This is a genomic window from Enterobacter sp. 4974935, from assembly GCF_058661735.1.
Genome location: NZ_JBZWGT010000003.1, coordinates 281,541 through 338,147 on the forward strand (window position 1 = coordinate 281,541; position 56,607 = coordinate 338,147).

The window sequence follows — 56,607 nt, forward strand, 5'->3', positions numbered from 1 at the left end:
CGATTGGCGAAAAACCCGCTTCGGCGGGTTTTTTTATGGATAATGCGCAGGTTATCCACAGTAACATTTCATATATCTTCTCTTTTTCCACATTTCCGGCATCCCCTCACCACAAAGCCATCAAAATCTGGTAAACTATCATCCAATTTTATGCCCAAATATCGGTGAATACTCGATTTTTGTTCGATTCTTGAACAATGTGTTTTCTCTGGGATGGGCGATACATCATCTGGCTAGCCCCGTTGGGCTGGTAGCAGTAAAAATTCTGAATATACCTGGAGGTTTTCATGGCTGTCGCTGCCAACAAACGTTCGGTAATGACGCTGTTTTCTGGTCCTACTGACATTTATAGCCATCAGGTTCGTATCGTGCTGGCCGAGAAGGGTGTCAGTTTTGAGATCGAGCATGTGGAAAAGGATAACCCGCCTCAGGATCTGATCGATCTCAACCCGAGCCAAAGCGTACCGACGCTGGTGGATCGCGAGCTGACCCTGTGGGAATCCCGTATCATTATGGAATACCTGGATGAGCGTTTCCCGCATCCGCCGCTGATGCCTGTTTACCCTGTTGCGCGTGGTGAAAGCCGCCTGTACATGCAGCGTATCGAGAAAGACTGGTACTCGCTGATGAACGTTATCGTTAACGGTTCCTCTTCAGAAGCGGATGCTGCGCGTAAACAGCTGCGTGAAGAGCTGCTGGCGATTGCGCCGGTATTTGGTCAAAAACCTTTCTTCCTGAGCGATGAGTTCAGCCTGGTAGATTGCTACCTGGCACCGCTGCTGTGGCGCCTGCCAACCCTGGGCGTAGAATTCAGCGGTCCTGGCGCGAAAGAGCTGAAAGGCTACATGACTCGCGTATTCGAACGCGACTCTTTCCTGGCATCCTTAACTGAACCGGAGCGCGAAATGCGTCTCGGCCGAGGCTAATGACTGTGGAAATGTCACAACTTTCACCACGCCGTCCGTATCTGCTGCGCGCCTTCTATGAATGGCTGCTGGATAACCAGCTCACGCCGCACCTGGTTGTGGATGTGACGTTGCCGGGCGTGCAGGTTCCAATGGAATACGCACGCGACGGACAGATTGTACTGAATATTGCGCCACGTGCAGTGGGTAACCTGGAACTGGCGAACGACGAAGTGCGCTTTAATGCGCGTTTCGGCGGCGTGCCGCGTCAGGTTTCCGTTCCGCTGGCTGCGGTTCTGGCTATCTACGCCCGTGAAAACGGTGCAGGTACCATGTTCGAACCGGAAGCGGCTTATGATGAAGAGGTCGCCAGCCTGAACGATGATGGGACATCCGATGAACGTGAAAGCGACACGGTAATGTCTGTGATTGATGGCGATAAACCCGACCATCACGACGACAATGACCCTGATGACGATCCGCCTCCGCGCGGTGGTCGTCCGGCACTCCGTGTCGTCAAATAAACTTCATAAAGCACAATATTTTTTCCGAACCTGCACAACTGTGCAGGTTTTTTTATTTTCTGCATAAAATTACTCTCTAAAAAACTTGTGTCTTTGCAAAAGATATAGGTCTATTAATTGGCATGGGATTAATCTTGTTGGGTTATTTTCTGTAGGACAGTTAAATTTATCTTCAATAATGTTTTATTTTAATTTGATTGTATCCGATATCACCCTGTGAAAATATATATGTGCGTTAACAAAAACGGATTTTCTTTTAAGGACAAATTATGAATATCACTTTTAAAAAATTATTTTCATCTGCTGCTATTTGTGCAGCCCTCGCCATGTCAAATGCACACGCTGCTAATGATGTGACGTTGAAAGTTATTGGTAATATCGTTCCTGGTTCCTGCGTACCCTCACTGCCAAACGGTGGAGTGGTAGATTATGGCACAATGCCAGCTTCTACCATCAATCCAACTGGCACGGCGAATACACTGGTTCAGTTGGGGGCTAAAAGTATTACTCTCACTATTACCTGTGACAGCGATACCAGCGTTGGGGTGACTTCTACGGATAACCGCCATGATACTCGTGTGGGCCTGGGGAGCGCCGCTTATATTGAAAATGGGTTTTTCGATAATGTAAATGCTAACGCTTCAGGAAACGCCTATGGCTTGGGTAAAACGAGTGCGGGTGTGAATATTGGCTCCTATGTAATTGCAGCAGATCCCGTTAATACAACAACAGATGGTGTTGTCGCTGATCTCATTGCAGCCACAGGTACCGATACATCAAATTATACCTGGGTAAAATCCAGTACGGGTGCTTTTGCACCAGTTAACAGTGGCACAGGCCAGACACGTGTCTTTACGGCTGCTGCATCGGGAACCACCACACCAAAAGCTTTTAAAGTTATGAATATGCCGTTACGCATTACAACTGCGCTTCAGGACAACACTGTATTGGGTACAGGCGATACTATCACGCTTGACGGTAATGCCACGCTGAGCCTTGTTTATCTTTGATATTCGTTATTGCTAAATGCTGTAGAAAATAAATCGGGAAATGAAAATAATGGAATTTAAAAAAGTACTCTCGGCAGCAACCGCCGCCGTAGCCTTCGGTTTATCCGCTTTTGCTGCCCAGGCCGCGAACGATGTTACGCTGAAAGTTGTCGGTACGATTAACCCGGCTGCATGTACGCCGACCCTGCCTGATGGCGGCGTTGTAGATTATGGAACGGTACTGAACCAAAATATTGCACCGACCGGTGCGACAAACAAGCTGGTACAATTGGGGCAGAAAAGCATCACGCTAAATATCAGTTGCGAAAGCAACATGAGCGTTGCTTTTACCTCCACCGATAACCGCCTGGACAGTCGCGTTAACCTGTCTTCAACCGCGTTTATCGCAGGTAGCGGTACGGATAAATCAGACTTCAGCAACACCGCTGGTGCCTTTGGTCTGGGTAAAACCACCGCTGGCGTGAGCATTGGTGCTTACACCGTTGCCATCAATACTGAAGCGGTCACAGCGGATGGCGCGAATGTTGACACCCTGGTAACAGGGAGCATCACTGAAGGCCAGCGTTCCTGGGAGAAAGTTGCGCCAGGCCTGGGTTACCTCTGCTCGCTTAATGGCTGCACGGGCTACCAAAAAGCGAATACCGTAGCAACAGCCGGTACCACGCAGCCAAAAGCCTTCAAACAGCTTAGCGTGCCGTTGCTGGTTACCTCTGCAGTGCAGGATAACTCGGTATTAGGTACGACTGACGTAATTACGCTGGACGGTAACGCAACCATTAGTCTGGTATATCTCTAATAATTTAACGCTTAATTAACGTGGCAATGGTTAGAGTATTTAAAAGCCATTGTCACGCTTTTTTTGCATTAAAATAGCTTTCTCTGCCGCAAGAATAATAAAAATAATGCCGGTATGATTTTTATTTATTTATGTGAGTGGAAAGTCATGAAGAAAATTCTATATCTTGCGTTGTTGGCTGTAGCGACAAAGTGTTGTGCCACCGGTATGGTTCCAGAAACATCGGTTTTATTAGTCGATGCACAAAAAGGCGAAGCCAGTATGAATGTTAAAAATACGGATTCGCAACCTGCATTGCTTTATACAAACATTGTAGATTTACCTGATAGCGATAAATCTATTCGTTTAATCGTTTCTCAACCTGTAGTCCGTGTCGACGCCGGGGAAACACAGCGAATGCGTTTTCTGCTGCAAACCAGCAAACCCATGAAGTATGAAGAACTTAAACGCGTCACGTTCGAAGGCATTCCTCCAAAGGAGAAAGGAGAAGATAAAGTTGCGTTGACTATCCGCCAGGATCTTCCTGTTGTAATTCATCCTGCGGGTCTACCTGAGGAGACGCAGCCATGGAAATTTTTGACATGGAACAAAAAGGGTGATGGCCTGGTTATCAACAATCCCAGCGATTACGTTGTTCGTATAACGGCATCCTTTAAAACATTACCCTCAGGAAAAGCGGGTGTCCTGGATAAGACCTACATCCTTCCTCACACCTCGATAAAAACAACATTACCAAATTTCTCTGATAATAAAGTTGAATTCTATCCGGCGAGTCGTTACGGCTATAAAGGGGATCGCTTTACTACAGATTTGAAGTAAGCCTCTATAAGGACAGCAAAGGATATGCAGCAAAAAACGTTACTCGCCTGTCTCATTGGCCTGGTCTGTTCTGGCCAGGCGATGGCTCAGCAGATGGAAACTGCTGCCATTAATTTTGATCAGGAAACGCTTCGTTCACTGGGGATAAACCCGGACGTATCAAATTATTTCTCTCGCAAGACGAAGTATTTACCGGGTAGCGTTTCCGTCGCCCTGAAGGTGAATGGTGATAATAAAGGCAACGTTATTGCTCGTTTCGACAACAACGGCGATCTCTGTTTCGACAAACCTTTTATGGAGCAGGCAGGATTAAAAGTTCCCTCTGACTATGAGTCCGGCTGCTACGATTATACCGGTCATATCCCGAGCGCTATTGTGGAGGCTTCGCCTGCGCAAGAATCTCTAAGTCTGGTTGTACCGGCGGATCGGATAGCAAACAGCGAATCGGATATCGGAGCTTATACTTCCGGTGGCACTGCTGCGCTGTTGAATTATTCTCTTCTCTCCTCGCGCAATGAGTTTGGTGACGGGCACTCTGACTATTCACAGGCCATGCTGGACGGTGGGGTCAATTTCGACGACTGGATCTTACGTACTCAGCAACTGCTGAGCCGGAGCGACGGAGAATTCGAGAGTAATAACTCGTCGACCTATTTGCAGCATACTTTTGTCCCCCTGAAAAGTACCCTGAGGGCGGGCGAGGTCAATATCAATAACTCCCTTCTTCAGGGAACGGGAATCTATGGTATCGAGCTTTCACCGGAGAGCGCCTTACAACAGGGGGGTAGCGGAGTGAGCGTGTCCGGTATCGCCAATACGCCTCAGGCCCGTATTGAAGTGCGTCAGCAAAATGTTCTGGTGTACAGCACACTGGTGCCGGTCGGGCCGTTTAATCTCACCGATGTGCCGGTACGTAACGGCGTTAGCGATCTGAACGTGACGGTAGTGGAAACCGATGGCAGCCAGCACAGCTATGTGGTGCCCGCAGCGCTGTATAACCAGAGCGCAGGGGCGCCTTCAGGATATCACTTCGCGCTGGGACGAGTGAGCGATAGCTATAGTGAAACGCCATGGGTAGCCAGCCTTTCTGGAGGCTGGAAACTAAGCGAACGGGTGAATGTCAACGCAGGCTCAATCGTAGGCGAAGATTACCAGGCTGTCGCCACCAGCCTTGATACAGTGCCGCTACCAGCCTGGCTTGTTTCACTCCAGGCGAACCAGTCCAACGATTCGAAAGATTCACTGAAAGGGCAGAGGTACACGCTATCGGCAACATGGAGTTCTGACCCCGCATTTGGCATGGGGGCTAACGCCTCTGTTACGCATAAATCGCAAGACTTTCGCGAACTTTTTGAAGCACTGGATGATGATTTCGACAGCGGTAATAAAAATGAGTATTCCGCCGGGCTGACCTGGAGTGTGCCCTACTTAGGCACGCTTAGCACCAGCTACTACCAAACGCAGGGTTATGATAAGTCAGATGATTCCCGCTTCATCTCTGCGGGTTGGAACAAGTCATTCAAGTACGCCACGATTTCCATGAACTGGCAACATCAGTTGAGTGCAGATGAGGAGAATGAGGATGATGGCGATCTGTTCTACGTCAACCTCAGTATTCCTTTTGGTGCCAGCAATAGCGTTAGCCTGTACAGCCGTCATGATGACCATAAAACGCGGTATGGCGCCTCTGCGCTTGGCGTTGTAAGTGATACCACATCCTGGTCGCTGGGAGCTGAACACGATCAGGCCACGAATCGCGATAATGTAAACGGTGGGATAAGCAGCAACCTTCACTATACGCAGCTTGGCCTGAGCGCCAGTTCGGATAACGAGAATAGCCGCAGCTATTCAGGATCGCTACAGGGGGGCATCGCGGTTCATGGACAAGGCGTTACGTTCTCTCCATGGGCGATCCGCGACACGTTCGCGATCGCTGCTCTGGATAAACCCGTCTCCGGTGTGAGGATTGACACGCCCCAGGGGCCGGTATGGACCGACTTCCGTGGTCAGGCAGTGGTACCGTCAGTGGGAGCCTGGCGCCCAGCGCGGGTAGAAGTGGATACGGAAACATTGCCGAAAAATATGGATATCGGGAATGGAACCCGTGTCGTCACGCTTGGCAAAGGAGCGGTAGGGCATCTTGATTTTACTGCGTTAACCCAGCGACGTGCACTGGTGAACGTTACCCTGGCAAACGGTAAAAAGCTGCCGAAAGGGATCGCCCTTGAGGATTCGCACGGAAATTATCTTACGACCTCAGTGGATGACGGCGTGGTCTTTTTTAACGATGTTGAACCTGCTCAACAGGTGGTGGCAAAACTGGATAACGGCACCTGTGCATTTGGTCTGAAGCTTCCGAAAGAGGCAAATACCGATACATTCTATGAAACTGTCAATGAGGTGTGTAAATGAAGGCGCTTTTTTTAGCCGTGTGCGCAATGGCGTTTTCTCTGCATGCTATGGCTGACTGCCAGTTAGTATCAAGCCAGCAAAAACTCAGCTATGGCCGTATGAGTGCCGCAGAGCGCCAGGCGGAAGGGAACAGGTTGATTGAGATGCCGGAGAAACAGATTGTCCTGAACGTGATATGTGATGAACCGTCGCGTATTCGTCTCTTTCTGGGAAGTAACGTACCGAAAGGGCATGAATTTGGTTTTGGTGATAACGGCGTCATGCGCGTTACTGCCGCGCAGGCAACGGTGGACGATCGTACAGTCAATCTGGCGGCTATCCATGCCGGCGACCCGTGGGTTACCAATGGCGGCGTGAGAGAGATCGTGCCAGCGCTTAACGAAGGGATTGCGTTTATCAACGGTCAGGAGCTGCGGGGAAAAACGGCGTCTGTCACGCTTACCATCAAACCGCGCTTCAAAAGTAACCATATTACGGACAGAGAAGTGTGGCGCGGAAATTTACGCGTAAGGATGGATGTACAATGAAAAAGCGTATAGCGCTATTACTCTGCGGAATGTCTGCCGCTTCAGCGGTATGGGCAACTGATACGGTCAATATTGATGTGGATGTCACCGTTGACGCTGCCGCCTGTACACCGGCGTTGAGCAATGGCGGTGTGGCAGATTTCGGCACGCGCTATGCGGGGTCGCTCTCCTCCAGCGCATTCACACAGCTTGGTACTCGCGATCTTACACTATCGGTGACGTGTGAATCTTCTACGGGAGTTGCGATTACCGCGCGTGATACCCGCGCCAGTTCCGTGGTCGTTGGCAAAGATAAATCCGGGCAAGAAGGGGTAAAATTCCAGATAAATAACGGTGCCTATGTGCGTGATACGACCCGCCTGTTTGGTTTAGGATTGACCAGCGAGCAGAAGCCGATTGGCAGTTATGGGGTGCAAATTAACGCGGCAGGCGTGACGGCAGCCGACGAAAGTGCCGCTGTTCAGGTGGAGATCGCCGGGGCCGCGACCAAAAATGGTCCATGGACGCGCACGACGCTATTGCCCTTGCCGACCCAGCAGGACTTTTTCTATACGTTTGTGCAAAAAGGCACGGATATTCCGCAGCCGATCTCATCGGCGGTTGTTCCGCTACAGGTGAGCGCCGCTGTCGCCAACGGGCTTGGCAGCGGGCAAGAGATCAAGCTGGACGGCGAGGCGGTGATTACGCTGGTCTATTTATAATCTCTTTTCTGTAAAAGAATATCGAAAATAGACGCGCCAGTTCACCACTGGCGCCGCGCTTACCAGGTCTGCAAAGAGGCTGCGATTTGTAGACCTGATAAAGCGTAAACAGGCTGATACGTCTCCGGATGAGATTTCCTGAAGCGATAATTACCGTTTAAAGGTTACCGCTTCCGGCTGCGTCAGATGCAGCGTTGTCTGGCTGGGTACCGTCTCGGCGATAACCCGCCCGTGACGAACAGAATAACGCGCAGGCGTCTGGCGACGAACCGCATCAAAGCCATTTTCGGCCGGTAAAACAACCAGGTTCGCAGAATTACCCACCTTCACGCCGTAGTCCTGCAGGTTGAGCGTTTTCGCGCTGTGGGTGGTGATCAGATTCAGCCCGTCGTTAATCTGCCCGTACCCCATCAGCTGGCAGACGTGTAAACCCATATGCAGCACCTGCAACATATTGGCGGTGCCCAGGGGATACCACGGATCGAAAACGTCATCATGCCCAAAGCAGACGTTGATCCCCGCCTCCAGCATCTCTTTCACGCGCGTTACGCCGCGGCGCTTAGGATAGGTGTCGAAACGGCCCTGAAGGTGTATGTTCACCAGCGGATTGGCGACGAAGTTGATGCCCGACATTTTCAGCAAACGAAACAGGCGGGACGCGTAGGCGCCATTATAGGAGTGCATCGCTGTGGTATGGCTGGCGGTAACGCGCGCGCCCATCCCGTCACGGTGCGCCAGCGCAGCGACGGTTTCCACGAAGCGCGACTGTTCATCATCGATTTCGTCGCAGTGTACGTCGATCAGCCTGTCGTACTTCTGCGCCAGTGCGAAGGTTTTGTGCAAAGACTCCACACCATACTCGCGGGTAAATTCAAAGTGCGGAATTGCGCCAATAACGTCCGCCCCCATACGCACCGCCTCTTCCAGCAACGCTTCACCGTTGGGATAAGAAAGAATGCCCTCCTGGGGGAACGCCACGATTTGCAGATCGACCCACGGGGCGACCTCCTGCTTCACTTCCAGCATCGCTTTCAGCGCCGTCAGCGTGGGATCGGAGACGTCAACGTGAGTACGCACATGCTGAATGCCGTTGGCCATCTGCCACTTCAGCGTCTGCATTGCGCGGGTCTTAACATCTTCGTGGGTGAGCAGCGCCTTACGTTCAGCCCAGCGCTCAATCCCCTCGAATAAGGTACCAGACTGGTTCCAGCTCGGTTCACCAGCCGTTTGAGTGGTATCCAGATGGATATGCGGCTCAACGAAAGGGGGAATGACCAGCCCGCCTTCAGCATCAAGCACCTGGCCCGCAGGTGACGATGCCGCGTCCTGCGGTTCAATACGGCTAAAGCGCCCGTTTTCAATTGCGATCTGCCATAACCCCTCTTGCCCCTGTAAACGGGCCTGACGAATGGTGAGGGTATTATTCTGCATGGGGAGCCTCCGGGGCGGTAGCAAAGGTACGTCTGACTAAGGGGGTTAACAGAAGGTAGCTGAATACGCCGCCGAGGACCGCATTCACCGGCACTATACCGGGAATAATATTCCCGGCAGCCACGCCGAGCGCGACCGAAAGAATGGCTACCCAGTTGACCGGCACAAAGGTAGCGCTATGGAAGCTGGCGTAGCGGCGGCGGTTGATCAGATAGTCGGCGATAATCACCCCACCGACGGGAGGGATCGCCGCCGACAGAAAGGTGAGCCAGCCGACAAAGTTATTGTACAGCCACAGCGCGCAGAGCGTGCCGATAATACCGTTAACCACCGACAGCGTGCGGCTGGAAAGGCCGGTCACGTTGGCAAAGCCCAGACCCGACGCATAGAGCGCGTTGTCGTTGGTTGTCCAGATGTTCAGGCCGAGAACGATAATGGCGGGCAGCAGTAGCCCCTGAGCGATCATCACGTCCGAGATATCCGCCTGTCCAACTGCCGCGGCGCCTGCCGCACCGAAGATAAACATCAGCGAGTTGCCAAGGAAAAACGCCACCATTGCCACCACCACGGCGCCTTTCGCGTTACGCCCAAAGCGGACGAAGTCGGCGGTCAGCGTTCCGGCGCTGATGAAGGAGCCGACGACCAGCGCCAGCGCGCCTGAAAAACTGAGCGGGGTCTGCGGCACGATCGCTTTTAAATGATCCAGCCCGCCCACGCCGTCCACCGCCAGCCAGACGGAGTAGCTGCCGAGGATAACTATCGCGGGAACGGCGATGATCGACAGAATCGTCAGCGCTGAGATACCAAAGAAGATGGTCATGGTCATCAACAGACCGGATACCGCGATCAGGATATTGACGTCGATGCCCGTGGCTTTACTCACCGGGATGGCAAACATCGCTACGCCGACGCCAAACCATCCTACCTGCGTACCGCCTAAAAGCATGGAGGGAAGCCAGGAACCTTTTATACCGAACGAGTAACGCGCAAGAAGATGGGTTGAGAGGCCGGTTTTTGCGCCAATGTAGCCAAGAAAAGCAGTGTAGATACCGAGGAGGAGATTGCCGAAGAGAACTGCGAGGAAGAAATCATTATAGGAAAGACCGGTACCGAGCGTACCTCCGGTCCACATACTGGCGGAAAAAAAGGTTAACCCTAACATCACAAAAGTGAGTGGAATCACGCCTTTCCGCGCCGCCAGAGGGACGGGGCCCTGGCTATAATTGTTATCTTGCGACACAACGCCTCCTTGAATTTTGGCCAAAAAATCCGCCGCATAATATACATTTTTTTCATGAAAGCAAACGTTTACGTCAGGATTTACGCTGCTTTTTTGCTTAAAAAGGTATCATTAACTTAAGGGCAGGCTACTGAAAACAGGCTCCCCAGCGTTCCGCTTTATGCTTCTGCCGGGGAGTCAGAGGGGCTTACACTTCCAGGAAGTTCATGATCCCGTCAGCCGCTTTACGGCCTTCGGCAATCGCCGTGACCACCAGGTCAGAGCCGCGAACGATGTCGCCACCGGCGAAGATTTTCGGGTTGCTGGTCTGGAACGCGTTGTCGCTGCCTTCCGGCGCAATTATGCGGCCCTGAGAGTCCAGCTCTACGCTGTGCTTCGCCAGCCACTCCATGCTGTGAGGACGGAAACCAAACGCCATCACCACGGCGTCAGCCGGGATCACGTGTTCAGAACCGGCCACGATCTCCGCGCGACGACGGCCTTTCGCATCCGGCGCGCCCATCTCCGTGCGCGCCATCTTCACGCCGCTCACTCTACCGTTGGCATTCACCTCAATACCCAGAGGCTGGATGTTGAACTGGAACTCCACGCCCTCTTCACGCGCGTTTTTCACTTCGCGCTTAGAGCCCGGCATGTTCTCTTCGTCACGACGGTAAGCACAGATGACGTGCGCCGCGTTCTGACGAATGGAGGTACGCACGCAGTCCATCGCGGTATCACCGCCGCCCAGCACCACCACGCGTTTGCCTTCCATGCTGACGAACGGCTCATCGGCGGTCTCACCGTAGCCCATGATCTGCCTGGTGTTGGCAATCAGGAACGGCAGCGCGTCGTACACGCCCGGCGCATCTTCGTTCTCCAGGCCACCGCGCATGGACTGATAAGTACCCACGCCCAGGAACACGGCGTCGTAATCCTTCAGCAGGTCGTCGAGCTGCACGTCACGGCCCACTTCCACGTTCAGTTTGAACTCAATGCCCATGCCGGTGAAGATTTCGCGGCGGCGGGTCATCACCTCTTTCTCCAGCTTGAAGGCCGGGATACCGAAGGTCAGCAGGCCGCCAATCTCCGGGTGGCGATCAAAGACCACCGCTTTCACGCCGTTACGGGTCAGCACGTCCGCACAGGCAAGGCCTGCCGGGCCCGCGCCAATAATCGCCACGCGCTTGTCGGTTTGACGCACACCGGTCATATCCGGCCGCCAGCCCATTTCGAACGCTTTATCGTTGATATAACGTTCGATGTTGCCGATGGTCACCGCGCCAAACTCGTCGTTCAGCGTACAGGAGCCTTCACACAGACGATCCTGAGGGCACACGCGGCCGCACACTTCCGGCAGGGTGTTGGTCTGATGAGACAGCTCGGCGGCTTCAAAAATACGCCCTTCGTTGGCAAGCTTCAGCCAGTTCGGGATGTAGTTATGGACCGGACACTTCCATTCGCAGTAAGGGTTACCGCAGGACAGGCAGCGGTCTGCCTGTGCTTTGGCCTGGCCTTCTGAAAACGGCTCGTAGATTTCAACAAATTCAATTTTACGGATCTTCAGCGGTTTCTTTGGCGGATCAACACGCTGAAGGTCGATAAACTGGTAAACGTTCTGGCTCATCTGAATTCCTTACTGCGCCTGCACGCGCAGCTCTGCTGCGCTACGACTACGGTGACCCAACAGGGCTTTAACATCGCTGGACTTCGGCTTAACCAGCGCAAATTTCGCAGAGAACGCCGGCCAGTTGGCCAGGATCTCTTCGCCGCGCGAAGAACCGGTATGCTGCACGTGTTCGGTAATTAAACCGCGCAGGTGTTCTTCATGGATGGCCAGCGTATCAACGTCCAGCACTTCCACCAGTTCCGGGTTCACGCGTTTGCGGAACTCACCGTCTTCATCCAGGACGTAGGCAAAACCGCCCGTCATGCCCGCGCCAAAGTTCACGCCGGTTTTACCCAGGACGCACACAATTCCGCCCGTCATGTATTCACAGCCGTTATCGCCGATGCCTTCCACCACGGTGATGGCACCGGAGTTACGCACCGCAAAACGCTCGCCCGCACGGCCCGCGGCAAACAGACGACCGCCGGTTGCACCGTACAGACAGGTATTGCCGATGATGCTTGCTTCATGGCTGCGGAAGGCTGAACCAACCGGAGGACGCACCGCCAGCAGACCGCCCGCCATGCCTTTTCCGACGTAGTCGTTGGCATCACCGGTCAGGTATAACTCAACGCCGCCCGCGTTCCACACACCGAAGCTCTGACCCGCGGTACCGCTGAAGTGCGCGGTAATCGGATCCGACGCCAGGCCCTGGTCACCGTGCGTTTGCGCGATGTAACCGGAGAGGGATGCACCCACGGAACGATCGGTGTTGCGGATATCAAACCAGAACGTTTTGCTCTGCTTCTCATCCACGTACGGCTTCGCCTGTTGCAGCAGCTGCGCGTTCAGCACGCCGTTGTCGAACGGCGGGTTGTTCTCGGTGCAGTAAACCGCTTTGCCAGGATGCGGCTGAGCGGTTTCCAGCAGCTTAGACAGCTCCAGCTTCTGCTGCTTGGCCGTGAAGCCCTCAAGCTCTTTCAGCAGGTCGGTACGGCCAATCAGATCCACCAGACGCTTCACGCCCAGCTGCGCCATCAGCTCGCGGGTTTCACGGGCGATGAAGTCAAAGTAGTTAGTCACTTTGAACGGGAGGCCGTGATAGTGATTCTTACGCAGCTTTTCGTCCTGGGTAGCAACGCCCGTTGCGCAGTTGTTCAGGTGGCAAATACGCAGGTATTTACAGCCGAGCGCAACCATCGGGCCGGTACCGAAGCCGAAGCTTTCCGCACCCAGAATCGCCGCTTTGATGATGTCGAGGCCGGTTTTCAGCCCGCCGTCTACCTGCAAACGGATCTTGTGACGCAGGCCGTTGGCGACCAGCGCCTGCTGGGTTTCCACCAGACCAAGCTCCCACGGACAACCCGCGTATTTTACGGAGGAGAGCGGGCTTGCGCCGGTGCCGCCGTCGTAGCCGGCGATGGTGATCAAATCCGCATAGGCTTTCGCCACGCCGGTGGCGATGGTGCCAACGCCCGGCTCGGAAACCAGCTTCACGGAGATCATCGCTTTCGGGTTGACCTGTTTCAGGTCGAAAATCAGCTGCGCCAGATCCTCGATAGAGTAAATATCGTGGTGCGGCGGCGGGGAGATCAGCGTCACGCCCGGCACCGAGTAGCGAAGCTTAGCGATGTACGGGGTGACTTTATCACCCGGCAGCTGACCGCCTTCACCCGGTTTCGCACCCTGCGCGACCTTAATCTGGATCACGTCGGCGTTAACCAGGTACGCAGGCGTTACGCCGAAACGGCCGGACGCTACCTGCTTGATACGGGACACTTTATTGGTGCCGTAACGGGCAGGATCTTCACCGCCTTCGCCGGAGTTGGAGTTGCCGCCGATGCTGTTCATGGCTTCCGCCAGCGCTTCGTGGGCTTCCGGGCTCAGCGCGCCGATGGACATCGCCGCGGTATCGAAACGTTTGAACAGCTCAGATGCGGGTTCAACCTCGTCAATGCTGACCGCTTCCTCACCCGGATTGAGGGCAATGAGATCGCGCAGCGTCGCCGCCGGACGGTTGTTCACCAGCTCAGCATACTGCTGATAATCGCTGTACTCGCCGCTTTGCACCGCCTGTTGCAGTGTGCGCACCACGTCCGGGTTATAAGCGTGATACTCACCCCCGTGAACGTATTTCAGCAGACCGCCCTGTTCCAGCGGCTTACGTGCCAGCCAGGCGCGTTTCGACAGGTTCACCAGATCCTGCTGGAAGTCAGCAAAGCCTGCGCCACCGATACGGCTGATCACGCCCTGGAAGCAGAGGTTGGCAACGTCGTCATGCAGACCGACCGCTTCAAACAGCTTCGAGCAGCGGTAAGAGGCGATGGTCGAGATGCCCATTTTGGACATGATCTTGTACAGACCTTTGTTGATGCCGTTACGGTAGTTCAGCATCACAGCACGGTAGTCTTTATCGATCGCGCGGGTATCCACCAGGCGGGCCAGTGTTTCGTAGGCCAGATACGGGTAGATCGCCGTGGCGCCAAAGCCTAACAGCACCGCAAAGTGGTGCGGGTCGCGCGCGCTCGCAGTTTCAACGATGATATTGGCATCGCAGCGCAGGCTCTTGTCCACCAGACGCGTCTGGATAGCCCCCACCGCCATGGGTGCAGGCACCGGCAGACGGTTTTTCGCGATGTTGCGGTCAGACAGCACCAGCAGAACGGTGCCGTTACGCACCATCTGCTCGGCTTTGTCGCACAGCGCGTTCACCGTCTCTTCGAGGCTCGTTTCGGTCACGTCGAAGGTGATATCGAGCGTGTCGGCGCGATAGTGCTCCTCGGTCATGGTGGTGAGCTGTTTGAAATCGGAGTACAGCAGGATCGGTGATTTAAAGGTCAGACGGTGCGCCTGGCCTTCGGCTTCACAGAATACGTTCATCTCACGGCCGATGCTGGTGGCCAGCGACATGACGTGGGCTTCGCGCAGCGGATCGATTGGCGGGTTGGTGACCTGCGCAAACTGCTGACGGAAATAGTCGTAAATAATGCGTGGCTGGCTGGAGAGCACAGCAAACGGGGTATCATCACCCATTGAGCCGACCGCTTCCTGGCCGTTTTCGCCGAGCACGCGAATAACCGAGTCCAGCTCTTCCGCGCTGTAGTTAAACTGCTTCTGGAAGCTCGCGAGGGTGTCATCGTCCAGCTCGCGGCTACCCACTTCTTCGTCTGACAGATCTTCAAACGGCACCAGACGACGCACGTTTTTCTCCATCCACTCTTTGTACGGATGGCGGCTCTTCAGATCGTTGTCGGTTTCAGCAGAGTGCAGAATACGCCCACCGCGGGTGTCAATCACCATCAGCTCGCCCGGTCCGACGCGGCCTTTCTCGACCACTTCGTCTGGCTGGTAATCCCAGATACCCACTTCAGAGGCACAGGTGATGAGCTTGTCTTTGGTAATGACGTAGCGCGCCGGACGCAGACCGTTACGGTCCAGGTTACAGGCGGCAAAACGTCCGTCGGACATAACGATGCCTGCCGGGCCATCCCACGGCTCCATGTGCATGGAGTTAAAGTCAAAGAACGCGCGCAGCTCAGGGTCCATATCCGGGTTGTTCTGCCAGGCCGGCGGTACAAGCAGACGCATGGCGCGTACGATATCCATACCGCCCGCCAGCAGCAGTTCCAGCATGTTATCCATTGAGCTGGAGTCCGAGCCGGTTTCGTTCACGAACGGCGCGGCATCGTGCAGGTCCGGGATCAGTGGGGTCTGGAACTTATAGGTACGGGCGCGGGCCCACTGGCGGTTACCGGTGATGGTGTTGATCTCACCGTTGTGCGCCAGGTAGCGGAACGGCTGAGCCAGCGGCCAGCGTGGAACGGTATTGGTGGAGAAGCGCTGGTGGAACAGGCAAATGGCCGATTCCAGACGCAGATCCGCCAGGTCCAGGTAGAAGCGCGGCAGGTCAGCCGGCATACACAGACCTTTATAGATGTTCACCAGGTTAGAGAGGCTACAGACGTAGAACTCTTTATCGTCCTGAAGACGTTTTTCAATGCGGCGGCGGGCAATAAACAGACGGCGTTCCATATCACGCGGACGCCAGCCCGCAGGCGCGTTGACGAAAATCTGTTCAATACGAGGCAGCGAGGAGAGGGCGATTTCACCGAGCACCCCTTCGTTGGTTGGCACGTCGCGCCAGCCGACAATCGACAGGGTTTCACGCTGAAGTTCTTCTTCAACGATGCGGCGTGACGCGGCAGCTTTTTCAGGATCCTGATTCAGGAACAGCATACCGACAGCGTAGTTTTTGGCTAAACGCCAGCCGCGCTCTTCCGCCACGATGCGGAAGAAACGATCCGGTTTTTGCAGCAGCAGACCGCAACCGTCGCCGGTTTTACCATCGGCAAGGATGGCGCCACGGTGCTGCATACGGGCCAGTGCGTGAATAGCAGTACGCACTACCTTGTGGCTAGGTTCGCCTTCTATGTGGGCGATCAGGCCGAAACCACAGTTATCCTTCTCAAGGGATTTATCGTACAACATATCAGTGAACCTCCCCAGGCTCGTCGGGCTTCCCACTGAACTTTACCGTGGCGCACAGGCGCAGAAAGAGCATGGCGACGGGGTTAGCGTTTCATACGCGGACCTCGCATTCGCCCTCTTTTTCATCCTTTCGCGCAGGTAAACAAGTTTGAGGACTTGCTTCAGAGGGAATCTCAATTACTGCATAAATATGATGAGCAGGCCGCTCATCCAGAAAGCTTCCAGCGGATTTCCAACTTATCGGGAATTGGTACACAGGTCAAATGGCAATCTTATTTATACAAAAATGTGCTAAAGAGTGGTCATATTGTTGTTTTTATTGATGATTTCACTATTTTTACAACCACTTAAAGCGCCGGGAAGGTGCAGGGGAGTGTGATCTGACTCACTATATGAAAGCGGTATTATCAATGCAGCGTGCTGAAATGCAGATTTATAGCAGAATAATAATCTGGGGTGGCATTCAAACCCGCATAAAATCACTGTTTTTCAGACCTGGCGCTATAAATGAAAAAAACCATCAGAACATAAGGAAAAGTAATTACGTGCAGGGTGAATGAAATCTCGGTAATCGTGATTATTTATTCAAATAGATAAAGGCCGTCCAGGGCGATTGATCCAGGTCATCGCCGACAGAGGCTAAAAATGGCAGGCTTGTCCCCTTTCTTCGGGACGGTCTATCAGATTATGCAGTTACAGAAATTAGTCAATATGTTTGGTGGGGATCTTTTGCAGCGCTACGGACAAAAGGTTCACAAACTGACGCTGCACGGCGGCTTTAGCTGTCCGAACCGCGATGGCACCATCGGGCGTGGTGGCTGCACCTTCTGTAACGTGGCCTCGTTTGCTGATGAAGCTCAACAGCATAAATCTATCGCTGAACAGCTCGCCCATCAGGCGAGTCTGGTGAACCGCGCGAAGCAATATCTGGCCTATTTCCAGGCCTACACCAGCACGTGGGCGGAGGTGCAGGTGCTGCGCGCTATGTATCAACAGGCGGTTGCTCAAGCGAACATTGTCGGGCTGTGCGTGGGGACGCGTCCGGACTGCGTGCCGGACGCCGTGCTGGATTTACTTAGCGAGTACAAAGAGAAGGGCTACGAGATCTGGCTGGAGCTGGGCTTGCAGACCGCGCACGACAAAACCCTGCACCGTATCAATCGCGGGCATGATTTTGCCTGCTACCAGCGCACCACGCGTCTCGCCCGCGAGCGTGGATTAAAAGTCTGCTCGCATCTGATTGTCGGCTTGCCGGGAGAAGGGCAGCAGCATGGTCTTGAAACGCTGGAAAAAGTCGTCGAGACCGGCGTGGACGGCATTAAGCTGCACCCGCTGCATATTGTTACGGGAAGCATTATGGCGAAAGCCTGGGAAGCGGGGCGGTTAAGTGGTATCGAACTCGACGACTATACGGTGACGGCGGGGGAGATGATTCGCCACACGCCGCCGGAGATTGTTTACCACCGCATCTCGGCAAGCGCCCGCCGCCCAACGCTTCTGGCACCGCTCTGGTGTGAGAACCGCTGGACGGGGATGCTGGAAATCGACCGCTATCTACAGGAGAACGGCGTACAGGGGTCGGCGCTTGGCCGCCCGTGGGTTCCACCGCTACCGGCGACGGCCGCCTAACAGACTTCCCAGCATGCCGCGCACTATCTGGTTGGTAATCTGACGCGTCGCGCTTTTTGCCATGGTCTGCACCACGCCATCGCGTTTGCCGCCGCGCGGCCCGGTGCTGCCGAACAGAATATCTTTCAGCCCGCCGAGAATGCCGTCGTCCACGGCTACAGATTGCCCTTTGGCGGCAGGCGCATTCTGCGATTCGGCAGTCGCCTGCACCCCTTTTTGCAGCATCTCGAACGCGGATTCGCGATCCACCTCGTCTTCATACTTCCCGTACACCGGGGAGTGGTTGATCAGGCCGTTGCGTTCATCGTCCGTTACTGGCCCCATGCGCGAGCAGGGCGCAATCACCATCGCGCGCTCGACAACTGTCGGGCTGCCTTTTGCATCGAGGAACGAAATCAGCGCTTCACCGGTGCCCAGCGCCTGAATGGCGGTTTCGGTATCAAAGGCCGGATTGGCACGCATGGTTTGCGCCGCGGCTTTCACCGCTTTTTGATCTTTCGGCGTAAAGGCGCGCAGGGCGTGCTGCACGCGGTTACCCAGTTGCCCCAGTACGTTGTCCGGAATATCCGACGGGTTTTGCGACACAAACCAGACCCCGACGCCTTTGGAGCGGATCAGGCGGATAACCTGTTCAATTTTATCCAGCAGCACCTGCGGCGCGTCGTTAAACAACAGGTGCGCTTCGTCAAAGAAGAACACCAGTTTGGGTTTTTCCAGATCGCCTGCTTCCGGCAGTTGTTCGTAGAGTTCAGAGAGCATCCACAGCAGGCTGGCGGCGTAGAGCTTCGGCATCTGGTAGAGCTTCTCTGAGCTCAGAATGTTGATGATGCCTTTGCCGCTGCTGTCGGTGCGCATCCAGTCTTTGATATCCAGCATTGGCTCGCCGAAGAAATGCTCGGCGCCCTGTTGCTCCAGCGTCAGGAGCCCGCGCTGAATGGCGCCCACCGAGGCGCTGCTGATATTGCCGTACTGGTTCTGGAAGGATTTGGCGTTATCGCCAATGTACTGGGTGATGGCGCGCAGATCTTTGAAGTCGAGCAGCAGTAAGCCCTGATCGTCGGCGATACGGAAGATAATGTTCAGCACCCCGGACTGCACGTCGTTAAGATTAAGCAGACGGGCCAGCAGCAAAGGGCCGAGGTCGGAGACGGTGGCGCGCACCGGATGCCCTTTTTCGCCGAAGATATCCCAGACCACCACTGGATTACCGTGCGGCGTCCAGTCCGTGATGCCGATATTTTTCAGGCGCTCGAGCAGTTTTTCTGACGCCGTGCCTTCCTGAGCCACCCCGGTTAAATCGCCCTTCACGTCAGCCATAAAAACCGGCACGCCAGCCTCGGACAACGACTCAGCCAGCTTTTGCAGGGTGACGGTTTTTCCCGTCCCGGTCGCGCCTGTGATCAGGCCATGACGGTTCGCCATCGCGGGCAGTAAAAACAGCTCTTTTTCCAGCGTCCTGGCGATTAACAATGGTGTACTCATGATGCACGTCCTCTCGTAGTCCTGGGTGGAGTATAGGCAACCTGACGGCAAAATGTCTGCGTAAATTCCTCACTTTGCGGCGCATTATCCAGTGCGGACTATGCTTTTGCATACGGTAAACAAAATTTTGGGAAACTATGTCCAGATTCTTTTTTAACGACCGCAAACAGCTTGTCAACGATGCCATTGAAGGCATACTTCTCTCCGCGCCGCACGGTAATCTCGTCAAACTGGATATCGATCCGGCCATCCGCGTGGTGGCACGCGGCGACTGGGATAAAAGCCGCGTGGCGGTGATCTCCGGTGGCGGCTCCGGCCATGAACCGGCACATGCCGGGTTCGTCGGTAAAGGCATGCTTACCGCAGCGGTGTGTGGCGATTTGTTCGCCTCCCCAAGCGTGGATGCGGTCCTCAATGCCATTGTGGCGGTGACGGGCGATCGTGGCTGCCTGCTAATTGTGAAAAACTACACCGGCGACCGGCTTAACTTTGGCCTGGCGGCGGAAAAAGCCAAACGCTACGGCCTGAAGGTGGAGATGGTTATCGTCGCGGATGATATTGCCCTGCCGGATAACAAGCAGCCGCGTGGTATCGCGGGAACGGCGCTGGTGCATAAGATTGCGGGATATGCGGCAGAGCAGGGGAAATCGCTAAACGACGTGCGGGATATAGCGCAACAGGCCTGCGATAACCTCTGGAGCCTGGGCGTGGCGATGCAAACGTGCAACCTGCCGGGCAGCGATGATGAAGAGGGGCGCATAAAACAAGGCCATGTCGAGCTGGGTTTGGGCATTCACGGCGAGCCGGGAGCTTCCGTCGTGGATACGCAAAACAGCAAAGCCATTATCGACACGCTGGTGACGCCGTTACGCGCGCAGGCGGGGGACGGGCGCTTTGCGGTGCTGATCAACAACCTCGGCGGCGTGTCAGCGCTTGAGATGGCTCTGCTCACCAAAGAGCTGGCGCATTCGGCGCTGAAAGAGAACATTGCGTATCTGATTGGCCCGGCGCCGCTGGTGAGTGCGCTGGATATGAAAGGGTTTTCGCTAACGCTGTTAAAGCTCAACGATTTCTTCGAGAAGGCGATTCACGCCGAGGTCGAGACGCTGGGCTGGCAGAAGCCCGTCGCGTTCGCGCCCCTGCGTACCGTCCCCCATAGCGCCCTTCGTGACCGCGTGGAATATACCCCATCGGACAATCCGCAGGTGAGCGAGGCCGTCGCTTCGGTAACGAAGACATTGATCCAGCTGGAAAACCGCCTCAACGCGCTGGATGCCAAAGTAGGCGATGGCGATACGGGCTCCACCTTTGCGCAAGGGGCGCGGGATATTGCGCAGCGACTTGAGGAGAACAACCTGCCCCTTAACGACGTGCCGACATTACTCCTGCTGGTGGGGGAGCGGCTGGCTACGGTAATGGGCGGGTCGAGCGGGGTGCTGATGTCGATCTTCTTCACGGCGGCAGGACAAAAGCTTCACGATGGACAGCCGCTACCAGAAGCATTGTTGAGCGGACTGGCGCAGATGAAGCAGTATGGCGGGGCCGATCTTGGGGATCGCACGCTGATCGACGCCCTGCAACCGGCGCTGGAGGCGTTAAGGGATGGCGATCTGCGGACGGCGGCGCAGGCTGCGCAGCAGGGCGCCGAAGCAACGGCAAAAATGGCGAAAGCCGGCGCGGGACGCTCGTCGTATGTCAATAAAGAGAACCTGGATGGGGTGATGGATCCGGGAGCGGTCGCGGTAGCGGAAGTATTTAACGTATTGGCGCAGCAGTGAAAGTAGGCCGGGTCAGGCGAAGCCGCCACCCGGCAAACTCACATCAGAAATCCGCTTTCAACACCACGCGGTAGCGGGCTTTACCGTCGCGCACGTGCTGGATTGCTTCGTTGATTTTTGACATCGGATACAGTTCGGTGGTCGGCGCCACTTTTGTGCGTCCGGCAAACTTCATCAGCTTGCGTAACTCATATGGCGTGCCGGTAGCAGATCCGGATACGCTGCGATCGCCGCCGATCAGGGTAAACGCCGGAACCGGCAGCGGCTTCATCACCGCACCCACGGTGTGGAAGTTACCGCCGTAGGCCAGGGCTTCAAAGTACGGCTGCCAGTCGAGATCGACGTTGACGGTGTTGATGATCAGGTCAAACTGGCCTGCCAGGGCGGTGAGCGCCTCGGGATCGCGACTGTTCACCACTTTATCCGCACCCATCGCCAGCACTTCCTGCTCTTTCGCCGGGTTAGAGCTGAACGCCGTCACTTCACAGCCCATCGCGTGCAGCAGTTTGATGGCAATATGCCCCAGCCCGCCAATACCGATCACGCCCACGCGGCTGGTGGCAGTTACGTGATGCATCAGCAGCGGTTTAAATACGGTGATACCGCCACACAGCAGCGGACCTGCGGATTCAATATCAATGCTGTCCGGCAGCGGGATAACCCATTGCCAGTCGGCGCGTAGTTTATCGGCGAAACCACCCTTGTTCAGGATGGTCGGCGTAGCGCCCTCAAGGCAGTTGATCTGGTTACCGCTAATACAGGCGTCGCAGTGGCCGCAGCTGCGTGCCGTCCAGCCGATACCCACGCGCTGGCCCACTTTCAGCCCTTTGTCCTGCGCGGCGCTGCCGAGCGCCACGACGCGGCCAATGACTTCGTGCCCGGCAACCAGCGGATAGCTGGAAAAGCCCCATTCATTGTCGATCATCGAGAGGTCTGAATGGCAGATCCCGCAGTAATCCACCTGTACTTCGACGTCTTCCGCTTTTAGTTCGCCCGCATCGTACTCGTACAGCTCAAGTTCTGCACCCGCCTGCGGTGCGGCGTAGCTTTTTATCTTCGACATCGCGTTTCCCCTGTTTTGGTGTGAACTGTGAGTGTAGAGCATTCAGTTTACAGACGCTTAACAGAAGACGGCAGGAACAAAACTTACAGACTTTTCAGCATCCTGACTTCGCAGTCCACGTGGCCCGTGCAGCCCAGTGGGGCATCGATATGCTCAAAGCCCAGATGCTCATACAGGCCAATGGCCTCTTTAAGGAAAGCGGTGGTTTCAAGGTAGCAACGTTTAAAGCCCTGTGAGCGTGCATGTTCCAGGGCGACCAGCGCCAGCTTTTTCGCCAGGCCTTGTCCGCGTATCGTTGGCAGGAAATACATTTTCTGGAGTTCACAGATATCCGGCTCGCTGCAGAGCAGGGGGGCAATGCCGCCGCCGCCCACGACCTGGCCGTCCTGCTCGATGACCCAATAGGCATGGCCCGGCTGGCTGTACAGCTGAAAAAGTTCGTCCAGATTTGGGTCGGCCACGGTGTAGCCTTTGTCGGCGGTCAGGCCATATTCGGCCGATACCGTGCGGATAACGGCGGCGATAGCCGGGTTGTCCTGCTCAGTGATCCGACGCATTGTCGTCGCGACGGGGGTAATCACGCTCATAGCATTACTCATGACAAAAATTGACACACAACTGCTGTTAATAGCACCGCAGAAAGGGGAGTGCAAGCGAGGAGTTTTCAGGAAGGATACCCCTTACGCCCTGAAGCGTAAGGGGTAAAAGCATTACAGGGCTGCGATAACCGCCTGCTGCTCGATCAGTTTGGTCTTCGCATCGGCGAAGGCAACCAGACGCTCACGCTCTTTGGCGATGACCGCTTCCGGCGCGCGGGCCACAAAGCCCTCGTTCGCCAGTTTGCTTTCGATTTTGCCAATTTCCACGTCGACTTTCGCCACTTCTTTCGCCAGACGAGCCAGCTCAGCGTCTTTGTCGATCAGGCCCGCCATCGGGATCAACAGCTCCGCGCCATCGATGATTTTGGTGACGGAAACCGGACCTTTATCATCGGCAGGCAGCACGGTGATGCTTTCCAGACGCGCCATGGTTTTCAGGAAGGTGTTGTTCTCGGTGACGCGACGAACGGCAGCTTCGCTGCAACCGCGCAGCAGCAGCTCCAGTGGTTTACCCGGAGCGATGTTCATTTCCGCGCGGATGTTACGTACCGCAACGATCGCCTGTTTCAGCCACTCGGTATCCGCAGACGCGGCTTCATCCACTTTCGCGGCGTCGAATGCCGGGAACGGCTGGAGCATGATGGTATCGGCGTTTATACCGGCAATTACCTTCACGCGCTGCCAGATGGTTTCGGTGATGAACGGAATGATCGGGTGCGCAAGGCGCAGCAGACCTTCCAGGACGGTAATCAGCGTATTACGCGTACCGCGCAGCTCCGCCTCAGTGCCGCCGTTCATGACCGGCTTCGCCAGCTCCAGATACCAGTCACAGAACTGGTTCCAGGTGAATTCGTACAGGATGCCTGCCGCGATATCGAAGCGGTAGCTGTCCAGCGCGTCGCGGAACGATTTCACCGTCTGGTTAAATTCCGCCAGGATCCAGCGGTCTGCCAGAGACAGGGTCATTTCGCCGCCGTTAAATCCGCAATCCTGATCTTCGGTGTTCATCAACACGAAGCGGCTGGCGTTCCACAGCTTGTTACAGAAGTTACGGTAACCTTCGAGACGCTTCATATCCCAGTTGATGTCACGACCGGTGGAGGCCAGCGCCGCCAGGGTGAAGCGCAGGGCGTCGGTACCGTGAGATTCGATCCCGTTCGGGAACTGCTTCTCGGTACGCTTGCGGATTTTCTCCGCCAGCTGCGGCTGCATCATGTTGCCGGTACGTTTTTCCAGCAGCTCTTCCAGAGAGATACCATCAACCATGTCCAGCGGGTCGATAACGTTACCCTTGGATTTGGACATCTTCTGGCCTTCGTCGTCGCGGATCAGGCCGGTCATGTAAACGGTATGGAACGGAACCTGCGGCTTGCCATCTTCGTCTTTGATGAAGTGCATGGTCATCATGATCATGCGGGCGATCCAGAAGAAGATGATGTCGAAGCCGGAGACCATCACGCTGGTTGGGTGGAACTGACGCAGCGCGTCGGTGTTTTCCGGCCAGCCGAGGGTCGAGAAGGTCCACAGCGCGGAAGAGAACCAGGTATCCAGCACGTCTTCGTCCTGGCGCAGCGCAACGTCAGCGCCCAGGTTGTTTTCCTGACGCACTTCCTCTTCGGTGCGGCCAACGTAGACGTTGCCTTCATTGTCGTACCACGCCGGGATACGGTGACCCCACCACAGCTGACGGGAGATACACCAGTCCTGAATATCGCGCATCCAGGAGAAGTACATGTTTTCGTACTGCTTCGGCACGAACTGAATGCTGCCGTTCTCAACCGCTTCCACAGCCGGTTTCGCCAGCACGTCGGCACGCACGTACCACTGGTCGGTCAGCATTGGCTCGATAACCACGCCGCCACGGTCGCCGTACGGCACGGTCAGATCGTGAGGTTTAATCTCTTCCAGCAGGCCGAGCGCGTCCACGGCGGCTACGACGGCTTTACGCGCGGCAAAGCGCTCCAGCTTCTGGAACTCAGCCGGGATGTCGCTGGAATAAACGTCGGATTCGTTGCCTTTGGTGTCGTACACTTCTGCGCTTTCGCGGATATCGCCGTCGAAGGTCAGAATGTTGATCATCGGAAGTTGATGACGACGACCGACTTCATAGTCGTTAAAGTCGTGCGCCGGGGTAATTTTCACGCAGCCGGTGCCTTTTTCCATGTCGGCGTGTTCGTCGCCCACAATCGGAATACGGCGGTTCACCAGCGGCAGCACCACAAATTTGCCGATCAGATCTTTATAGCGCGGATCTTCCGGGTTAACGGCCACGCCGGTATCGCCCAGCAGGGTTTCCGGACGGGTGGTCGCCACCACCAGGTAATCTTTACCGTCGGCGGTTTTCGCGCCGTCGGCCAGCGGATAGCGGATGTGCCACATGGAGCCTTTAGACTCGCGGTTTTCCACTTCCAGGTCAGAGATGGCGGTACGCAGTTTCGGGTCCCAGTTGACCAGGCGTTTGCCACGGTAAATCAGGTCTTCTTTGTACAGGCGCACGAAGACTTCTTTCACGGCGTTGGACAGGCCTTCATCCATGGTGAAGCGCTCACGCTCCCAGTCCACGGAGTTGCCGAGACGGCGCATCTGACGGGTAATAGTGCCGCCGGATTCCGCTTTCCACTGCCAGATTTTGTCGATAAACGCGTCGCGACCGTAGTCGTGGCGGGTTTTACCCTCTTCAGCGGCAATTTTACGCTCAACCACCATCTGGGTCGCGATACCCGCGTGGTCAGTCCCCGCCTGCCACAGGGTGTTTTTACCCTGCATACGCTGGTAGCGGATCATGGTATCCATGATGGTCTGCTGGAAAGCATGCCCCATATGCAAACTGCCGGTGACGTTCGGCGGCGGGATCATGATGCAGAAGGACTCTTTGCTTTCGTCGCCGTTAGGCTTGAAATAGCCCTGCTGTTCCCAGTGCTCGTAAAGCGGCTGTTCGATATCGCGTGGGTTATATGTCTTTTCCATTATTTCCAGGTTGCCGTATTCAGGTTAAAACCGGCCAGGCGGTACGCTTTGTAGCGTTCGCGCGCCAGCTGTTTCAAAGATTCTTCGTAAGGGACAAAGTCTACCACTTCTGTGAAAGCGGTGGCAAAATCTGCAAAGTCTGTCCGCAGGCTAATGAGAATGTCGCGCGCGCTGCTGTTGCGTTTTTGCGGCCAGGCAATCTCCACCGGTGCCCCGCCGCGTGGACCTTCGCCCGACAGGTTATGCGGAACAAAACTCTCCGGCGGGCGCGCCCATAGCGCTTCATCCAGACGAATCGCCTGCTGCTCATCTTCACAGGCAATCAGGACGCGTTTACCTGCGCGCCAACGTTCTGCGGCAATTTCACACACCAGTTGTTCAACGGCGCTGAGGCCATCCTGATGGGTGTCATTGTCCAGAAGGTAGAACGTTGCATTCTTCATATATGGGGTTTCTTGTCGTGGATTTAAATGCAAAGCCGGGTGGCGCTACGCTTACCCGGCCTACGGTTGAGTGACGTTGTAGGCCGGGTAAGGCGAAGCCGCCACCCGGCGTTTTTCATCACTCGTCGCCGTTAAAACCCGCGCGATTGAGCAGGAACTGCGACAGCAGGGCCACCGGACGTCCCGTCGCGCCTTTGGCTTTACCGGAGCGCCATGCGGTCCCCGCAATGTCCAGGTGCGCCCAGTTGTACTTGCGGGTGAAGCGCGCCAGGAAGCAGCCTGCGGTAATTGCGCCGCCAGGACGACCACCAATGTTCGCCATGTCCGCGAAGTTAGACTCCAGCTGTTCCTGGAACTCGTCCCCCAGCGGCAGACGCCACGCGCGGTCGCCAGCCTGTTCGGACGCGCCGATCAGCTCATGCGCCAGCGGATTGTGGTTCGACATCAGGCCGGTGATGTGATGCCCCAGCGCAATCACGCAGGCGCCGGTCAGGGTAGCTACGTCGATAACCGCTTCAGGTTCGAAACGCTCAACGTAGGTCAGCACGTCGCACAGCACCAGACGGCCTTCGGCGTCGGTGTTCAGCACTTCAACGGTCTGGCCGGACATGGTAGTCAGCACATCACCCGGGCGATAAGCGCGGCCGCCAGGCATGTTTTCGCAGCCCGCCAGCACGCCGATCACGTTGATGGGCAACTGAAGTTCCGCGACCATGCGCATGACGCCGTAAACCGCCGCCGCGCCACACATGTCGTACTTCATCTCATCCATGCCTTCTGAAGGCTTGATGGAGATACCGCCGGAGTCGAAGGTCAGCCCTTTGCCAACGAGCACGATCGGACGCGCGTCTTCAGACGGATTGCCTTTGTATTCGATGACCGACATCAGGGATTCGTTCTGGGAGCCGTTACCGACCGCCAGATAAGAGTGCATCCCCAGCTCTTTCATCTGCTGTTCGCCGATAACGCGGGTGATGACGTTCTTGCTGTAGGCGTCAGCCAGCTGGCGCGCCTGTGACGCCAGGTACGCGGCGTTACAGATGTTTGGCGGCATATTGCCAAGATCTTTTGCCGCTTTAATACCGGCAGCAATCGCCAGACCGTGCTGAATGGCGCGCTCGCCGCTGGTCAGCTCGCGACGGGTCGGCACGTTAAAGACCATTTTACGCAGCGGGCGACGCGGCTCGCTTTTGGTGGTCTTCAACTGATCAAAGCTGTAGAGGCTCTCTTTTGCGGTTTCGACGGCCTGGCGTACTTTCCAGTACGTGTTGCGGCCCTTAACGTGCAGCTCCGTGAGGAAGCAGACGGCTTCCATCGAACCAGTATCATTCAGTGTATTAATGGTTTTCTGAATAACCTGCTTGTACTGGCGCTCATCAAGCTCACGTTCTTTACCGCAGCCAATCAGCAGAATACGCTCGGACAGGACGTTTGGAACGTGGTGCAGCAACAGGGTCTGCCCTGGTTTGCCTTCCAGTTCGCCACGGCGCAGCAGGGCGCTGATATAGCCGTCGCTGATTTTATCGAGTTGCTCGGCGATCGGGGAGAGTCGGCGTGGTTCAAAGACGCCCACAACGATGCAGGCACTCCGCTGTTTCTCCGGGCTACCGCTTTTTACACTGAACTCCATGCACTACGCTCCTGAATCTTAAAGACAACGGCGGCGGCTACGGATAGAATTGAAACCTTTCGTAACTCATGTCCGCCGTTGTGGTGACTTCGTGTTAATCTTACGTTACTACGGTTTCGACACGTCAATAAATGTCATGAAGCGCGAATCCGCCGGGTTTTTTAATCTTAGCGATGATTTCGACGACTCAAGAGAATAAATGACGTTTAAGCCATGAAACAAGCTAAATTCCTGCATAAGACGAGTTTTAACGGGCGTATTTAAAGTGATAATCATAAGATATCTGGTTCGGGAGACGCTGAAGAGCCAACTGGCGATCCTCTTTATCCTCCTTCTGATCTTTTTCTGTCAGAAGCTGGTCAGGATCCTCGGCGCGGCAGTTGATGGCGAAATCCCAACGAATCTGGTGCTTTCCCTGCTCGGGCTTGGCGTGCCGGAAATGGCGCAGCTTATCCTGCCGTTAAGCCTGTTCCTTGGTCTGCTGATGACCCTGGGTAAGCTCTATACCGAAAGTGAAATCACCGTGATGCATGCCTGCGGCCTCAGTAAGGCCGTATTGGTAAAGGCAGCCATGGTGCTGGCGCTGTTTACGGGCATTGTTGCCGCGGTTAACGTCATGTGGGCGGGGCCGACCTCGTCCCGTCATCAGGATGAGGTGCTGGCGGAAGCAAAAGCTAACCCGGGGCTGGCGGCGCTGGCGCAGGGGCAGTTCCAGCAGGCGACCGACGGTAACTCCGTGCTGTTTATCGAAAGCGTCGATGGCAGCCGCTTCAATGACGTGTTTCTTGCTCAACTGCGCCCGAAAGGTAACGCTCGCCCTTCTGTGGTAGTGGCGGATTCCGGTCAGCTGGCGCAGCGTAAAGACGGCTCTCAGGTTGTCACGCTGAACAAAGGAACGCGTTTCGAAGGCACGGCTATGCTGCGTGACTTCCGTATCACCGATTTCCAGAACTACCAGGCCATTATTGGTCACCAGGCCGTCGCGCTCGATCCAACGGATACCGAGCAGATGGATATGCGCACCTTAATGAATACTGATACCGATCGTGCGCGTGCTGAACTGCACTGGCGTATCACGCTGGTATTCACCGTATTTATGATGGCGCTGATGGTGGTTCCGTTGAGCGTGGTAAACCCGCGCCAGGGCCGCGTGCTGTCGATGCTGCCAGCGATGCTGCTGTATCTGGTGTTCTTCCTGCTGCAAACCTCAATCAAGTCTAACGGCGGGAAAGGTAAAATTGACCCGATGATCTGGACCTGGGTCGTGAATGGTTTGTATCTGCTGCTGGCAGTCGGACTCAACTTGTGGGACACGGTGCCTGTGCGTCGTCTTCGTGCCCGGTTTACGCGTAAAGGAGCCATCTAATGCAGGCGTTTGGCGTACTTGACCGCTATATCGGTAAAACAATTTTTACCACCATCATGATGACCCTTTTCATGCTGGTGTCGCTCTCGGGCATTATCAAATTTGTCGACCAGCTGAAAAAAGCCGGGCAGGGGAGTTACGACGCGTTGGGCGCCGGGATGTACACCCTGCTCAGCGTACCAAAAGATGTGCAGATCTTCTTCCCGATGGCGGCCCTGCTGGGTGCGCTGCTGGGCCTGGGGATGCTGGCTCAGCGTAGCGAACTGGTGGTGATGCAGGCATCGGGCTTTACCCGTATGCAGGTTGCGCTGTCGGTGATGAAAACCGCGATCCCGCTGGTGCTGCTGACCATGGCGATCGGCGAATGGGTCGCGCCGCAGGGTGAACAGATGGCGCGTAACTACCGTGCTCAGGCGATGTACGGCGGTTCTCTGCTCTCCACGCAGCAGGGATTATGGGCGAAAGATGGCCAGAACTTCGTCTATATCGAACGCGTGAAAGGGGATGACGAGCTGGGTGGCGTGAGTATCTATGCTTTCAATAACGATCGTCGATTGCAGTCAGTGCGTTATGCCGCCTCTGCTAAATTTGATGCAAACAACAAGCTGTGGCGGTTATCCCAGGTTGATGAATCTGACCTGACTAACCCGAAACAGATCACCGGTTCGCAGACCGTTAGCGGTACCTGGAAAACCGACCTGACGCCGGACAAGCTCGGCGTCGTGGCGCTTGACCCCGATGCGCTCTCCATCAGCGGTCTGCATAACTACGTGAAGTATCTGAAATCGAGCGGGCAGGATGCGGGGCGTTACCAGCTCAACATGTGGAGCAAAATCTTCCAGCCGCTGTCCGTGGCGGTGATGATGCTGATGGCGCTGTCGTTCATCTTTGGACCGCTACGTAGCGTGCCGATGGGGGTTCGCGTGGTAACCGGTATCAGCTTTGGCTTCGTGTTCTACGTCCTCGATCAGATTTTTGGTCCGCTGACGCTGGTGTATGGCATTCCGCCAATTATCGGCGCGCTGTTGCCGAGCGCCAGTTTCTTCCTGATCAGTCTCTGGATGCTGCTAAAACGCTCCTGATAAACCTTCTTCCTCGCTCCCGCTTGCCCGGGGGCGAGGCTAATCTCCTGTTTCACGCCGCACTTTTTCTCACAACCTTCAACGCCTCGCCGTGAATTTGAGTATTATTGAGCGATAAAGTCGTGAAGGGATCCTCTATGAAGCAAATTCGAATGCTGGCCCAGTACTACGTCGACCTGATGATGAAGCTCGGGCTGGTGCGTTTTTCCATGCTGCTGGCGCTGGCGCTGGTCGTTCTGGCCATCGTCGTGCAAATGGCCGTGACCATGGTTCTGCATGGTCAGGTCGAGAGCATCGACGTGATCCGCTCTATTTTCTTTGGCCTGCTGATCACCCCATGGGCGGTCTATTTCCTCTCCGTGGTGGTTGAGCAGCTGGAAGAGTCCCGACAGCGTTTATCGAAACTGGTGGATAAGCTGGAAGAGATGCGCGAGCGCGATCTTAAACTCAACGTTCAGCTCAAGGACAACATTGCCCAGCTGAATCAGGAAATTTCAGACCGTGAGAAGGCGGAAGCCGAACGTCAGACCACGCTGGAGCAGCTGAAAATTGAGATGAAAGAGCGTGAGGTCACGCAGATCCAGCTTGAACAGCAATCCTCTTTCCTGCGCTCGTTCCTCGATGCGTCGCCGGATCTGGTGTTCTACCGTAATGAAGATAAAGAGTTCTCCGGCTGTAACCGGGCCATGGAATTGTTGACCGGGAAAAGCGAAAAGCAGCTGATCCACCTGAAACCTCAGGATGTCTATTCCGAAGAGGCGGCGGCAAAAGTGATGGAGACGGATGAAAAGGTGTTCCGTCATAACGTCTCGTTGACCTATGAGCAGTGGCTGGACTACCCCGACGGGCGCAAGGCCTGCTTTGAAATCCGCAAAGTGCCTTATTACGACCGGGTGGGTAAACGTCATGGTCTGATGGGCTTTGGCCGTGATATCACCGAGCGTAAGCGATATCAGGATGCGCTGGAGCGCGCCAGTCGTGACAAGACCACCTTCATCTCCACCATCAGCCATGAGCTTCGTACGCCGCTAAACGGTATCGTGGGGCTGAGCCGTATTCTGCTGGATACCGACCTGACCAATGAGCAGGAAAAATACCTCAAAACGATCCACGTTTCGGCGGTCACGCTGGGCAATATCTTCAATGATATTATCGACATGGATAAGATGGAGCGCCGTAAGGTTCAGCTCGACAACCAGCCGGTTGATTTTACCGGCTTCCTCGCGGACCTGGAGAACCTGTCAGGTTTGCAGGCCCAGCAGAAAGGACTGAGCTTCGTGATGGAACCGACGCTGCCGCTGCCGCATAAAGTGGTGACGGACGGCACGCGTCTGCGTCAGATCCTGTGGAATCTCATTAGCAACGCCGTGAAGTTTACCCAGAAGGGACAGGTTGCGGTGCGCATTCGCTATGATGAGGGGGACATGCTGCACTTTGAAGTTGAGGACTCGGGTATCGGCATTCCTCAGGATGAGCAGGATAAGATCTTCGCCATGTATTATCAGGTTAAAGACAGCCACGGCGGTAAACCGGCGACCGGCACGGGCATTGGCCTGGCGGTGTCGAAACGTCTGGCGAAAAGTATGGGTGGGGATATCACCGTTGCCAGCCAGCCGGGTAAAGGCTCCACCTTTACGCTTACCGTCCACGCCCCTGCTGTTGCTGAAGAAGTGGAAGATACGTTTGAGAACGACGATATGCCGCTTCCAGCCCTGCACGTCCTGCTGGTTGAAGATATTGAGCTGAACGTCATTGTCGCCCGGTCGGTACTGGAAAAACTCGGTAACAGCGTGGATGTCGCGATGACCGGCAAAGCCGCGCTGGAGATGTTCACGCCGGGCGAGTACGACCTGGTGCTGCTCGATATTCAGCTACCGGACATGACCGGGCTGGATATCTCCCGCGAGCTGACGCGCAAATATGCTCCTGACGAGCTGCCGCCGCTGGTTGCGTTGACCGCAAACGTGCTGAAAGATAAAAAAGAGTACCTCGAGGCCGGTATGGACGATGTGCTCAGCAAGCCGCTGGCAGTACCTGCCCTGACGGCGATGATCAAGAAGTTCTGGGATACCTGTGATGAAGAGGAGAGCACCATGACGTCTGTTGATAGCGCCAAAACCCAAACGATACTGGATACCGCCATGCTGGAGCAGTATATCGATCTGGTGGGACCCAAACTGATCACCGATGGCCTGGCCGTGTTCGAAAAAATGATGCCGGGCTATCTGAACGTGCTCGAATCCAACCTGACGGCGCGTGACCAGAAGGGCATCGTCGAAGAGGGACATAAAATCAAAGGCGCAGCTGGTTCAGTCGGGTTACGCCATCTCCAGCAGCTGGGCCAACAGATTCAGTCGCCTGATTTACCTGCCTGGGAAGATAACGTAGGTGATTGGGTTGAAGAGATGAAACAAGAGTGGCAAAACGATGTGGCAGTGCTGAAAGCCTGGGTAGAATCCCGAAAAAAATGACCCCGGCTATACCGGGGTGCGCGAATACTGCGCCAACACCAGGGAAATCGTGGCTGCGCCTGATTTTTATGGGTTGTTTTCGCATGGACGCCGCCTGAAAATTAAGGCTGCACGCAGATAAGATAGCAAATCTTAAACAGTTTGTTACATGAATCAGTGAAATGTGTGAAGCATAGCGTTTTAATCAGAATTTTTAATGTGCTTCAGCGAGTTGCATAGAAGGATCGTCAGAATGAAGAAAGTGGGTGTCGTGCTGAGCGGATGTGGCGTTTACGATGGTTCAGAGATACATGAAACCGTATTAACGCTGCTGGCATTATCGCGTCAGGGGGCCGACGTTATCTGCTTCGCTCCGGATAAAACGCAGGCAGACGTGGTTAATCATCTTACCGGCGAGCCAATGGCGGAAAGCCGTAACGTGCTGATTGAAGCGGCACGTATTGTGCGCGGGGATATTCATCCGCTGGTACAGGCCGATGCGGCTGAGCTAGATGCGCTCATCGTGCCGGGCGGCTTTGGCGCGGCGAAAAACCTGAGCACGTTTGCAACGCAAGGCGCGGCGTGCCATGTCGATCCCGATTTGAAAGCGCTATCGCTGGCGATGCATGCGGCAGGTAAGCCGCAGGGCTTTATCTGCATTGCGCCAGCCATGCTGCCGAAGATTTTTGATTTCCCGCTGCGGCTCACGATCGGAACCGACATTGATACTGCTGAAATTGTCGAAGATATGGGCGGCGAACACGTGCCATGTCCGGTAGACGACATTGTGGTGGATGAGGACAATAAAATCGTCACCACACCGGCGTATATGCTGGCGCAGAACATTGCCGAGGCTGCTGCAGGCATTGAAAAGCTGGTGGACAGAGTGCTGGTTCTTACCGAATGAGTCGTAAATTATCCCCTGGCGGGTGGTTAAAACGGATCCTGCTGCGTATTGTGCTGGTCCTGGCCGTTTTTTGGGGCGGAGGCATTGCGCTGTTCAGCATCCTGCCCGTCCCGTTCTCGGCCGTGATGGCAGAGCGGCAGATTAGCGCCTGGCTCTCGGGTGATTTTGGCTATGTTGCCCACTCAGACTGGGTCGGCATGGATGAAATCTCCCCGTGGATGGGGCTGGCGGTCATTGCGGCAGAAGATCAGAAATTCCCGGAGCACTGGGGTTTTGACGTGGCGGCTATCGAGAAGGCGCTGGATCATAATGAACGTCATGAAAACCGCGTCCGCGGTGCGTCGACGCTTTCTCAGCAGACGGTAAAAAATCTGTTCTTATGGGACGGTCGCAGCTGGGTGAGAAAAGGGCTGGAGGCCGGGCTGACGCTGGGCGTCGAGACGGTGTGGAGCAAAAAACGCATTTTGACCGTCTACCTGAATATCGCGGAGTTTGGTGACGGCGTGTTTGGCGTCGAATCGGCATCGCAGCGCTATTTTGGCAAGCCCGCCAGCAGGCTGACTATGTCCGAAGCGGCACTGCTTGCCGCCGTGCTGCCGAACCCGCTGCGTTTTAAGGCCAGCGCGCCGTCAGGCTACGTGCGAAGCCGCCAGGCGTGGATTATGCGCCAGATGCGTCAGCTGGGTGGGGAAGGGTTTATGGAGCGAAATAATCTTATGTAAAGCGGGTAAGCGCAGCGCTACCCGCCGACGTGGCGAACGTTAATCTTCGTCAAACCCGGCGTTAAACAGGGCAATCACTGCCGCCAGCGCTTCTTTTTCCTGCGGGCCGGTGGCTTCAACTTCAATCTGGCGGCCTTTGGCAGAATCCAGCATCAGCAGCGCAATCACGCTGTTGGCTTCTGCCTCGGTTCCCTCATCGTTGCGCAGCAGCACCTCAGCATCAAAACCCTGCATCAGTTCAAACAGCTTCATCGCCGGGCGCGCATGCATGCCCAGCTTATTGGTGATTTCGACGGTCTGTTTTACGGTCATGTTTTGCGTTTTTCCAGCGTGCGATGACGGGACTGGACGTTCTTCCCGCGTGAGCGGAAGTAATCGGCCAGCTGTTCGGCAATGTAGACCGAACGATGTTTACCGCCGGTACAGCCAATCGCCACCGTCAGATAGCTACGATTGTTTGTCTCCAGCATAGGTAACCATAGCTCAAGGTAGCTTCGCGTCTGGTAGATAAAATTGTGTACTTCTGTGTGTCGGTCGAGGAACGCCGCCACCGGCTTATCCAGACCGGTCATCGGACGCAGTTTCGGATCCCAGTGTGGGTTCGGCAGGAAACGCACATCAAAAACGTAATCCGCATCGATAGGGATACCGTGCTTAAAGCCGAAGGATTCAAACACCATCGTCAGTTCGCGCTCGCGCTTGCCGAGTAAGCGAGTACGCAGCATTTCCGCCAGCTCGTGGACGGACATTTCTGAGGTGTCGACAATCAGGTCGGCCCGGGAACGCAGCGGCTCAAGCAGATCGCTCTCTTTATCAATGGCGCTTTCCAGCGAAAGATTTTTACTCGAGAGCGGATGCAAACGACGTGTATCGCTGTAACGGCGGATCAGCGTGTTGCGGTCAGCATCCAGGAACAAGAGCTGAGGCGAGAAGCACTCCGGCAGGCTGTTCATTGCCTGCTCGAAGATTTCCGGCGATTCCGGCATGTTACGCACGTCAATACTGACGGCGGCAGAGATTTGCCTGTCCGCCAGCGTCCGCGCCAGATCGGGTAACAGCACTACCGGCAGGTTATCTACGCAGTAAAATCCCATGTCTTCCAGCGCGCGCAGGGCCACGGACTTCCCGGACCCCGAACGACCGCTGACGATCATCAGCACCATGTTCCGTTTCTCCTCAGGGAAGCCGTTCTGAAGGCCCTTTCCCGATTATGCCTCATCCTGATTGCCTTCTGCTTCAGTGATAATTTGATAAAGTTCTTCATCACTTTGAGCTGAGCGCAGTCGACGACAAATGGTTTTATCCGCCAGACGTTTGGCAACCAGCGACAGCGTGTGCAGGTGGGTTTTGGTCTGATCGGCAGGAACCAGCAGCGCGAAGAGCAGATCCACAGGCTGGTTATCGATGGCGTCAAAAGCGATAGGCGTTTCCAGTTGCACAAACACCCCCACGGCACGCAGCGTATCTTCTTCCAGCTTGCCATGCGGGATCGCAATGCCATTGCCGATGCCGGTACTGCCCATTTTTTCACGGGTCAGAATGGCTTCAAACACGATCTGCGGCGGCAGACCCAGCTGTTTTGCGGCCAGCTCACTGATGATTTCCAGCGCACGTTTTTTGCTCTGGCAGTGAACGCCACTGCGGGTACAATCCTGGTTAAGGACATTGCTCAGTTGAAGAGCGGAATCGTTGTTTATCATAATTTCACCTAAGCGCTAACTGTACAAATGGCCTGTTGTGTTTCACAACAGGCCGTCCTGCACCCGTTAACTGCCCGGACAATTAGTGTTGTTTCAGTTTATCTTTATGTTTATTGAGCTGTCTCGCAAGCTTATCAATCAAGCCGTCGATAGCCGCGTACATGTCTTGCCCTTCCGCACTGGCATGAAGTTCCCCTCCGTTGACGTGCAGGGTCGCATCCGAGATATGCGTCACTTTCTCCACTTTCAACACAACATAGACCTGGTTGATCCTCTCGAAATACTGCTCGAGTTTCGCGAACTTAGCGTTTACAAAATCGCGTAAAGCCTCAGTAATTTCGACGTTATGTCCGGTGATATTGAGCTGCATAGTGTCTTCCTTATCGGTTGTGTCAAACCAGTTGTTTACGCTGGTTAGACGGCGGAATGGATAAAGACTCTCGATACTTCGCGACAGTACGGCGTGCCACCATAATACCCTGATCGGACAGCATGGTGGTTAACTTACTGTCACTGAGTGGCTTCGCGGGGTTCTCCGCGGCGATCAACTTCTTCACCAGGGCGCGAATAGCTGTTGACGAGGCTTCGCCGCCGCCTTCGGTGTTCACGTGGCTGGAGAAGAAATACTTAAGCTCAAAAATACCGCGTGGGCTGTGCAGATACTTCTGCGTGGTCACGCGGGAAATGGTTGATTCATGCATCTCGACGGCCTGGGCGATGTCCGCCAGCACCATCGGTTTCATAAATTCTTCGCCCTGCTCAAAGAATGCCTGCTGCTGTTCGACAATACAGCGGCTGACGCGCAGCAGCGTGTCATTACGGCTTTCCAGACTCTTAATCAACCAGCGTGCTTCCTGAAGGTTGCTGCGAATGTATTGATTATCAGCGTCGTTACGGGCGCTGGTGCACATGGAGGCGTATTGCTGGTTGATTTGCAGGCGAGGAATGCTGTCGGCGTTCAGTTCAACGACCCAGCGGCCATTGTGTTTTCTCACCAGCACATCAGGAATAACGTATTCCGGTTCGCTGGTCTGGATAGATTGCCCCGGACGCGGATCGAGTGACTGGATCAGATTCACCGCTTCCTTCAGCACCTCTTCTTTGAGGCGCGTGACGCGCATCAGGGTGCGGAAGTCGTGATTTGCCAGCAAATCCAGATGCTCGCTGATGATGAGCCGGGCTTCATCAATCCACGGTGTCTCTTTGGCAAACTGCGAAAGCTGGATCAGAAGGCAGTCGCGCAGATCTTTCGCGGCGACGCCAATCGGGTCGAAACGCTGAACGCGTTTCAGGACGGCTTCGATCTCTTCCAGTTCAATCTCGTCATCGCCGATGCTTTCCAGAATCTCGTCCAGCGTCACGGTCAAATAGCCCGTGTCGTCAACGGCATCGACAATCGAGGTGGCAATGGCGCGATCGGTATCGGAGAAAGGCGTCAGCTCCACCTGCCACATCAGGTAGTCCTGAAGCGACTGGGTAGTTTCGCCCTGGTAGACCGGGAGTTCATCGTCCTGGTAATCTGCACGCGTCCCGGAAGGGGTACCCGCGGTGTAGATTTCATCCCAGCTGGCATCCAGCGGCAGTTCCTCCGGCATCTCTTTCTGTTCGAGCGCATCTACGGAGTCGAGCGTTTCTGTGTCCTGCGTCTGCTGAGCGTCTACCTCGTCATGAAGATCGGTTTGCTCCAGCAGCGGATTGCTGTCCAGCGCCTGCTGGAGCTCCTGCTGGAGTTCTAACGTGGACAGCTGCAACAGACGGATTGCCTGTTGTAGCTGCGGCGTCATGGCCAGTTGCTGGCTGAGCCGTAATTGCAAACCTTGCTTCATGTTCAGAGCGTTTTTCTCCGGTTCGGCGTGACTTAACCTCTACCCTATCAGAGTCTGAAGTCTTCCCCAAGGTACACGCGCTTAACATGCTCATCTTCGAGGATTTGCTGTGGCGTGCCGTGGGCAATCAGATGGCCCTGGCTCACTATGTAGGCGCGCTCACACACGGCCAGCGTTTCACGAACGTTGTGGTCCGTGATCAGTACGCCAAGCCCGCTGTCGCGCAGGTGCTCAATAATACGTTTGATATCGATAACGGAGATGGGGTCAACGCCCGCAAACGGTTCATCCAGCAGGATAAATTTCGGGTTTGCTGCCAGCGCGCGCGCAATCTCAACGCGGCGGCGTTCACCACCGGACAGCGCCTGACCGAGGCTGTCACGCAGATGTTCGATATGAAACTCTTCCATCAGCTCGTTCGCACGGTCAGTGCGCTGCTCGCTGGTCAGATCGTCACGGATCTGAAGCACGGCCATCAGGTTGTCGAAAACGCTTAAGCGGCGGAAGATGGAGGCTTCCTGCGGCAGATAGCCGATGCCACGACGCGCGCGGGCATGCAGTGGCAGCAGGCTGATATCTTCATCATCGATGATGATGTTGCCGGCGTCACGCGGGACAATGCCCACCACCATGTAGAAGGTCGTGGTTTTACCCGCCCCGTTAGGGCCAAGCAAACCCACGATTTCGCCGGAGTTGACGGTCAGACTGACATCTTCGACGACGCGGCGGCCCTTATACGCTTTCGCGAGGTTTTTTGCAGTTAAAGTTGCCATAACGAATTAGTTACTCTTTTTCTGTGCCGGAGCCTGGCCGTTGTTCTTGTCCTGCAATTGCGAAGGCACAAGAACGGTCGTGACGCGTTTGCCTTTTTCACTGGAGGCCTGCATTTTCTGCTCTTTCACCAGATAAGTGATCTTGTCGCCTTTGATATTGCTGTCCAGCTGTTCCAGGTAAGCATTACCGGTCAGGATGACCAGATCCTTCGCCAGTTCATAGTGCATATGCGAGGCATGGCCTTTCACCGGCTTGCCGTTGTCCTGCATCTGGTAGAAGGTAGCCGGGTTGCCATAACCATCGATAATCTCTTTGCCCTGCTCGCCGCCCGGTCGGGTAACGACCACTTTGTCGGCGTTGATTTTGATGGTGCCCTGGGTCATGACCACGTTGCCGGTAAAGGTGACGACGTTACCCTGCATATCCAGAGACTGGGTATCGGATTCAATATGAATCGGCTGTTCGGTGTCGCCAGTCACAGCAAGCGCGGGAAGACTGGCCGCCAGCAGCGCGCTGGCGATAACAACTTTAAGGCTGAGTTTGTTTGTTTTGAATTTCATAGGAGGTTCTAACCTTTTCAATCAGCTCGGCGTTTTTGCTGCGTAAGTTCCCGCGCATTCTTAAACCGCTGGAATTAAATGTTGTGCCATACAGGGTGACTAAATCCTGCGACGTGACATCCTGGGTGACCAGGTTGATCTGGGCGTTATCCGTCGTAATTTTTCGCAGTTGCGCGTCAGCGGTCAGGGCGTTGACTTCAACGTGACCATACAGGTAAAGCATACGGTCATTTGTCAGTTTTGCCCGGTCAGACTTGATAGACCACGTCGGCACTTTGTCCGTATCAAAGGTGGTCATGACCGGTTGGGTAAACCACGAAGTACCGTCATCTGAAAAATATTCTACATGCTGAGCAACGAGGCGATAGTTCAGCGCGCCTTCCGGGCTATAGACCACGGTGTCGCTGTGATCGCTTTTATAGGTCGGGTCGCTCGTGTTAACCACTTCCGCTTGCGTATCTTCGCGGTCAGCGAGGTTTACGCCAATCAGTACCAGGGCGACAAGCGCAAGCAGAATGATAACCCAACGTCTGGTTTTACTCATATCGATTGCCCTTTCGCCTCATCAAGCTTGCCCTGCGCCAGCAGAAGCAGATCGCAGACTTCACGGACGGCGCCGCGGCCACCGTGAATATGGGTAACGTAATCAGCACGCGGGATCAGCAGCGGGTGCGCGTCAGCCACGGCGATGCTCAGACCCACCTCCGCCATGACTGGCCAGTCGATCAAATCATCCCCGACGTATGCCACATTCTCTGGTGCAATGGCCAGTTTTCCCAACAGATCCCGGAAGGCTACCATCTTATCAGACTGCCCCTGATAGAGATGGGTAATGCCCAGCGTTTCACACCGATCTTCTACCAGTTTAGCTTTCCGCCCGGTGATGATTGCAACTTCAATACCGGACGTGAGCGCACAGCGGATACCGTAACCGTCGCGAACGTTAAAGGCTTTCAGCTCTTCGCCGTTATTGCCCATATAAATCAGACCGTCGGAGAGCACACCATCCACATCGAGGATCAGCAGGCGGATATTTTCCGCCTTTGCCATCATGTGGGCGCTCACCGGGCCATAACAGGTTGCAAGGGATGCACCCGCATTACTCATTGTCTTATCCTTCATTACACTACGCCAGCGCGCAGCAGATCATGCATATGTACCACACCCAGCAGTTGGTCGCCATCGGCAACCATCACTGAGGTAATATGACGGGACTGCATCAGGTTCAGTACATCTACCGCCAGCGTGCCCGGACGGACGCGGATCCCGCCTGGTGTCATTACATCAGCGATGCCCAGCGTTCGGACATCCACACCCATATCGAATACCCGGCGCAGGTCGCCGTCGGTGAAAATGCCCTGAATCTTCATCAGATCGTCGCAGATAACCGTCATGCCCAGGTTTTTACGGGTGATCTCCAGTAACGCGTCGCGCAAAGAGGCCTCTTTGCTGACGTGCGGGATCTCATCCCCGGTGTGCATAATATCGTTGACCCGCAGCAGCAGTTTGCGCCCGAGCGCGCCGCCGGGGTGAGACAGAGCGAAATCTTCAGGCGTAAAACCGCGGGCTTCCAGCAGCGCAACGGCAAGGGCATCGCCCATCACCAGCGCGGCGGTTGTGCTGGAGGTCGGCGCCAGCCCCAGCGGACAGGCTTCTTTCGGCACCTTCACGCACAGGTGAATATCTGCCGCACGCGCCATGCTGCTTTCCGGGCGGCTGGTCATGCAAATCAGCGGTACGTGCAGACGCTTCAGCACCGGGATCAACGCCAGGATTTCATTCGATTCCCCGGAGTTGGACAGCGCAATAACCACGTCCTGCGGCGTAACCATGCCGAGGTCACCGTGCGCGGCTTCACCGGGATGAACGAAGAATGACGACGTGCCGGTACTGGCAAAGGTCGCCGCCATTTTGCGCCCGATATGGCCGGATTTGCCCATCCCCATCACCACGACTTTACCGGCGCAGTAGAACATCTTCTCACAGGCCAGACTAAAATCCTGATTAATGTACTGATCTAACTGCGCCAGACCTTCACGTTCAATCTCCAGAACGTCTTTGCCTGCTTTCTGAAAGTCAAAACCCGGCTGCAATTCTATTTGCGACATAATGCGTTTCCGTTTACCCAGAGAGAAGTGGCGAGAGCCAGTACAGCATCGCCAGCCATACGATAAATCCACCCGTCAGCAGCGCGCCCGCGCCTTTGCCGATCTGCTCTTTTCGCCGCCAGCAGAGCAGGGCGAAAATTACGCTGACCAGTAGCATCACACCGTAATCGCGCGTGAAGACCATAGGGTTAAACGGCCCCGGTGAGATTAATGCTGGCAGCCCCGTCACGATCGCGATATTGAAAATATTCGAGCCAATGATATTGCCGATGGCGATATCATCTTCCCCTTTACGCGCCCCGGCGATGGCGGTAGCCAGCTCTGGCAGGCTGGTGCCGATGGCGATGACCGTCAGACCGATTGTCAGTTCGCTCATCGCAAACGCGTTCGCCAGCACCGTCGCGTTATCGACCACCATCCGCGTGGCCATTGGCATTATGATCAGCGCGACGCCCAGCCACAGCAGGGCGACGGGTAAGGTCCCTTCCCGTGGCAGCTCGGCGAGATGCTCACGCGTGAGGCTATCATTACCCTGTTTTTCCGCCAGACGTGCGATCTTCACGCTGTAAAGCAACCAGATCACGGCCAGGGCGAGCAGGAATATACCGTCACCGACGCTCAGCACCCCGTCATAAAGCACATAGCCTGCCAGCAGACTGACGACTAACATTAGCGGCAATTCACGACGCAAAACATCGGAATGTACGCGAAATGGATGCAGTAATGCGGCTAAGCCTAAAATCAGCAAGATATTGACGATGTTAGAGCCAATCGCAGTGCCAATAGCGAGGTCGACCTGGCCATGCAACGAGGCTGAAACAGAAACGATGATTTCAGGAAGCGATGTGCCTACACTGACCACCGTCATCCCAATAATGATGGGCGGCATGCCAATGAGTCGACAGAGAATGGATGCGGCAAAGACCAAACGGTCAGCACTGTAGACCACCAACAGTAAACCAATTATTAACAGTGCTGTTGCTAAAAGCATCAAAAGTCCTTTCTTCAGGTATACTCGCTGGTCCACTGCGCACGAATTTTAGCGCCAGATGAAGTCTGAGACGTGACGAATTCCTAATTTTGACTTTATGCGCCGGAAAAGTAAAACAAATGCCAGCTTTCGCTAACCCCAATAGTGAATATTCTGTAAAAATGCGGGGTTTAGGGCTGATTTACGCTTCATGCCAGCAGTGAAGCAAGGTAAGTAAGGAACCATAAATGAGCCAAACGATGGCGAATATAGTCGATGTCCGGGGCGTCAGTTTTTCTCGCGGCAACCGGGTGATATTTGATGATATTTCGCTGACCGTGCCGCGCGGTAAAATCACCGCCATCATGGGGCCGTCAGGGATCGGTAAAACGACGTTGCTGCGTCTTATCGGTGGGCAAATCCCCCCTGATAGCGGCGAAATTCTCTTCGACGGTGAAAACGTCCCGGAGATGTCTCGCTCGCGCCTCTACACGGTTCGCAAACGGATGAGCATGCTCTTTCAGTCGGGTGCGCTGTTCACCGATATGAACGTATTTGACAACGTGGCCTATCCGCTGCGTGAGCACACCCATCTTCCTCCTGCGCTGTTGCACAGCACGGTGATGATGAAGCTCGAAGCTGTGGGGTTGCGGGGGGCTGCGAAACTTATGCCGTCCGAACTCTCGGGTGGGATGGCGCGCCGCGCCGCGCTGGCGCGTGCTATTGCCCTGGAACCCGATTTAATCATGTTCGATGAACCGTTCGTCGGGCAGGACCCTATCACCATGGGCGTGCTGGTGAAGTTAATCTCGGAGCTGAACAGCGCCCTTGGCGTCACCTGCGTGGTGGTTTCCCACGACGTGCCGGAAGTGCTGAGTATTGCTGATTACGCCTATATTGTGGCTGACAAAAAGATCGTCGCCCACGGCAGCGCTCAGGCGTTGCAGGAGAATGGCGATCCGCGCGTGCGGCAGTTCCTGGACGGTATCGCAGATGGGCCGGTGCCTTTCCGCTATCCGGCGGGCGACTATCATGACGATTTACTGGGAATAGGGAGTTAATCCACTCATGCTGTTAAATGCGTTGGCGGGTCTTGGACACCGTGGCCTAAAAACCATCAGTACGTTCGGGCGTGCCGGATTAATGTTGTTCAACGCGCTGGTTGGCAAACCGGAGTTCCGCAAGCATGCGCCGTTACTGGTGCGGCAGCTTTATAACGTCGGTGTGCTGTCGATGCTTATTATCATCGTGTCGGGTCTGTTTATTGGCATGGTGCTGGGGTTGCAGGGGTATCTGGTGCTGACAACCTACAGCGCGGAAACCAGCCTTGGCATGCTGGTGGCGCTCTCGCTGCTGCGTGAACTCGGGCCGGTTGTAGCAGCGCTGCTGTTCGCCGGGCGTGCCGGATCAGCGCTGACGGCTGAAATTGGCCTGATGCGCGCCACAGAGCAGCTCTCCAGTATGGAGATGATGGCGGTCGATCCGCTGCGCCGGGTGATCTCGCCGCGCTTCTGGGCCGGGGTTATCTCCTTGCCGTTACTGACTATCCTCTTTGTGGCGGTAGGTATCTGGGGAGGCGCGCTGGTTGGCGTCAACTGGAAAGGCATTGATGCCGGGTTCTTCTGGTCTGCCATGCAGGACGCCATCGATCTGCGGATGGATCTGGTGAACTGTCTGATCAAGAGCGTGGTTTTCGCTGTGACGGTTACCTGGATTGCGTTGTTTAATGGTTACGATGCCATTCCGACGTCGGCGGGCATTAGCCGTGCAACGACGCGTACTGTCGTACATTCGTCGCTGGCCGTTTTAGGTCTGGATTTTGTGCTCACCGCACTGATGTTTGGGAATTGAGTTCATGCAAACGAGAAAAAATGAAATTTGGGTTGGCGTGTTTTTGCTTCTGGCGCTGCTGGCCGCGCTGTTTATCTGCCTGCGCGCGGCGGACATCACCTCTGTTCGCACCGAGCCGACGTATCGCGTCTACGCGACTTTCGATAATATCGGCGGCCTGAAGGCGCGCTCACCGGTCCGTATTGGTGGCGTCGTTATTGGACGTGTCGCTGACATTACGCTTGATGAGAAAACCTATCTGCCGCGCGTCGCAATGGATATCGAAGAACGCTATAACCACATTCCTGACACCAGCTCGCTCTCTATCCGCACCTCTGGCCTGCTGGGGGAGCAATATCTGGCCCTTAACGTTGGTTTTGAAGATCCTGAGCTGGGAACGTCTATCCTTAAAGACGGTAGCGTAATCCAGGATACCAAGTCAGCGATGGTGCTGGAAGATATGATTGGTCAGTTCCTTTACAACAGTAAAGGGGATGATAAAAAGTCTGACGATGCCCCTGCGCAGAGTGAAGACCACACCAACGTCGAACCGACGCCAGGCGCGACGAATTAATTTCAGGAGAAGTCATTCATGTTTAAACGACTGTTAATGGTTGCCATGCTGGTCATTGCCCCTCTAACCGCGGCGCACGCTGCGGATCAGAGTAACCCGTACAAACTGATGGATGAGGCCGCGAAGAAAACCTTCGACCGTCTTAAAAACGAACAGCCCAAAATCCGTTCTAACCCTGATTATCTGCGTGATGTGGTGGATCAGGAGCTGCTGCCGTATGTGCAGATCAAGTACGCGGGCGCACTGGTGCTGGGCCGTTACTACAAAGACGCGACCCCGGCGCAGCGCGAGGCTTACTTTGCGGCGTTCCGTGAATACCTGAAACAGGCTTACGGCCAGGCGCTGGCGATGTACCACGGGCAGACCTATCAGATTGCCCCTGAACAGCCGCTGGGCGATGCCACCATCATTCCTATCCGCGTGACGATTATCGATCCAAACGGTCGTCCACCGGTACGCCTGGACTTCCAGTGGCGTAAAAACAGCCAGACCGGAAACTGGCAGGCGTACGACATGATCGCTGAAGGCGTCAGCATGATCACCACTAAACAGAACGAGTGGAGCGATCTGCTGCGCACCAAAGGCATCGATGGCCTGACGGCTCAGCTTCAGTCCATCTCTCGTCAGAAAATTACCCTGGACGAGAAGAAGTAATGTCACAGCAGCTTAGCTGGGCGCGTGACGGCGAGACGTTGACGCTGACGGGAGAGCTGGATCAGGATCTGCTTAACCCGCTGTGGGACGCTCGCCATAACGCGATGCAGGGCGTGACGTTGATTGATCTCCATGGCGTCACGCGGGTAGATACCGCCGGTATCGCCCTGCTGGCGCACCTGGTGGCCACGGGCAAAAAGCAGGGGAGTAGCGTCACCCTGACGGGGGTAAGCGATAATGTCGTAACCCTTGCACAGCTTTACAATTTGCCTGAAGACGTATTACCTCGCTAACTTTTTCAGTACGTTACTTCCGAAAGCCCCGACAGTTTACGCGTCGGGGCTTTTTGCTTGTTTAAGACCGCGCCACTTTGCTCTAAGATGTTGAGCTTGTTTTCACTATCAGATGATGTAGACCCCATGGAAAATAATGAAATCCAGACAGTGCTGATGAATGCACTCTCCCTTCAGGAAGCCCACGTCTCTGGCGATGGCAGTCACTTCCAGGTTATTGCTGTGGGTGAGATGTTCGACGGAATGAGTCGCGTGAAGAAACAGCAGGCTGTGTACGCGCCGCTGATGGAATACATTGCGGATAACCGCATCCACGCCCTGTCGATTAAAGCGTTCACCCCACAGGAGTGGGCACGCGATCGCAAACTAAACGGTTTTTGAGCTGAGGGCGAAGCGCCCGCAGCACGGTTGAATTTATAAGAGAGCAAACGATGGATAAATTTCGTGTACAGGGACCCACGCGTCTCCAGGGCGAAGTCACAATTTCTGGCGCTAAAAACGCCGCGCTGCCCATTCTTTTCGCTGCGCTGCTCGCAGAAGAGCCGGTAGAGATCCAGAACGTACCGAAGCTGAAAGATATCGACACGACCATGAAGTTGCTCGGCCAGTTGGGCACCAAAGTGGAGCGTAACGGTTCCGTCTGGATCGATGCCAGCAACGTGAACAACTTCTCAGCGCCGTATGAGCTGGTGAAAACCATGCGTGCTTCCATCTGGGCGCTTGGCCCGCTGGTGGCGCGTTTCGGTCAGGGACAGGTTTCACTGCCGGGCGGATGCGCTATCGGCGCCCGTCCAGTCGACCTGCATATCTTCGGTCTGGAAAAGCTGGGCGCGGAGATCAAGCTGGAAGAGGGGTACGTTAAAGCGTCCGTCAATGGTCGCCTGAAAGGCGCGCACATTGTCATGGACAAAGTGAGCGTGGGCGCAACGGTAACCATCATGTCGGCTGCTACGCTGGCAGAAGGCACTACCATCATCGAAAACGCCGCCCGAGAGCCGGAAATCGTGGATACCGCGAACTTCCTGGTCGCGCTGGGGGCGAAGATCAGCGGGCAGGGCACAGACCGTATCACCATCGAAGGCGTTGAACGTCTGGGTGGTGGTGTGTACCGCGTACTGCCAGACCGTATCGAAACCGGTACTTTCCTGGTAGCGGCTGCCATTTCTGGCGGTAAGATTGTTTGTCGTAACGCACAACCGGATACCCTGGATGCGGTGCTGGCGAAACTGCGCGATGCGGGTGCGGACATTGAAATTGGTGAAGACTGGATCAGCCTCGATATGCACGGGCAGCGTCCTAAAGCCGTTAACGTGCGCACTGCGCCACATCCGGCATTCCCGACGGATATGCAGGCACAGTTCACCCTGTTGAACCTGGTGGCCGAAGGCACAGGCTTCATCACGGAAACTATCTTCGAAAACCGTTTCATGCACGTACCGGAACTGATCCGTATGGGTGCGCATGCTGAGATTGAAAGCAACACGGTCATTTGCCACGGCGTTGAAAAACTGTCCGGTGCGCAGGTGATGGCGACCGATCTGCGCGCGTCTGCGAGCCTCGTACTGGCAGGTTGTATTGCAGAAGGGACTACCGTTGTCGATCGCATCTACCACATCGATCGTGGTTACGAGCGTATTGAAGACAAACTGCGCGCGCTGGGTGCGAATATCGAGCGTGTGAAGGGCGAGTAATCGTTCCGGCACCCCCCTGCCAGAACAGGCCGGGGGATTGCTGTTCCTGTAAATCCGGGTGCATCAGTCCTGATGTGCTTTCTTCGCTTTGCTCTGGCGCATCATGCGCGTTCTGTCGATAAATTCATGGGTAATGGGATCGTGATAGCGTGACGGCCATATCACCCACGGATGCGTATCCAGCGCCGTCGCAATAATCAGTTCCCCCTTCGGCCATGGGCGGGTCAGGGCGTTTGCCAGCGTCGACGATCTCAGCCCATGACGACGTGATTCGGCAGCCAGCGATGTCCCTTTTTTACGCAGTGCCGCAATAATGTCAGCAGAATGCCAGTCGATGAATTTTGTATCCATAATGCTGTCCTTGTGTTCGTTATCGTCCACGTCGTTTCGTGTGAAAAGACAGCATTACTATACTCACTTCGAACATCTGTTCTAAAAAGTTCATGTTACGAGAAGCAATATTCAGAATAAGGCACGGCTTTATACATACGGCCTGTAACCTGATGAGCTTACGCGTAAATGTAATTTATTGGTGCGTACTGGAACCTCCCTACGAGATCGCAGGGAGATGAGGAGGGGATTAACGGTCGCGCTGGACGGCGATGTGCGCGAGGCCGATTAGCGCATCACGCCATGGGCTGTCGGGAATGACCTGAATTGCGGCGATGGCTTTGTCTGCTTCTTCTTCAGCACGCTGACGCGTCCATTCAAGGGAACCACAGATGGCCATTGTTTCCAGTACCGGTTCCAGAAGATGGCGACCATTTCCCTGCTCGATAGCCTCCCGGATCATTTTCGCCTGCTCTGGTGTGCCATTGCGCATCGCGTGGAGCAGCGGCAGCGTTGGCTTGCCTTCGTTCAGGTCATCGCCAACGTTTTTACCGAGCGTTTCGCCATCCGCGCTGTAGTCCAGCAAATCATCAATCAGCTGGAACGCGGTGCCGAGGTAACGGCCGTAGTCCTGAAGCCCTTTTTCCTGAGCTTCGCTACAGCCTGCCAGAATGCCGGAGCACTGCGCGGCGGCTTCAAACAGACGTGCGGTCTTGCTGTAAATCACCCGCATATAGTTTTCTTCGGTGATATCCGGGTCGTTGACGTTCATCAACTGTAGGACTTCGCCTTCAGCGATAACGTTTACGGCTTCTGACATCACTTCCAGCACCTTCAGCGAGCCAAGGCTGGTCATCATCTGGAAGGCTCGGGTATAGATAAAATCCCCTACCAGAACGCTTGCCGCATTACCAAACGCGGCATTGGCGGTGGCTTTGCCACGACGCATGTCTGATTCATCCACAACATCGTCATGAAGCAGGGTGGCGGTGTGGATAAATTCGATCAGCGCCGCGATCGTGACGTGGGCATTTCCCTGATAGCCAACCGCGCGTGCGGCCAGAATGGCAATCATCGGACGAATACGTTTACCGCCGCCGCTGACGATGTAATAGCCCAACTGATTGATCAGCTGAACGTCAGAGTTGAGTTGCTCCAGGATTGCTGCATTCACACCCGCCATATCTTGCGCGGTTAACTCATTGATTTTTTCTAAATTCATCGCAAAAGCCGGGCTTTTTATCCTGTTTATCCCACACGAGATGGGTACACAAAGGGTTTCGGTTTATAAATAGTATTGCTGATTGTACTGAAAAAATGGCTCAGATAAACGTTACCGTACGTGTTGTGTTTTTTTTCTTCATGTATTGATGGTAGCACTTGTCAAAGGCTCGCGTTTTGCGTAATATTCGCGCCCTATTGTGAATATTTATAGCGCACTCTGAATCATACGAGGATGTGCGCGGAAGCGGAGTTTATATGTACGCGGTTTTCCAAAGTGGTGGTAAACAACACCGAGTAAGCGAAGGTCAGACCGTTCGCCTGGAAAAGCTGGACATCGCAACTGGCGAATCTGTTGAGTTCGCTGAAGTTCTGATGATCGCAAACGGTGAAGAAGTCAAAATCGGCGTTCCTTTCGTTGATGGCGGCGTTATCAAAGCTGAAGTTGTTGCTCACGGTCGTGGCGAGAAAGTTAAAATCGTTAAGTTTCGTCGTCGTAAACACTATCGTAAGCAGCAGGGCCACCGTCAGTGGTTCACTGATGTGAAAATTACTGGCATCAGCGCCTAAGACCTGAGGAGAGATTTAAATGGCACATAAAAAGGCTGGCGGCTCCACACGTAACGGTCGCGATTCAGAAGCTAAACGCCTGGGCGTTAAGCGTTTCGGTGGCGAATCCGTTCTGGCGGGTAGCATCATCGTTCGTCAGCGTGGCACCAAGTTCCACGCGGGTACCAACGTAGGTTGCGGTCGTGACCACACTCTGTTTGCTAAAGCAGACGGTAAAGTGAAATTTGAAGTTAAAGGCCCGAACAACCGTAAATACATCAGCATCGTTGCTGAGTAAGGTTTTCTCGGTCCGGTAACGGATTAAAGCCCCGCAACGTGTTGCGGGGCTTTTTACATTGGAAACCCGGAAAATTTTCTGTAGGGAAAACGGGCATGAAGCAGCAGGCCGGCATTGGTATTCTTTTGGCGCTCACTACCGCAATGTGCTGGGGTGCACTGCCAATTGCAATGAAGCAGGTACTGGAAGTGATGGAACCGCCCACGGTGGTGTTTTATCGCTTCCTGATGGCAAGTATAGGCCTGGGCGCCATTCTGGCCGTCAAAGGTAAGCTGCCACCGCTGCGCATCTTCCGAAAACCGCGCTGGCTGGTGTTACTGGCTATCGCGACGGGCGGTCTGTTCGGTAACTTCATTCTGTTCAGCTCTTCCCTGCAATATCTTAGCCCTACAGCGTCGCAGGTGATTGGTCAGCTATCACCGGTCGGCATGATGGTCGCCAGCGTATTCATCCTCAAGGAGAAGATGCGCGGTACGCAGATCATCGGGGCAAGCATGTTGCTTTGCGGTCTGGTGATGTTCTTTAACACCAGTCTGATCGAGATTTTTACCCGCCTGACGGATTACACCTGGGGTGTCATTTTTGGGGTGGGTGCAGCAACGGTCTGGGTGAGTTATGGCGTCGCGCAAAAGGTGTTATTGCGTCGACTTGCCTCACAGCAGATCCTCTTTTTGCTGTACACTTTGTGTACACTGGCATTATTGCCGTTAGCTAAGCCGGGGGTGATTACCCAGCTCAGCGACTGGCAACTGGCGTGCCTCTTTTTTTGTGGGCTGAACACGCTGGTCGGTTATGGCGCGCTGGCTGAAGCCATGGCGCGCTGGCAGGCAGCACAGGTGAGCGCCTTAATCACGCTTACCCCGCTGTTTACGCTGTTATTTTCAGATTTGTTATCAATGGCCTGGCCCGATGTCTTCGTCAAGCCGATGCTCAACCTGTTGGGTTATCTCGGTGCGTTTGTCGTGGTTGCGGGCGCGATGTATTCCGCCATTGGTCATCGTCTCTGGGGGCGTTGGCGCAAAAATGAAGCGGTTGTAATAGTCCCCCGCTCAGGCGAATGAGTTACGGAGAGTAAAATGAAGTTTGTTGATGAAGCGACGATTCTGGTCGTGGCAGGTGATGGCGGTAACGGTTGTGTAAGCTTCCGCCGTGAAAAATATATTCCTCGTGGCGGTCCTGACGGCGGTGACGGTGGGGACGGTGGCGACGTGTGGCTGGAGGCGGATGAAAACCTCAACACGCTGATCGACTACCGTTTCGAAAAATCTTTCCGCGCCGAACGTGGGCAGAATGGCCAGAGCCGCGACTGTACCGGTAAACGCGGTAAAGACGTGACGATCAAAGTGCCGGTAGGTACGCGTGTCATCGATCAGGGCACGGGCGAAACCATGGGTGATATGACCAAACACGGTCAGCGCCTGATGGTGGCGAAAGGCGGCTGGCACGGTCTGGGTAACAGCCGTTTCAAATCTTCCGTTAACCGTACCCCGCGTCAGAAAACCATGGGTACCCCGGGTGATAAGCGCGACCTGCAACTGGAACTGATGCTGCTGGCGGATGTGGGGATGCTGGGTATGCCAAACGCCGGTAAATCGACGTTTATCCGTGCGGTCTCTGCGGCGAAACCAAAAGTGGCGGATTATCCGTTTACGACACTGGTACCGAGCCTGGGCGTTGTCCGTATGGATAACGAGAAGAGCTTCGTGGTCGCTGACATCCCGGGTCTGATTGAAGGGGCAGCAGAAGGCGCCGGTCTGGGGATTCGCTTCCTGAAGCACCTTGAGCGTTGTCGCGTACTGTTGCACCTCATCGACATCGATCCAATCGACGGTTCCGATCCGGTTGAAAACGCCCGTATCATTATCGGTGAGCTGGAGAAATACAGTGAAAAACTGGCGCAAAAACCGCGCTGGCTGGTATTTAACAAGATCGACCTGATGGATAAAGCGGAAGCTGAAGCGAAAGCTAAAGCGATTGCCGAAGCGATGGGTTGGGAAGATAAGTACTACCTGATCTCTGCCGCCAGCCAGGTTGGCGTGAAAGATCTCTGCTGGGATGTGATGACCTTTATCATCGAGAATCCGGTTGTTCAGGCAGAAGAGGCGAAACAGCCTGAAAAAGTCGAATTCATGTGGGATGACTACCACCGCCAGCAGCTCGAAGAGCTGGAAGCGGAAGAAGATGATGAAGACTGGGACGATGACTGGGATGAAGACGACGAAGAAGGCGTCGAGTTCATCTACAAGCACTAACCTCAGTATAAAGCCCCTTAACGGGGCTTTTTTTTATCCTATTTTCGCCGGTAACCAACAGCTGGCGATGAGGCCGCCCGCAGCGCCATTCTCCAGCGTTAAATGGCCATGATGGAGCTGTACGATACGCTGTACGATGCTCAGCCCAAGGCCGCTGCCGCCGTAGCGCTGGTCGAGACGTCGGAAAGGTTCGGTGATCGACTGGCGGTGTGCCTCATCAATACCCGGCCCCTGATCGGTAACGCTCACCCGGGTACCGCTTTCCGTCGCTGTTAATGCCACTTCAATGGTTGTGCCTGCCGGGCTGTAGCGGGCGGCATTCTCCAGAAGGTTCCTTAGCATCAGACGTAACAGGACGGCGTCCCCCTGAACCGTCAGCGCGCTGTGGGCCGGCCATATCACCGTATGCTCTTTGGCTTCATGCTCCAGGCTAAGCGGAGCAATGATCGTCTCAGTCCAGTTCACGGTATCGTAATGGCCGCTGGCCATCGCCTGTCCGGCACGCGCCAGCATCAGCAGCTGTTCCACCGTGTGCATCAACTGATCGATCCGGTTTATCAGTGGCGTGGCCTGCGGGGAACCGGACTGAGCCATCAGTTCCAGATGGAGCCTGATCCCCGCAAGCGGCGTACGTAACTCGTGTGCCGCATCGGCGGTAAACAGGCGTTCCTGTTGAATAGTGTGGTCCAGCCGGGCGAGGAGTTGATTGAGCGATGTGGTCACAGCGCCTATCTCTTCCATATCAGAATACATCGGCAGGGGAGTCAGATTATCCGCCGAACGGTTCGCAAGGCTGACGCGAAGTTTGTTGAGTGGTCGGGTGATCCAGGTGACGGCCCAGAATGAGAAGAACAGGGTAAAACCGACCATCACCAGAGAAGGAACCAGCAGGGAGGCAATGGCTTCGCGGATCTCTTTTTCGACATGGTTGTTGCGCGCTTTCGCAGACAACGTTTCGTTCACCAGAAAACCGATTTGCTCGCGGCTCTCATGCCACAGCCAGACTACGCTAACCAGTTGAAAAAATAGCAGTATAACCGCCAGCAACACCATTAATCGCCGGCGCATACTGTTCATTTCTGGCTCTCCAGACGGTAACCCACGCCACGTACGGTTTTGATGCGATCTTTACCGAGCTTGCGGCGCAGATTATGAATGTGAACTTCAAGCGTGTTTGATCCTGGATCGTCCTGCCAGGAGTAGATGTCCTGTTGCAGCGTTTCACGGTGCACGGTCTGCCCGCTGCGCATGATCAGACGCGTCAGCAGAGCGAACTCTTTTGGGGTCACTTCCACAGGCTGAGACTGGCGCAGCACCTGCTGAGTTTGCAGATTGAGGGTGATATCCCCGTCCGTCAGCAGGTTGTCGCTGTGGCCCTGATAGCGGCGGATTAACGCCCGTACGCGAGCCTGTAGCTCGGCAAGGGCGAAGGGTTTTACCAGATAATCGTCAGCGCCAGAATCCAGCCCGTTAATTCTGTCTTCAATGGCATCGCGGGCGGTGAGAATCAATACGGGATTCTCCACTCCGCGACGACGCCACTGGCAGAGCAGCGTCGCGCCGTCTTTATCCGGCAGTCCCAAATCCAGAATCACAAGGCTGTATTCTCCGCTCTGGATCAAGGCATCTGCTTCAGCCGCCGTGGCGGCACAATCCAGGGCGTAGCCCTCATTCCCCAGTGCCAGCGCTAACCCTTCCTGTAATAACAGATCGTCTTCAACTATCAGTAGTTTCATCGCTAGTTATTCTGGTAGATGTCCTTATAGAGCCTGCTTTCGAAACGCACCAGTGGAATACGACGATTGCGCTGGTCAGCCGGTTCGACGGCATAGCCGGAAAGATACTGCACAAAGGCCATGCGTTGCCCGCTGGCTGTCGTGATAAAACCGGCAAGGTTGTAAACGCCCTGCAGGGAACCCGTTTTGGCTGACACTTTGCCATCCACGCCTGCAGCGTGAAGGCCCGCACGGTACTGAAGTGACCCATCGTGTCCGGCGAGCGGCAGCATTGTAATAAAGTTTAGCTCAGCGTCATGCTGAGCGATGTACTGCAACACCTGCATCATGGTGGCCGGTGAGATCAGGTTATGGCGCGATAAACCAGAACCGTCGACAGCGATCGTATTGCCCAGATCGATACCCGCCTGCTGGCGCAGGATCTGACGTACGGCATCAGAACCGGCCCGCCAGGTTCCTGGCACACCAAAGCGCGCGTGCCCGATCATACGGAACACCGTGTCGGCAATCATGTTATCCGACTTTTTCAGCATAATCTTAAGCAAATCATGCAGTGGCGCGGACTGTTTACTGGCAATCACCGTGCCTGGTTCATTCACCTGCGTCTGGCGCAGCAGCGTTCCGGTGTAGGTTATGCCCGCCTGCTTCAGTTCATCTTTAAAAATGGCACCGGCATAGCCTGCGCCATCCTGAATGGCAAAGGCCAGCGGGAGGGGATCGGCCCGCTGGGTCAGGCAGCCGGTGAGCGTATAGCGATTGAGATCGCCCGGTACCACGTCGAGCTCACAATACTGCGCCTCCGGGGAGCCTTTCGCCAGCGTCCGCACCTGGCTGAACATCGTGACCGGGTAGTAAGACGCCACGCGGATAAACGCTAAGTCATTGGGTTTTGGCGCGCTGTAAAGCGATACGGAGAAGCAGTTACGGTCAACGATGGCGGCGGCTGGCGGGGCGCTAAAGCACTGCGTCATGTCGTTCCATGGCCAGCCAGGCGCTTTATCGTGGCTGGCGAAAATGGAGGTGTCGATCAGCACGTTGCCATCAATTTTTGTTACGCCGGATTTTTTCAGTACCGCCACCATGTTGCGGACATCCTGGCGCTTAAAGGTGGGATCGCCACCAAAACGGGCGATAAGATCGCCTTTCAGTTCGCCACCCTCAACGTTACCTCTGGTTTCAAGGGTGGTAGTAAAACGGAAGTCAGGCCCGAGCTGGAGCAGGGCGGCGAGGGCAGTGATCACCTTCTGGGTACTGGCAGGCAGCGCCATCTGTTGACTGTGATAGTCAATCTCGGGAGCCTGCGCGCCAACCTTCTGCACCATCAGGGCAAGGTTCGCGCCGGCGGGCAGTTGATTAATGTACTCATCAACATTCGCGGCCTGAACGGTGAACGTTATACTGGTAGTCAATCCGATGATAAAACTGGAAAATCGCATAATCTCGCGCTAACAACCCGAAAACAAACCGTCATACTACGGTGCATGGCACTGTAAAGTAAACGATGACCCATAGTGAACTTCGCGGTAAAATGCGTATCAAATTGAAAAATTGCTGCTGACCTGGGGCGTTGCTCCCGGGTCGGTTTTCTTTTTGCTTCTGGCCTGTTCAGGTGGGCTGGAGCAGGGAACACTGCTCCCAACAGGAATGTTTAAGAGGTATAACAAATGCAAGCTATTCCGATGACCTTACGTGGTGCCGAAAAACTGCGCGAAGAGCTGGATTTTCTGAAATCCGTACGTCGCCCTGAAATCATCGCCGCTATCGCGGATGCGCGTGAGCATGGCGACCTGAAAGAGAATGCTGAATACCACGCGGCGCGTGAGCAGCAGGGTTTCTGCGAGGGGCGCATCAAAGATATCGAAGCGAAACTGTCCAACGCGCAGGTTATCGATATCACTAAAATGCCAAACAACGGTCGCGTGATCTTCGGCTCTACCGTCACCGTCCTGAATCTGGACAACGACGAAGAGCAAACCTATCGCATCGTGGGTGATGATGAAGCGGACTTCAAACAGAACCTGATTTCGGTGAACTCCCCGATTGCTCGCGGCCTGATTGGCAAAGAGCAGGATGATGTTGTGACTATCCGCACCCCGGGTGGCGAAGTGGAATACGAAATTATTAAGGTTGAATACCTGTAATTCGCTTCTCTTCTAAGATGTTGATACATTGTAAAGAAAAGAAAAAGGCCGCATAGCGGCCTTTTATCAACTCAAGGAGCATGGCATTTTGCTCGCCTGCTGTAAGAAATCCCTCGTTTCACACAGAAAATGTGTTTGATTCAGGATATCCTTAACGTGGCAGCGAGATTTTGCGCTCTTTAGATGGGCGATAGAGCACCAGCGTTTTACCGATGACCTGTACATTACAGGCGCCGGTTTCGCGCACGATGGCTTCCACGATCAGGTTTTTAGTGTCTCTGTCTTCAGAGGCGATTTTCACCTTGATCAGCTCGTGGTGTTCCAGCGCTTGTTCAATCTCGGCAAGCACCCCTTCGGTCAAACCATTGTTGCCAAGCATCACTACAGGCTTGAGCGGATGTGCCAGACCTTTAAGGTGCTGTTTTTGTTTAGTACTCAGATTCATCGTATATTTTTGCTTACGTTGGGATTGAAAACGGTTCATTCTACCGCCATCTCCCTAATATCGCCAAATAGCTGCGTAGAAATTTACGTCACAGGC

General features: G+C 55.0%; 54 protein-coding genes. 27 read left to right on the forward strand and 27 right to left on the reverse strand.

Annotation, left to right across the window (positions count from 1 at the left end; genetic code table 11):
- Positions 1-287 precede the first annotated feature (287 nt).
- From sspA to AC4OVS_RS02565, 8 genes are all read left to right on the forward strand, one after another.
- Entirely contained in the window at positions 288-926 is a 639-nt protein-coding gene (gene sspA / locus AC4OVS_RS02530) for a stringent starvation protein SspA (RefSeq protein ID WP_003860438.1), read from the forward strand.
- Between the two features lie 5 nt (positions 927-931).
- The gene (sspB, locus tag AC4OVS_RS02535) at positions 932-1,429 is read left to right on the forward strand and encodes a ClpXP protease specificity-enhancing factor (RefSeq protein ID WP_032622090.1); all 498 of its coding nucleotides are present in this window, start codon (positions 932-934) and stop codon (positions 1,427-1,429) included.
- A 269-nt stretch (positions 1,430-1,698) separates the two neighbouring features.
- Complete coding sequence (locus tag AC4OVS_RS02540) at positions 1,699-2,439, forward strand: DUF1120 domain-containing protein (RefSeq protein ID WP_022649551.1); 741 nt, start codon at positions 1,699-1,701, stop codon at positions 2,437-2,439.
- 49 nt (positions 2,440-2,488) lie between these two features.
- Entirely contained in the window at positions 2,489-3,235 is a 747-nt protein-coding gene (locus AC4OVS_RS02545) for a DUF1120 domain-containing protein (RefSeq protein ID WP_491922161.1), read from the forward strand.
- 147 nt (positions 3,236-3,382) lie between these two features.
- Positions 3,383-4,054: a fimbria/pilus chaperone family protein gene (locus tag AC4OVS_RS02550; RefSeq protein ID WP_022649549.1), complete on the forward strand. Its 672-nt coding sequence runs from the start codon at positions 3,383-3,385 to the stop codon at positions 4,052-4,054.
- Positions 4,055-4,078: 24 nt separating this feature from the next.
- Complete coding sequence (locus AC4OVS_RS02555; protein WP_491922162.1) at positions 4,079-6,466, forward strand: fimbrial biogenesis usher protein; 2,388 nt, start codon at positions 4,079-4,081, stop codon at positions 6,464-6,466.
- The gene (locus AC4OVS_RS02560) at positions 6,463-6,993 is read left to right on the forward strand and encodes a hypothetical protein (RefSeq protein ID WP_333018575.1); all 531 of its coding nucleotides are present in this window, start codon (positions 6,463-6,465) and stop codon (positions 6,991-6,993) included. Before AC4OVS_RS02555 ends, AC4OVS_RS02560 begins: the two co-directional genes overlap by 4 nt.
- Positions 6,990-7,694 (forward strand): DUF1120 domain-containing protein, encoded by a 705-nt coding sequence (locus AC4OVS_RS02565; protein WP_022649546.1) that lies wholly within the window; start codon positions 6,990-6,992, stop codon positions 7,692-7,694. Before AC4OVS_RS02560 ends, AC4OVS_RS02565 begins: the two co-directional genes overlap by 4 nt.
- A gap of 150 nt (positions 7,695-7,844) precedes the next feature.
- Here the strand turns inward: AC4OVS_RS02565 and codA are convergent, their stop codons facing one another.
- The 4 genes from codA to gltB all read right to left on the reverse strand — a co-directional run bounded on the left by codA (position 7,845) and on the right by gltB (position 16,441).
- A complete protein-coding gene (gene codA / locus AC4OVS_RS02570) occupies positions 7,845-9,125 on the reverse strand; it encodes a cytosine/isoguanine deaminase (RefSeq protein ID WP_063146516.1) in 1,281 nt (426 codons plus the stop codon).
- Positions 9,115-10,365, reverse strand: coding sequence for a cytosine permease (codB, locus tag AC4OVS_RS02575; protein ID WP_063200040.1), 1,251 nt, complete (start codon positions 10,363-10,365; stop codon positions 9,115-9,117). Before codB ends, codA begins: the two co-directional genes overlap by 11 nt.
- Positions 10,366-10,552: 187 nt before the next feature.
- On the reverse strand, positions 10,553-11,971 hold the full coding sequence (gene gltD, locus AC4OVS_RS02580; RefSeq protein ID WP_032626441.1) for a glutamate synthase subunit GltD: 1,419 nt from the start codon (positions 11,969-11,971) through the stop codon (positions 10,553-10,555).
- Between the two features lie 9 nt (positions 11,972-11,980).
- On the reverse strand, positions 11,981-16,441 hold the full coding sequence (gene gltB / locus AC4OVS_RS02585; RefSeq protein WP_022649542.1) for a glutamate synthase large subunit: 4,461 nt from the start codon (positions 16,439-16,441) through the stop codon (positions 11,981-11,983).
- Positions 16,442-17,128: 687 nt separating this feature from the next.
- On the opposite strand from gltB, the gene mnmL reads away from it, so the two are divergent.
- Entirely contained in the window at positions 17,129-18,070 is a 942-nt protein-coding gene (gene mnmL / locus AC4OVS_RS02590; RefSeq protein ID WP_096147825.1) for a tRNA modification radical SAM protein MnmL/YtqA, read from the forward strand.
- Here mnmL and AC4OVS_RS02595 read toward each other — a convergent pair.
- Positions 18,050-19,552 (reverse strand): helicase HerA-like C-terminal domain-containing protein, encoded by a 1,503-nt coding sequence (locus AC4OVS_RS02595; protein ID WP_045622112.1) that lies wholly within the window; start codon positions 19,550-19,552, stop codon positions 18,050-18,052. The two genes, mnmL and AC4OVS_RS02595, sit on opposite strands and share 21 nt — an antisense overlap.
- Positions 19,553-19,689: 137 nt before the next feature.
- Here AC4OVS_RS02595 and AC4OVS_RS02600 point away from each other — a divergent pair, with 137 nt between their 5' ends.
- Positions 19,690-21,330 (forward strand): dihydroxyacetone kinase subunit DhaK, encoded by a 1,641-nt coding sequence (locus AC4OVS_RS02600; RefSeq protein WP_058646873.1) that lies wholly within the window; start codon positions 19,690-19,692, stop codon positions 21,328-21,330.
- A 43-nt stretch (positions 21,331-21,373) separates the two neighbouring features.
- On the opposite strand, the gene ahr is transcribed toward AC4OVS_RS02600, so the two are convergent.
- The 5 genes from ahr to pepA all read right to left on the reverse strand — a co-directional run bounded on the left by ahr (position 21,374) and on the right by pepA (position 28,032).
- Positions 21,374-22,393, reverse strand: a complete 1,020-nt coding sequence (gene ahr / locus AC4OVS_RS02605; RefSeq protein WP_022649538.1) for an NADPH-dependent aldehyde reductase Ahr — start codon at positions 22,391-22,393, stop codon at positions 21,374-21,376.
- Positions 22,394-22,476: 83 nt separating this feature from the next.
- Positions 22,477-22,980: a GNAT family N-acetyltransferase gene (locus tag AC4OVS_RS02610; RefSeq protein ID WP_003861887.1), complete on the reverse strand. Its 504-nt coding sequence runs from the start codon at positions 22,978-22,980 to the stop codon at positions 22,477-22,479.
- 123 nt (positions 22,981-23,103) lie between these two features.
- A complete protein-coding gene (locus AC4OVS_RS02615) occupies positions 23,104-25,959 on the reverse strand; it encodes a valine--tRNA ligase (protein WP_023298725.1) in 2,856 nt (951 codons plus the stop codon).
- Positions 25,959-26,402, reverse strand: a complete 444-nt coding sequence (gene holC / locus AC4OVS_RS02620; RefSeq protein WP_003861884.1) for a DNA polymerase III subunit chi — start codon at positions 26,400-26,402, stop codon at positions 25,959-25,961. The genes AC4OVS_RS02615 and holC overlap by 1 nt, the downstream gene beginning before the upstream one ends.
- 118 nt (positions 26,403-26,520) lie before the next feature.
- Positions 26,521-28,032, reverse strand: coding sequence for a leucyl aminopeptidase (pepA, locus tag AC4OVS_RS02625; protein WP_003861882.1), 1,512 nt, complete (start codon positions 28,030-28,032; stop codon positions 26,521-26,523).
- A gap of 265 nt (positions 28,033-28,297) precedes the next feature.
- Between pepA and lptF the strand changes: the two genes are divergently transcribed.
- The 5 genes from lptF (at position 28,298) to mtgA (ending at position 34,559) form a co-directional block, all read left to right on the forward strand.
- Positions 28,298-29,398, forward strand: coding sequence for an LPS export ABC transporter permease LptF (lptF, locus tag AC4OVS_RS02630; protein WP_023307066.1), 1,101 nt, complete (start codon positions 28,298-28,300; stop codon positions 29,396-29,398).
- On the forward strand, positions 29,398-30,480 hold the full coding sequence (lptG, locus tag AC4OVS_RS02635) for an LPS export ABC transporter permease LptG (RefSeq protein WP_022649534.1): 1,083 nt from the start codon (positions 29,398-29,400) through the stop codon (positions 30,478-30,480). The genes lptF and lptG overlap by 1 nt, the downstream gene beginning before the upstream one ends.
- Positions 30,481-30,617: 137 nt before the next feature.
- A complete protein-coding gene (gene arcB / locus AC4OVS_RS02640; RefSeq protein WP_252066310.1) occupies positions 30,618-32,951 on the forward strand; it encodes an aerobic respiration two-component sensor histidine kinase ArcB in 2,334 nt (777 codons plus the stop codon).
- Positions 32,952-33,183: 232 nt separating this feature from the next.
- Entirely contained in the window at positions 33,184-33,837 is a 654-nt protein-coding gene (gene elbB / locus AC4OVS_RS02645) for an isoprenoid biosynthesis glyoxalase ElbB (RefSeq protein WP_022649532.1), read from the forward strand.
- Positions 33,834-34,559, forward strand: coding sequence for a monofunctional biosynthetic peptidoglycan transglycosylase (mtgA, locus tag AC4OVS_RS02650; RefSeq protein ID WP_022649531.1), 726 nt, complete (start codon positions 33,834-33,836; stop codon positions 34,557-34,559). The genes elbB and mtgA overlap by 4 nt, the downstream gene beginning before the upstream one ends.
- Positions 34,560-34,598: 39 nt before the next feature.
- On the opposite strand, the gene npr is transcribed toward mtgA, so the two are convergent.
- The 11 genes from npr to AC4OVS_RS02705 all read right to left on the reverse strand — a co-directional run bounded on the left by npr (position 34,599) and on the right by AC4OVS_RS02705 (position 42,518).
- Positions 34,599-34,871, reverse strand: coding sequence for a PTS phosphocarrier protein NPr (gene npr, locus AC4OVS_RS02655; protein ID WP_163329754.1), 273 nt, complete (start codon positions 34,869-34,871; stop codon positions 34,599-34,601).
- Positions 34,868-35,722: an RNase adapter RapZ gene (rapZ, locus tag AC4OVS_RS02660; RefSeq protein WP_003861870.1), complete on the reverse strand. Its 855-nt coding sequence runs from the start codon at positions 35,720-35,722 to the stop codon at positions 34,868-34,870. The genes npr and rapZ overlap by 4 nt, the downstream gene beginning before the upstream one ends.
- Before the next feature lie 45 nt (positions 35,723-35,767).
- Positions 35,768-36,259, reverse strand: a complete 492-nt coding sequence (gene ptsN, locus AC4OVS_RS02665) for a PTS IIA-like nitrogen regulatory protein PtsN (protein WP_003861869.1) — start codon at positions 36,257-36,259, stop codon at positions 35,768-35,770.
- An 82-nt stretch (positions 36,260-36,341) separates the two neighbouring features.
- On the reverse strand, positions 36,342-36,629 hold the full coding sequence (gene hpf, locus AC4OVS_RS02670; RefSeq protein ID WP_014171818.1) for a ribosome hibernation promoting factor: 288 nt from the start codon (positions 36,627-36,629) through the stop codon (positions 36,342-36,344).
- Positions 36,630-36,651: 22 nt separating this feature from the next.
- A complete protein-coding gene (gene rpoN, locus AC4OVS_RS02675; protein ID WP_022649530.1) occupies positions 36,652-38,085 on the reverse strand; it encodes an RNA polymerase factor sigma-54 in 1,434 nt (477 codons plus the stop codon).
- 47 nt (positions 38,086-38,132) lie between these two features.
- Positions 38,133-38,858 (reverse strand): LPS export ABC transporter ATP-binding protein, encoded by a 726-nt coding sequence (gene lptB / locus AC4OVS_RS02680; RefSeq protein ID WP_003861862.1) that lies wholly within the window; start codon positions 38,856-38,858, stop codon positions 38,133-38,135.
- 6 nt (positions 38,859-38,864) lie between these two features.
- Complete coding sequence (gene lptA, locus AC4OVS_RS02685; protein WP_006812136.1) at positions 38,865-39,419, reverse strand: lipopolysaccharide ABC transporter substrate-binding protein LptA; 555 nt, start codon at positions 39,417-39,419, stop codon at positions 38,865-38,867.
- Positions 39,388-39,963 carry an LPS export ABC transporter periplasmic protein LptC gene (gene lptC / locus AC4OVS_RS02690; protein ID WP_022649529.1) on the reverse strand — a complete coding sequence of 192 codons (576 nt, stop codon included), beginning with the start codon at positions 39,961-39,963 and terminating at the stop codon, positions 39,388-39,390. The genes lptA and lptC overlap by 32 nt, the downstream gene beginning before the upstream one ends.
- The gene (gene kdsC / locus AC4OVS_RS02695) at positions 39,960-40,526 is read right to left on the reverse strand and encodes a 3-deoxy-manno-octulosonate-8-phosphatase KdsC (protein WP_017382729.1); all 567 of its coding nucleotides are present in this window, start codon (positions 40,524-40,526) and stop codon (positions 39,960-39,962) included. The genes lptC and kdsC overlap by 4 nt, the downstream gene beginning before the upstream one ends.
- Positions 40,527-40,540: 14 nt before the next feature.
- On the reverse strand, positions 40,541-41,527 hold the full coding sequence (kdsD, locus tag AC4OVS_RS02700) for an arabinose-5-phosphate isomerase KdsD (protein WP_003861853.1): 987 nt from the start codon (positions 41,525-41,527) through the stop codon (positions 40,541-40,543).
- 13 nt (positions 41,528-41,540) lie between these two features.
- Positions 41,541-42,518 carry a calcium/sodium antiporter gene (locus tag AC4OVS_RS02705; RefSeq protein ID WP_003861852.1) on the reverse strand — a complete coding sequence of 326 codons (978 nt, stop codon included), beginning with the start codon at positions 42,516-42,518 and terminating at the stop codon, positions 41,541-41,543.
- Positions 42,519-42,745: 227 nt separating this feature from the next.
- Between AC4OVS_RS02705 and mlaF the strand changes: the two genes are divergently transcribed.
- The 7 genes from mlaF to murA all read left to right on the forward strand — a co-directional run bounded on the left by mlaF (position 42,746) and on the right by murA (position 47,539).
- On the forward strand, positions 42,746-43,558 hold the full coding sequence (mlaF, locus tag AC4OVS_RS02710; RefSeq protein ID WP_022649527.1) for a phospholipid ABC transporter ATP-binding protein MlaF: 813 nt from the start codon (positions 42,746-42,748) through the stop codon (positions 43,556-43,558).
- 7 nt (positions 43,559-43,565) lie between these two features.
- Positions 43,566-44,348, forward strand: coding sequence for a lipid asymmetry maintenance ABC transporter permease subunit MlaE (gene mlaE / locus AC4OVS_RS02715; protein WP_003861848.1), 783 nt, complete (start codon positions 43,566-43,568; stop codon positions 44,346-44,348).
- 4 nt (positions 44,349-44,352) lie between these two features.
- Positions 44,353-44,901 (forward strand): outer membrane lipid asymmetry maintenance protein MlaD, encoded by a 549-nt coding sequence (gene mlaD, locus AC4OVS_RS02720; protein ID WP_022649526.1) that lies wholly within the window; start codon positions 44,353-44,355, stop codon positions 44,899-44,901.
- A gap of 18 nt (positions 44,902-44,919) precedes the next feature.
- Positions 44,920-45,555 (forward strand): phospholipid-binding protein MlaC, encoded by a 636-nt coding sequence (gene mlaC, locus AC4OVS_RS02725; RefSeq protein WP_006812130.1) that lies wholly within the window; start codon positions 44,920-44,922, stop codon positions 45,553-45,555.
- Entirely contained in the window at positions 45,555-45,848 is a 294-nt protein-coding gene (gene mlaB, locus AC4OVS_RS02730; protein ID WP_022649525.1) for a lipid asymmetry maintenance protein MlaB, read from the forward strand. Before mlaC ends, mlaB begins: the two co-directional genes overlap by 1 nt.
- 126 nt (positions 45,849-45,974) lie before the next feature.
- Complete coding sequence (ibaG, locus tag AC4OVS_RS02735; protein WP_003861840.1) at positions 45,975-46,229, forward strand: BolA family iron metabolism protein IbaG; 255 nt, start codon at positions 45,975-45,977, stop codon at positions 46,227-46,229.
- A gap of 50 nt (positions 46,230-46,279) precedes the next feature.
- Complete coding sequence (murA, locus tag AC4OVS_RS02740; RefSeq protein ID WP_006812128.1) at positions 46,280-47,539, forward strand: UDP-N-acetylglucosamine 1-carboxyvinyltransferase; 1,260 nt, start codon at positions 46,280-46,282, stop codon at positions 47,537-47,539.
- Between the two features lie 63 nt (positions 47,540-47,602).
- Here murA and sfsB read toward each other — a convergent pair whose 3' ends face one another.
- Together sfsB and ispB are read right to left on the reverse strand one after the other, a co-directional pair.
- Entirely contained in the window at positions 47,603-47,890 is a 288-nt protein-coding gene (gene sfsB, locus AC4OVS_RS02745) for a DNA-binding transcriptional regulator SfsB (protein WP_491922163.1), read from the reverse strand.
- A gap of 229 nt (positions 47,891-48,119) precedes the next feature.
- The gene (gene ispB / locus AC4OVS_RS02750; RefSeq protein ID WP_006812126.1) at positions 48,120-49,091 is read right to left on the reverse strand and encodes an octaprenyl diphosphate synthase; all 972 of its coding nucleotides are present in this window, start codon (positions 49,089-49,091) and stop codon (positions 48,120-48,122) included.
- A gap of 257 nt (positions 49,092-49,348) precedes the next feature.
- Between ispB and rplU the strand changes: the two genes are divergently transcribed.
- The 4 genes from rplU (at position 49,349) to cgtA (ending at position 52,189) form a co-directional block, all read left to right on the forward strand.
- The gene (rplU, locus tag AC4OVS_RS02755; RefSeq protein ID WP_003025032.1) at positions 49,349-49,660 is read left to right on the forward strand and encodes a 50S ribosomal protein L21; all 312 of its coding nucleotides are present in this window, start codon (positions 49,349-49,351) and stop codon (positions 49,658-49,660) included.
- 19 nt (positions 49,661-49,679) lie between these two features.
- A complete protein-coding gene (gene rpmA / locus AC4OVS_RS02760) occupies positions 49,680-49,937 on the forward strand; it encodes a 50S ribosomal protein L27 (RefSeq protein ID WP_003861831.1) in 258 nt (85 codons plus the stop codon).
- A 95-nt stretch (positions 49,938-50,032) separates the two neighbouring features.
- Complete coding sequence (locus AC4OVS_RS02765; RefSeq protein WP_063149063.1) at positions 50,033-50,998, forward strand: DMT family transporter; 966 nt, start codon at positions 50,033-50,035, stop codon at positions 50,996-50,998.
- A gap of 15 nt (positions 50,999-51,013) precedes the next feature.
- Positions 51,014-52,189, forward strand: coding sequence for an Obg family GTPase CgtA (gene cgtA / locus AC4OVS_RS02770; protein WP_003861823.1), 1,176 nt, complete (start codon positions 51,014-51,016; stop codon positions 52,187-52,189).
- Positions 52,190-52,222: 33 nt separating this feature from the next.
- Here cgtA and pmrB read toward each other — a convergent pair whose 3' ends face one another.
- Genes pmrB through dacB form a run of 3 tightly spaced genes read right to left on the reverse strand, consistent with a single transcriptional unit; the run spans position 52,223 to position 55,361 of the window.
- Positions 52,223-53,266: a two-component system sensor histidine kinase PmrB gene (gene pmrB / locus AC4OVS_RS02775; RefSeq protein WP_491922164.1), complete on the reverse strand. Its 1,044-nt coding sequence runs from the start codon at positions 53,264-53,266 to the stop codon at positions 52,223-52,225.
- Complete coding sequence (gene pmrA, locus AC4OVS_RS02780; RefSeq protein ID WP_003861819.1) at positions 53,263-53,925, reverse strand: two-component system response regulator PmrA; 663 nt, start codon at positions 53,923-53,925, stop codon at positions 53,263-53,265. Before pmrA ends, pmrB begins: the two co-directional genes overlap by 4 nt.
- A gap of 2 nt (positions 53,926-53,927) precedes the next feature.
- Positions 53,928-55,361, reverse strand: a complete 1,434-nt coding sequence (dacB, locus tag AC4OVS_RS02785; RefSeq protein WP_003861817.1) for a serine-type D-Ala-D-Ala carboxypeptidase — start codon at positions 55,359-55,361, stop codon at positions 53,928-53,930.
- Between the two features lie 228 nt (positions 55,362-55,589).
- Here dacB and greA point away from each other — a divergent pair, with 228 nt between their 5' ends.
- Entirely contained in the window at positions 55,590-56,066 is a 477-nt protein-coding gene (greA, locus tag AC4OVS_RS02790; RefSeq protein WP_014171793.1) for a transcription elongation factor GreA, read from the forward strand.
- Between the two features lie 151 nt (positions 56,067-56,217).
- Here greA and yhbY read toward each other — a convergent pair whose 3' ends face one another.
- The gene (gene yhbY / locus AC4OVS_RS02795; RefSeq protein ID WP_003861814.1) at positions 56,218-56,511 is read right to left on the reverse strand and encodes a ribosome assembly RNA-binding protein YhbY; all 294 of its coding nucleotides are present in this window, start codon (positions 56,509-56,511) and stop codon (positions 56,218-56,220) included.
- Positions 56,512-56,607: the final 96 nt, after the last annotated feature.

What these genes read in the sequence shown, in the direction of transcription:
- rplU (WP_003025032.1), top strand. Translation starts at nt 49,349, where the DNA reads ATGTACGCGGTTTTCCAAAGTGGTGGTAAACAACACCGAGTAAGCGAA.
- rpmA (WP_003861831.1), top strand. Translation starts at nt 49,680, where the DNA reads ATGGCACATAAAAAGGCTGGCGGCTCCACACGTAACGGTCGCGATTCA.
- mlaD (WP_022649526.1), top strand. Translation starts at nt 44,353, where the DNA reads ATGCAAACGAGAAAAAATGAAATTTGGGTTGGCGTGTTTTTGCTTCTG.
- hpf (WP_014171818.1), bottom strand. Translation starts at nt 36,629, where the DNA reads ATGCAGCTCAATATCACCGGACATAACGTCGAAATTACTGAGGCTTTA.
- mtgA (WP_022649531.1), top strand. Translation starts at nt 33,834, where the DNA reads ATGAGTCGTAAATTATCCCCTGGCGGGTGGTTAAAACGGATCCTGCTG.
- mlaC (WP_006812130.1), top strand. Translation starts at nt 44,920, where the DNA reads ATGTTTAAACGACTGTTAATGGTTGCCATGCTGGTCATTGCCCCTCTA.
- sspA (WP_003860438.1), top strand. Translation starts at nt 288, where the DNA reads ATGGCTGTCGCTGCCAACAAACGTTCGGTAATGACGCTGTTTTCTGGT.
- mlaF (WP_022649527.1), top strand. Translation starts at nt 42,746, where the DNA reads ATGAGCCAAACGATGGCGAATATAGTCGATGTCCGGGGCGTCAGTTTT.
- elbB (WP_022649532.1), top strand. Translation starts at nt 33,184, where the DNA reads ATGAAGAAAGTGGGTGTCGTGCTGAGCGGATGTGGCGTTTACGATGGT.
- ahr (WP_022649538.1), bottom strand. Translation starts at nt 22,393, where the DNA reads ATGTCGAAGATAAAAAGCTACGCCGCACCGCAGGCGGGTGCAGAACTT.
- AC4OVS_RS02565 (WP_022649546.1), top strand. Translation starts at nt 6,990, where the DNA reads ATGAAAAAGCGTATAGCGCTATTACTCTGCGGAATGTCTGCCGCTTCA.
- codA (WP_063146516.1), bottom strand. Translation starts at nt 9,125, where the DNA reads ATGCAGAATAATACCCTCACCATTCGTCAGGCCCGTTTACAGGGGCAA.
- lptG (WP_022649534.1), top strand. Translation starts at nt 29,398, where the DNA reads ATGCAGGCGTTTGGCGTACTTGACCGCTATATCGGTAAAACAATTTTT.
- lptA (WP_006812136.1), bottom strand. Translation starts at nt 39,419, where the DNA reads ATGAAATTCAAAACAAACAAACTCAGCCTTAAAGTTGTTATCGCCAGC.
- AC4OVS_RS02600 (WP_058646873.1), top strand. Translation starts at nt 19,690, where the DNA reads ATGTCCAGATTCTTTTTTAACGACCGCAAACAGCTTGTCAACGATGCC.
- gltB (WP_022649542.1), bottom strand. Translation starts at nt 16,441, where the DNA reads ATGTTGTACGATAAATCCCTTGAGAAGGATAACTGTGGTTTCGGCCTG.
- ibaG (WP_003861840.1), top strand. Translation starts at nt 45,975, where the DNA reads ATGGAAAATAATGAAATCCAGACAGTGCTGATGAATGCACTCTCCCTT.
- arcB (WP_252066310.1), top strand. Translation starts at nt 30,618, where the DNA reads ATGAAGCAAATTCGAATGCTGGCCCAGTACTACGTCGACCTGATGATG.
- kdsC (WP_017382729.1), bottom strand. Translation starts at nt 40,526, where the DNA reads ATGAGTAATGCGGGTGCATCCCTTGCAACCTGTTATGGCCCGGTGAGC.
- pmrA (WP_003861819.1), bottom strand. Translation starts at nt 53,925, where the DNA reads ATGAAACTACTGATAGTTGAAGACGATCTGTTATTACAGGAAGGGTTA.
- pmrB (WP_491922164.1), bottom strand. Translation starts at nt 53,266, where the DNA reads ATGAACAGTATGCGCCGGCGATTAATGGTGTTGCTGGCGGTTATACTG.
- pepA (WP_003861882.1), bottom strand. Translation starts at nt 28,032, where the DNA reads ATGGAGTTCAGTGTAAAAAGCGGTAGCCCGGAGAAACAGCGGAGTGCC.
- dacB (WP_003861817.1), bottom strand. Translation starts at nt 55,361, where the DNA reads ATGCGATTTTCCAGTTTTATCATCGGATTGACTACCAGTATAACGTTC.
- mlaE (WP_003861848.1), top strand. Translation starts at nt 43,566, where the DNA reads ATGCTGTTAAATGCGTTGGCGGGTCTTGGACACCGTGGCCTAAAAACC.
- AC4OVS_RS02615 (WP_023298725.1), bottom strand. Translation starts at nt 25,959, where the DNA reads ATGGAAAAGACATATAACCCACGCGATATCGAACAGCCGCTTTACGAG.
- AC4OVS_RS02595 (WP_045622112.1), bottom strand. Translation starts at nt 19,552, where the DNA reads ATGAGTACACCATTGTTAATCGCCAGGACGCTGGAAAAAGAGCTGTTT.
- sfsB (WP_491922163.1), bottom strand. Translation starts at nt 47,890, where the DNA reads ATGGATACAAAATTCATCGACTGGCATTCTGCTGACATTATTGCGGCA.
- ispB (WP_006812126.1), bottom strand. Translation starts at nt 49,091, where the DNA reads ATGAATTTAGAAAAAATCAATGAGTTAACCGCGCAAGATATGGCGGGT.
- AC4OVS_RS02705 (WP_003861852.1), bottom strand. Translation starts at nt 42,518, where the DNA reads ATGCTTTTAGCAACAGCACTGTTAATAATTGGTTTACTGTTGGTGGTC.
- kdsD (WP_003861853.1), bottom strand. Translation starts at nt 41,527, where the DNA reads ATGTCGCAAATAGAATTGCAGCCGGGTTTTGACTTTCAGAAAGCAGGC.
- rpoN (WP_022649530.1), bottom strand. Translation starts at nt 38,085, where the DNA reads ATGAAGCAAGGTTTGCAATTACGGCTCAGCCAGCAACTGGCCATGACG.
- holC (WP_003861884.1), bottom strand. Translation starts at nt 26,402, where the DNA reads ATGAAGAATGCAACGTTCTACCTTCTGGACAATGACACCCATCAGGAT.
- AC4OVS_RS02765 (WP_063149063.1), top strand. Translation starts at nt 50,033, where the DNA reads ATGAAGCAGCAGGCCGGCATTGGTATTCTTTTGGCGCTCACTACCGCA.
- cgtA (WP_003861823.1), top strand. Translation starts at nt 51,014, where the DNA reads ATGAAGTTTGTTGATGAAGCGACGATTCTGGTCGTGGCAGGTGATGGC.
- yhbY (WP_003861814.1), bottom strand. Translation starts at nt 56,511, where the DNA reads ATGAATCTGAGTACTAAACAAAAACAGCACCTTAAAGGTCTGGCACAT.
- ptsN (WP_003861869.1), bottom strand. Translation starts at nt 36,259, where the DNA reads ATGATAAACAACGATTCCGCTCTTCAACTGAGCAATGTCCTTAACCAG.
- AC4OVS_RS02560 (WP_333018575.1), top strand. Translation starts at nt 6,463, where the DNA reads ATGAAGGCGCTTTTTTTAGCCGTGTGCGCAATGGCGTTTTCTCTGCAT.
- lptB (WP_003861862.1), bottom strand. Translation starts at nt 38,858, where the DNA reads ATGGCAACTTTAACTGCAAAAAACCTCGCGAAAGCGTATAAGGGCCGC.
- mlaB (WP_022649525.1), top strand. Translation starts at nt 45,555, where the DNA reads ATGTCACAGCAGCTTAGCTGGGCGCGTGACGGCGAGACGTTGACGCTG.
- AC4OVS_RS02610 (WP_003861887.1), bottom strand. Translation starts at nt 22,980, where the DNA reads ATGAGCGTGATTACCCCCGTCGCGACGACAATGCGTCGGATCACTGAG.
- AC4OVS_RS02545 (WP_491922161.1), top strand. Translation starts at nt 2,489, where the DNA reads ATGGAATTTAAAAAAGTACTCTCGGCAGCAACCGCCGCCGTAGCCTTC.
- greA (WP_014171793.1), top strand. Translation starts at nt 55,590, where the DNA reads ATGCAAGCTATTCCGATGACCTTACGTGGTGCCGAAAAACTGCGCGAA.
- AC4OVS_RS02555 (WP_491922162.1), top strand. Translation starts at nt 4,079, where the DNA reads ATGCAGCAAAAAACGTTACTCGCCTGTCTCATTGGCCTGGTCTGTTCT.
- lptC (WP_022649529.1), bottom strand. Translation starts at nt 39,963, where the DNA reads ATGAGTAAAACCAGACGTTGGGTTATCATTCTGCTTGCGCTTGTCGCC.
- mnmL (WP_096147825.1), top strand. Translation starts at nt 17,129, where the DNA reads ATGCAGTTACAGAAATTAGTCAATATGTTTGGTGGGGATCTTTTGCAG.
- murA (WP_006812128.1), top strand. Translation starts at nt 46,280, where the DNA reads ATGGATAAATTTCGTGTACAGGGACCCACGCGTCTCCAGGGCGAAGTC.
- AC4OVS_RS02540 (WP_022649551.1), top strand. Translation starts at nt 1,699, where the DNA reads ATGAATATCACTTTTAAAAAATTATTTTCATCTGCTGCTATTTGTGCA.
- AC4OVS_RS02550 (WP_022649549.1), top strand. Translation starts at nt 3,383, where the DNA reads ATGAAGAAAATTCTATATCTTGCGTTGTTGGCTGTAGCGACAAAGTGT.
- npr (WP_163329754.1), bottom strand. Translation starts at nt 34,871, where the DNA reads ATGACCGTAAAACAGACCGTCGAAATCACCAATAAGCTGGGCATGCAT.
- rapZ (WP_003861870.1), bottom strand. Translation starts at nt 35,722, where the DNA reads ATGGTGCTGATGATCGTCAGCGGTCGTTCGGGGTCCGGGAAGTCCGTG.
- gltD (WP_032626441.1), bottom strand. Translation starts at nt 11,971, where the DNA reads ATGAGCCAGAACGTTTACCAGTTTATCGACCTTCAGCGTGTTGATCCG.